Origin of the sequence: Lysinibacillus sp. NPDC097287 (assembly GCF_044761695.1) — a bacterium.
In the GTDB taxonomy this organism is placed as follows: Bacteria; Bacillota; Bacilli; order Bacillales_A; family Planococcaceae; genus Lysinibacillus.
The window spans coordinates 1-55,603 of record NZ_JBIWCX010000021.1; the positions used below are offsets into that span (position 1 = coordinate 1).

A 55,603-nucleotide genomic window follows, 5' to 3' on the forward strand; every position below is an offset into this window, starting at 1 on the left:
CGAACACGGAAGTTAAGCTCTTTAGCGCCGATGGTAGTTGGGGGCTTCCCCCTGTGAGAGTAGGACGTCGCTAGGCACATGAAAAACAGTCAACTTTATGTTGGCTGTTTTTTTGCGTTTTATTTTTTATCTTAGTTAATGTTAGAGAAAAGCCCCATAGAATCATATTTGTACATTTGCAAAGTCATGATTATCCGGTAAATAATAAAATGTGGTAATAAAGTGAAACTAATTTTATTTTCTAACCGTCTATTGGGTGAAAGTGAAATACATAAGTAATAGAGATTATCAGTAAAGGAGAGGGGGATTTAGTGGGACAGTATGAGGAATATGACATGAGAGATATTATGCATACATATGGCGAGTATTTAATGAAGTTATCATATTTATATGTAAAGGATTGGACAACCGCGGAAGATATTGTACAGGATGTGTTTATTAAGTTCTTTGAGAAGTATCAACAGTTTGAGCAACGTGCAACGTTAAAAACATATTTAGCAAAAATGACAATCCACAGATGCCATGATTATTTGCGGAGTTGGAAAAGTAGGCGACAGATGTTTTCTAATTTTCTGTTAGGACAAATACATGCTAAGGGTCCATTAATCGATTCAATAATGATACAACGTCTAGAACAGCTTGATCTGGCAAAGAAAGTGCTACAGTTACCAATAAATAACGTGAAGTAATTGTGTTGTTTTACTACGAAGAGCTAACGAGTGTGGAGATTGCTGAACTATTGGTTCTCTCTGAGAATACTGTAAAGACGAGGTTAAGGCGTAGTCGAAATATGCTGAAAGAACGACTAGACGGAGCTGATTGGGAGGTTCTTCGTCATGAATAAAATAAAACGGGAGTTCGACAAGTTATTTTATGAGAAATCTAGGTTTTCGGAAACAATCGAGAATCGTGTTGTGACTGCAGTAATGAATAGAAATCAAAAGTCTAGTAATCTACGTTCGTGGCAGTACCTTATGGTTGTTTGTGGTTTTGTTGCAATAATTGTGTTGCTAATTGGAGTGGGATTATGGCAACCGCATACCTCGAAAGACGAGGCGCTAGCAGCATGGATGGAAGAACAGAATGATGCTGAAGTTATTTTTGAGGAAATGGATGTATTTCATAAGGATGATGCTGTTGTTGTATATAAAGAGCAACAGAATGAGCGATTACTTGTACATGTTGCATATTTAACATATAAAGAAAGGCAATGGATACAAACTGATCAGTGTACTAATGGCTTTAATGCAGAAGATGAGGATGTTCATTATTTAAATTCTACTCAAGAGCCATATATATATTGCGGGGCAGAAAAGACAGATTTATTAAAGCAAGTGATTATCGGACAGGAACAGGCGAAAATGCTGAAAGTAGAGAATGAGGGTCTGTTTTGGTTTGCTTTTGCAGCAAGTGATGCGGAACGTGTTGTTTTCGAATATGCGGATGGGACGATGCAACGAATGAACTCGATTGAATGGGATTATGCAGGTTTTGATGATACAGTGCCGATTGTTGGTAGTTTATCAGAACCGCAATATGAATTATCATATAAGGCTGATACGATGAATCGCGGAAATGATGAGTATCAAGCGTATCCAGTTGTAATTGAGCCAAAGGTGGATGACCTTAGAGGTGGGGATGTTGTATATATAGAGGTTGAGGATGGCGAGCAGAAGCTTACACGCATAGTCGGATTACCAGATGAAAAAGTTGCTATTCGCAATGGAACTGTAGTTGTGAATACAATTCCACTCGACATTTTCTTTGGCTTTGCCACACAAGAGGGTTTCAACGTATATGAGGAGTTTATAGAAAAGTTTAAACAGAACGGTGAAAACTTTAATAAGGATACAATTCATGATAATTTTTTCTTGAACATGGATGAAGTACAGCTTAATGAAAGTGAATATTTTATCGTTGCTGATAATTGGAGCAGTGGATTGATAGGCAAAATTAATAAGGAACAAATATTAGGTAAGGTGCTAGGTTATGATGCGAGCGATATGGTTGACGAGTGGTCACAAACAGAACGAGCGTTGTATGAGGAATTTAGGTTGCAAAATGACGCAGAGTTATTCAGAGGCGTAGATCCGATGACGGTAGCACGTATTCAGCTTTATGCACAGTTTTTAGCGGATGAGCGGACTGTGTATCATTTATATACAACACGTGCCCAACATCAACAGTGGAGTGAAGTGCAACATATGCGAGAGTATATGCAACTTGAGGCAGAGAGGCAGCGGCACCGTGCTTTTGAGATGGCACAAGCATTAAGTCAGGGGACATTTAAAGAAATGCCAGAAGAGAAAGGCGTAATTCTTTTCACCTTGAATGGCATTGAACATAGTTTTCAGATGGTGAAAAATGAACAGGGGATTTGGCAAGTTGCCTTTATGCCAATCCAATAGTGTATGAGCTATCCTATTTTGTAGGATAGCTTTTTTATCTTGTGTCAATCCCGTATAATTAAAGGAGAAACTAACGGAAATGGGTGTCTTAATTTGCAAAAAAAGAAGCCAATAGTGGAAGGATTAGAGCGTTTTCGACAACAACAAAATATATCATTTCATGTACCTGGTCATAAACATGGGGAGCTGTCACAGTTACCACAAGCTTTTAAAGATGTGATGCGTTATGATGTAACGGAACTGTCTGGACTAGATGATTTGCATCATCCAGAGGAAATGATTTTAGAAGCAGAAAATTTACTCGCAGACACATATGGAACAATGAAAAGTTTCTTTTTAGTAAACGGTTCTACTGTTGGTAATTTAGCAATGATTTATGCAACCTGTAAGAAGGGCGATATCATTATCGTACAGCGTAATGCTCATAAATCTATTTTCCATGCCATTGAACTTGTGGGAGCACAACCGGTATATGTATCACCAATGTGGGATGAACGAACTTTAACTGCGACCTACATAGCATATGAAACCCTAAAAGAAGCAATCGACCAATATCCTGAGGCAAAGGCAGTTGTGTTAACATATCCAACTTATTACGGTATGGCATCTAAAGACATACGACAACAAATTGCATATTGTCATGAAAAATGTATTCCTGTTTTAGTAGATGAAGCGCACGGTGCACATTTTAGTGCATGTACATTATTCCAGCCTTCTGCGCTCACATTCGGGGCAGATGTTGTTGTACAATCTGCGCACAAAACATTACCAGCAATGACAATGGCTTCTTTTATGCATGTGAATTCAGAATTAGTAGACATTGATAAAGTAAATCATTATTTACGTATGTTACAGTCCAGTAGTCCGTCGTATGTATTACTAGCATCTTTAGATGATGCACGTTACTATGTACAGACATATATGGAGAGTGACGGCGCATATATAATAGAGAAAAAGAAACAATGGGTAGAAGCTTTATGTGCGATTGGTTCACTTGAAGTAATAGAAGTGGATGATCCATTAAAAATACTGCTACGCGTTAAAGGTTATAGTGGTTTTCAATTACAAGAAGTACTAGAGTCACAAAACGTATACGCAGAACTTGCGGATGCACATCAAGTATTGCTTGTATTACCACTTTTAAAACAAGGTCATACGTATCCATTTGCAGATATTCGAGTACGTATTAAGGATGCTGTGACAGCCTTATTGAATACAGAAAAAAGTAATATACTGGATGCTACGCAATCTACGTATACTTTTACATCCATCACTAAGCCTAGGTTTACATGTGAAGAAATTGAGGAAAAAGATAAAGAATGGTTACCATATATGCGTGCAATGGGGCGTATTGCAGCAGGTATGATAATTCCTTATCCACCAGGGATTCCGTTACTTGTACCAGGTGAAAAAATTACAGTAGCTAAACTAAGTCAGTTAGAGGAATTACTGGCAGCGGGTGCTTCATTTCAAGGGAAGCATCGTTTAGAAGAAAAAATGATCGAGGTCATTAAATAGTTGGAGGCAATTACAACATGAAGTGCAATTTATTTATAACATTTGAAGGTCCAGAAGGGGCTGGTAAGACAACAGTCATTCAAAAAATTGCTGAGCGATTAGAGCAAGAAAATATAGAAGTACTGCCGACGAGAGAGCCTGGTGGAATCGAAATTGCAGAAAAAATTCGTGCAGTTATTTTAAACCCAGCACACACAGCGATGGACGAACGTACAGAAGCCTTATTATATGCAGCAGCTAGAAGTCAGCATTATTTTGAAAAAGTACGCCCAGCACTCGATGCTGGAAAGCTAGTAATTTGTGATCGCTTTATCGACTCATCTCTTGCCTATCAAGGATATGCGCGTGGTATAGGGGTCGATGAGGTACTGGCTATTAATGAATTTGCCATTGGAAAGAAGTTACCAGACGTGACAATTTTATTTGATTTGGCGCCTGAGGTTGGTTTGGCACGAATTCATGCCCATAGTGACCGAGAAATAAACCGTCTAGATGTCGAGAGTTTAGCATTCCATGAAAAAGTACGTGAAGGATATTTGATGCTTGTAGAACGTTATCCTGAACGTATAAAAGTTGTGAATGCAGATCAAAATGTTGAGCAAGTCATTGAAGATGTATGGTCTATACTTTGTGACGTAATGCAGTAAAAGTATGAAGTTGTCTAGCATATTGTGATATAATGGTAACATCTAATTCAAAATTATTCGGCGGACATCTAAATGCCCATTAAATAATTTTGGAGCTCCGACGAATGTCATAGTTTTTTAAAGATATGAACTTGAATAAAGGGGTGAGTGCGGATGAAGTTAGTCGTAGCTGTAGTTCAAGACCAAGATAGCAGCCGTTTATCGAACGCTTTAACGAAAAATGAGTTTCGCGCAACAAAATTGGCGAGTACTGGTGGTTTTTTACGCTCTGGTAACACGACGTTTCTTATTGGAACAGAAGACACTCTCATACCCAAAGTTTTAGATATTATCCGTGATAACTGTCGAGCACGAGAACAAATGGTTGCACCAGTTTCACCTTTAGGAGGAAATGCGGATTCGTATATCCCTTATCCGATTGAAGTAGAAGTAGGCGGTGCTACAGTATTTGTTTTACCAATTGAACAATTCCATCATTTTTAATATGATTTATTAGGAGTCTCTTATCACTTTATATGCGGTGAGTTGAAGACATGTATAATATTTTATACGGCGAAGTACAAGTAGTTTCTGTAAATGTTAAAGCCTCTGGCAGATGTAATTGATTTTGTAAAAGAAGGGTATTAGATTGCCTCAGATTGATGCAAAATCTGTATACAATTACGCCAAGGCGTAATTGATTGAAGTGGAGGCGAATACAACTTGAAAATCAATCAAGATATACGTGTCGGATTAAATGCAAATCGTAAAGAGCCACTACAAAATAATAATCAAAACAACCGATTTGGTGATATGGTAGTGAAGCAAGGATCGAAAATGCAAACCGAGCAACTTACAAGACTGTTAGGTGATATTTCTTCAGCGGGTGACCGCGTTGCGAGATCCCGTAATCTAAGAGAGCTAGCTCGATTTAAGATGCTAGTAAAGAGATTTTTACAAGAAACGATTGAGCATGGAATGGAGCTAAAACAGTCTCATACATGGAATCGTTTTGGTGAAGGCCGACGCTTGAAAATTATCGAAACAATTGATGAGCGGCTTGTAGAATTGGCACAAGATATTTTAAATGAAGAGAAGGAAGCAATAGATCTTCTCGATAAAATTGGTGAAATTAAAGGTTTATTAATTAATTTATATATGTAAAACCCGTGTCTTGTTCACTTGTAGGCGCGGGCTTTTTTCAAACAGGAAGGAAACTAAGGGGAAGCCCTTACTTAAAGGTGATTCAGTATGGCCAGGAATGTTGAAGAGTTACTCACATTACAACCAGTCGTAATGAAGCAACTTCAAACGATTTTAAATAAAAACAGATTAGCGCATGCGTACATCTTTGATGGAGAAAAAGGCACTGGAAAAGTGGATATAATGCAGTATTTTGTAAAATTAATGCTGTGTGAACATCCCAAACAGAATGTTCCATGTGAAACATGTCGAAATTGCAGACGTGTTGATTCGGGGAATCATCCTAATATTCATCAAATTTATCCAAATGGTCAGTTCATTAAGATTGATCAAATTCGTGAGCTAGTGACAGAAATGAAGATGATGGGAATTGAAGAGGGGCGTAAAATTTACGTGCTTCATCATGCAGACCGTCTAAATATAGCTTCTGCTAATATGCTACTGAAGTTTTTGGAAGAGCCAGACGGGGATGTGATGGCCATTCTTCTAACCGAGCAAATGCAATCGATGTTACCAACGATTCGCTCACGCTGTCAGCATATTAAATTTCAAAAAATACCACATTCGATTTTGTTAAAGCAATTACAGGAAAACAATGTTTCTTATTCAATGGCTTCGACAGTGAGCATGCTGACGAATGAGCTCGAAACAGCTGTTTTTCTAGCGAATGACGAGCAGTTTGCACAGGCCCGAAAAACAGTGTTAAAATTAGTAGAGGCGATTCGAAAAAATGTACACGAAGCAATGCTTGTCGTACATGAAGAATGGTTGCCGCTGTTTAAAGAAAAAAGCGAGATGGAGCAAGCATTGGATTTACTGCTATTTGCGTATCGTGATATAGTGGCAATAAAGGCTAATCCCGAAGCAGCTTGTACTTACCCAGACATGTTACAAACATTTAAAGAAGCTGCATTACATTCGACTTACGAGCGCCTATCTAGTCAAATGCAAGCAATACTACAGGCACGCGTGTCTTTGCAGCGTAACATGAACAGGACGTTAATGATGGAGCAGCTAATGCTAAATCTGCAGGAGGGATATACATTTGTATAATGTAGTGGGGGTCCGCTTTAAAAAGGCGGGTAAAATATATTATTTTGATCCAGCAACATTTCTACTAGAAGACAATCAGTATGTCATTGTAGAAACAGCTCGCGGAGTGGAATACGGTAAAGTTGTTGTCCCTCAAAAAGTAGTAGGGGAAAATGATGTTGTATTGCCATTAAAGCAAGTGCTGAGACCAGCGGATGAACGTGACCGCATACAGGTTGAAGAAAACGCAATAGAATCAAAACGTGCATTTGACTTAGCAAGTACAAAAATCGTCGAGCATAAGTTAGACATGAAGCTCGTTGATGTTGAATATACATTTGATCGTAATAAAATTATTTTTTACTTTACAGCAGAGGGGCGCGTAGATTTTCGTGACCTCGTAAAAGACCTAGCTTCTGTTTTTCGTACACGTATTGAGCTCCGCCAAATTGGAGTACGTGACGAGGCAAAGCTATTAGGTGGTATTGGTCCATGTGGTCGGATGCTTTGCTGTTCAACATTTTTAGGTGATTTTGAACCAGTGTCTATTAAAATGGCAAAAGATCAAAACTTGTCGTTAAACCCTTCGAAAATTTCAGGACTTTGTGGTCGTTTAATGTGCTGCTTGAAGTACGAAAATGACGAGTATGAAGAAGCTAAAGAAGGTATGCCAGATATTGGTGAAATTACAATGACACCAGATGGACGAGGCAAAGTAGTCGCTTTAAACGTATTGGAACGACTCATTCAAGTATATTTACAGGAGCAAGAACGCACTGTCGAATATACATTAGAGGAACTATTAGCGGGCGAAAAAAATCTTATATAAGATAGAGAATTTAACGAGGTGGCTTGGGTGAAGGACCGTAATTTCTTAGATACTGTTATGGGGTTCGAACAACAGCTCGAATCAATGCAGGAGCAGTTTGGTGCATTGAAACAATTTGTTGCACTAATGATGGAAGAACATAAGGCACTTGAAACAGAAAATCATCACCTCCGTACACGTCTAGAAGAGTTACTTTCTAAGGAGAGCACTGCACAAGCAGTAGGTGAAAAGAAAGAAAATCAAATGGACATAGGTGAGGGCTATGATAACTTAGCACGTCTTTATCAAGAAGGTTTCCATGTTTGTCATGTACACTTTGGAAGCTCACGTAAAGGTGAAGATTGTCTATTTTGTCTATCGTTTTTAAATAAACAAAATGTGTAATAGAAGACTGATTCCCACTCTTTTTTGTGGTTGTCAGTCTTTTGTTTTGTATGTGTAGGAGGAAGGAATATGGAAGATTGGTTGAAGGATGATGAAAGGTTAGATTATTTATTAGCAGAAGAGCTACGAATTATTCAAAGTCCGTCTGTCTTTTCATTTTCATTAGATGCGGTATTACTATCGAAATTTGTTAGTGTGCCACATCATAGAGGGAATATTGTAGACTTATGCTCCGGCAACGGGGTTATTCCACTTTTTTTAAGTGCTCGTACAAAGGGGCACATTACAGGTGTAGAGTTGCAACCACGTCTTTTTGACATGGCAGAGCGTAGCATTCGTTATAATAAGCTAGATGAGCAAATTCGTATGGTACTTGGCGATGTTAAGGAAATTCCAGCACAATTAGGTATTGAGAAATATGACGTGGTAACATGTAATCCACCATATTTTTTAGCACATGAAGCAAGTAATAAAAATTTAAGTGAACACTATGCAATTGCTCGTCATGAATTGCATTTAACATTAGAAGAAGCGGTGCAATCTGCTAGTAAGTTGTTAAAGCAAGGTGGGAAGGCTGCATTTGTGCATCGTCCAGGTCGTCTTTTAGATATTGTCACTGCAATGCGTGCCAACCGTCTAGAACCAAAACGTTTGCAATTCATTTACCCGAAAGAAGGGAAGGAAGCAAACACATTATTAATAGAAGGAATTAAAGATGGTAAACCAGATTTGAAAATTCTACCGCCACTTTATGTGTATGATGAGAAAAATGAATATACGCCGCAAGTGAGAGAATTACTTTATGGAAAAGAACAGTAATCATTTTTTTTATGTGTTAGAATGTGCCGATCAATCGTATTATGCAGGCTATACCAATGATCTAGACAAGCGTGTAGCGACACATAATGCAGGTAAGGGTGCAAAATATACACGGGCAAGAGTTCCTGTAAAATGTATTTACGTAGAAACATTTGAAACAAAACAAGAAGCAATGCGTGCAGAGTATGCCTTTAAACAATTAAACAGAGTACAAAAATCGAAATATATGGGGAGAGATTAATCGTGAAGTCACAAAAAAGTACGATGCACGAACATGGGGGCTGTTTATATTTAGTAGCAACGCCTATTGGTAACTTAGAAGATATGAGTGTGCGTGCACTTCGTCTTTTAAAAGAAGCGGATGTTATTGCAGCAGAAGATACACGTAATACAAGAAAGCTATGTAATTATTTTGATATCGATACCCCATTAGTGAGCTATCATGAGCATAATATAGAATTTGGTGGTGAGAAACTCCTTGGTTATTTACGTGAGGGGAAGGTTGTTGCCCTAGTAAGTGATGCAGGATTACCATGTATATCAGATCCCGGTGCAGATATTGTCGTAAAAGCGATTGAAGAAGGTTTTGCAGTTGTACCTGTCCCTGGTGCGAATGCAGCCATTTCGGCGTTGATAGCTTCTGGTTTAACACCACAGCCGTTTTTCTTTCATGGCTTTTTATCGCGCAATAAAAAAGAACGTCGTCAGCAATTAGAACAACTAAAAAAACGCGAAGAGACGATTTTATTTTATGAGGCGCCACATCGATTAAAAGAGACATTAAAAGATATGGAATTAGTACTGGGCAATCGCCGTATCGTATTAGCTCGGGAGCTTACAAAGAAATTCGAGGAGTTTTTACGCGGCACGATAACGGAAGCGGTCGAATGGTCGCAATCAGAAGAAATTCGTGGAGAGTTCTGTATCGTTCTTGAAGGTAACTTAAATGTAGTTGAGGAAGATAAAGAAGAAACATACTGGGCTGCAATGTCCGTAGTCGAGCATGTCGATTATATTATCGCAAATCAAGCTGTTACTTCTAAAGAAGCTATTAAAGAAGTGGCAAAACTACGTCAAGTATCAAAGCGTGATATTTACAACGAATATCATAGTGAGTAAGAGAAGAATAGTGTAACTCTTCCACCAAATCACATTTCTACTATACGAAAAATCACCCAATCTAGAAGAGAGGGTGATTTTTTTTTGTAGGAAAAGGGAAATAATTGTAATATTTAAATTGATTATAATTGTAAAAAAGAGTAATGTTAAAGATGTGATGTCTGACATGGACACTATTTGGGGTGCTTTCAATCAGCATATTACTTTTGCAAAGTATAATAACTATTCTAAAAGGGTAGTTTAGGTTAATACGAAAAAACACCTGAATCGCTGTTCTCGATTCAGGTGTAAAAAGGATTATTTTTTTAAGTTTGTTTCGATTTCATTCATTAACATTTCTGCGCCTTCTGGACTTAAGATTAATTTACCGCCAACAAGACGGAAGTTATCATCTGAAACTTCTCCAGTAACTGCACATGTCATATTAGGCATATATTTTTTTAAGATGATTTTATCATCATCCACATAGATTTCTAGTGCGTCTTTTTCAGCTATGCCTAGCGTGCGGCGAAGTTCGATTGGAATTACTACACGACCTAATTCATCGACTTTACGAACGATACCTGTTGATTTCATGACATAGTTCCTCCTAAATTGTTATATTTATAATTCGTCAAATTTCGACATTATTTCTTTGTCTGATAGTTATCATACCAAGTAATGCCATATACGTCAATTAATTAGTACTTATTTTAAAACTATTTTATAAAATTTTTTGAGAAGAACACAGTTATTTGCCTTTTTTTATAAGTTTTTTACTATAAAAATATTTTAGTGGTTCTTAAGGCTCTTTTAAAAGTTATTAAATGGATAGTGTATGATTCGACAATTTTCGCATTTGAGAAACTTTCATTGAAACGAATTTCGTACTTCGATAGAATAGATATTATATTGTGAAACAATGGAGGCAGTACTGTGAGCGAACAAAACAAAACATTCTATATAACTACCCCGATTTACTACCCAAGTGGGAAATTCCATATTGGTACAGCATATACGACTGTAGCTTCTGATACGATGGCGCGATACAAGCGTTTACGTGGCTATGATGTGCGCTTTTTAACTGGTATGGATGAACACGGTCAAAAAATCCAAGAGAAAGCAGCGGAAACGGGCAAACATCCACAAGAGTATGTGAATGAAATTGCAGATGCTGCGAAGAAGCTATGGGCACTAATGGATATCTCATATGATGATTTCATCCAAACGACGGAAGAGCGTCATAAAGCCACTGTCGAAAAGATTTTCCAGAAGTTTTTAGATAACGGAGATATTTATAAAGGTGAGTATGAAGGTTGGTACTGTACACCTTGTGAGTCATTCTTTACTGAAACACAGTTAGAAGATGGGAACTGCCCAGACTGCGGTCGTCCAGTACACAAAGTAAAAGAAGAGTCGTACTTCTTTAATATGAAGAAGTATGCAGATCGCCTATTAGCTTATTATGAAGAAAATCCAGGATTCATCGAGCCAGAATCGCGTAAAAACGAAATGATTAACAACTTCATTAAACCAGGACTTGAAGACTTATCTGTTTCACGTACTTCATTTGATTGGGGCATTAAAGTACCTGGAGATGCCAAACACGTTATTTATGTATGGGTGGATGCATTAACAAATTATATTACGTCTCTAGGTTATCTTTCTGACGATGAAACATTATTCAACAAATACTGGCCTGCAGATGTACAAGTTGTTGGGAAAGACATTGTTCGCTTCCATACTATCTACTGGCCGATTTTCTTAATGGCACTTGATTTACCGTTGCCGAAAAAAGTCTTTGCACATGGCTTTATAATGATGAAAGACGGTAAAATGTCTAAATCAAAAGGCAATGTTGTCTACCCTGAAATGTTAATCGAGCGTTACGGCTTAGATGCGACACGATATTTCTTATTACGCGAACTTCCATTTGGCTCTGATGGTGTATTTTCACCTGAATCGTTTGTAGAGCGTACAAACTTTGATTTAGCTAATGATTTAGGGAACTTATTAAATCGTTCAATTTCAATGATTAACAAATATTTTGATGGTATTATCCCTACTGAAAATCTTCAAATGACAGAATTCGATGCGGCTTTAAAAGCGCAGGCAGAATCTGTGCGTATTAAATATGAAGAAAGTATGGAAAAAATGCAATTTAGCGTCGTATTAGCAGAGCTATGGACATTAGTTTCACGCACTAATAAATACATTGACGAAACACAACCATGGGTATTAGCGAAAGATGAAGCAGACAAACCAAAATTAGCATCTGTTATGCGAAATTTGGCAGAAAGTTTACATCAGATTGCAGTTATGTTACAACCATTTATGACAGTAACTCCCAAGCGTATTATTGAACAATTAGGGTTAGATGAGAGATTTTTAGTATGGGAAACAATTGAAACATTCGGAAATACTATTCCGCTAAACACAAAAGTGGTAGAAAAAGGTACACCTATTTTCCCTCGTTTAGATAATGAAATTGAAATTTCATATATTCGAGATGAAATGCGTGGTTCAGTAAAAACTCCTCAAGAAGAAGAAGTAAAAGAAGAGCAAGTGACTGCTGAAATTCCAAATGCACCAGAAATTTCAATTGATGATTTTATGAAAGTAGACTTGCGCGTTGCAACAGTTACAGCATGTGAGCCAATGCCGAAAGCAGACAAATTATTAAAGCTGCAAGTAGACCTTGGATACGAACAACGCCAAGTAGTTTCAGGTATTGCAAAGTTTTATTCGGCTGAGGAATTAGTAGGCCAAAAAGTTATCGTTGTGGCAAACTTAAAACCAGTCAAACTTCGTGGTGAGTTATCACAAGGAATGATCCTAGCTGGTGAAAAAGATGGTATTTTAAAATTAGCATCTGTTGATCAACAACTTCAAAACGGAGCAAAAGTTAAGTAATAAAAATAGAGAGAGGCCTGTTGAACATAAAAAGTTCAGCAGGCTTTTCAAATCTTCATGAAAATTTACAATAAATTATTTCAAAATAATTATCAAGGGAATTTTCCAGGGCATTTTTAGGTATATTGTACCTAAAAATGCTATTTCCATCTAAGCGTATACTCACATATAAGAATTCTTTGTAATGTAAATGTAACATTTACGAAAAATATGTAATAATAATTTCTAATACAATCGATGATAGGGGAATGACTATGTTTATAGATACACACGTACACTTAAATGCAGACCAGTATGAAGAAGATCTACAAGAAGTTATTGATAGAGCACTTCAAGCAAAAGTAGAAACGATGGTAGTTGTAGGATTTGACCGTAAAACAATTGTGAGAACAATGGAGTTACTCGAGGAGTATGACTTTATTTATGGCGTTATCGGCTGGCATCCGGTAGATGCAATTGATTGTACGGAAGAAGATTTGAAGTGGATAGAGGAATTATCAGCACATCCGAAAATAGTTGGAATTGGCGAAACCGGTTTGGACTATTATTGGGACAAGTCACCAAAAGATGTGCAGCAAGAGGTATTCCGCAAACAAATTCATCTGGCGCAGAAAGTGAACTTGCCAATTATTATTCATAATCGAGATGCAACCGGTGATGTCGTGCAAATTTTACGTGAGGAAAATGCGGCATCAGTAGGTGGTGTGATGCACTGCTATAGCGGAAGTGTCGAGACAGCACGTGAATGTATTGAGATGAACTTCATGATTAGTTTAGGTGGACCGGTGACATTTAAAAATGCACGTATGCCAAAAGAAGTTGCAACAGAGATTCCCTTAGAGTACCTAATGATTGAAACAGATGCCCCATATCTAGCGCCGCATCCACATAGAGGGAAGCGAAATGAGCCGGCATTAGTGCCTTTAGTGGCAGAAGAAATTGCACGTCTAAAAGAGCTTCCAATCGGGGAAGTTGCACTTGCAACTACAGCCAATGCAAAAAAATTTTTTGGGATTGACGTTTAGCTAGTTAAGATGCCTCCATTACTGAGTTTAGGTGGTCTTAAAAAAGTGCAGTCAATTTTCCAGAGAAGACATTCCGGTTGACAGTGCTAAAACTAGTCCGTATAATCCAACTTTGTATTAAGGAGGCGTTTTTTCATGTCAAATCATTCCATGAAAAACTTGTTCTTAGGATCATTGAGGCGTAAGCAAACAGTGATAAGAATTATTTCACTTGTCCTGTTTGTTTCAGTAATTTCGTTCGTTCTTTTTGAAGGGACTAAAAAAACCGTCACTTTTGAAGCGAACGGTGAAGAAAAAGAAGTATCAACACATGCAAAAACTGTAGAAGAATTCCTGCAGGATCAAAATATAGACGTAGCAAAGCATGACGTATTATCACCCTCTCTGAGTACCAAAATTGCTAATGGAATAGCAATTACATGGGAACAGGCAAAAGAAATAACCATTTCAGTTGACGGAAATCAGTCAAAGGTATGGACAACTGAAAGTCTAGTGAAGAACATTTTGAAGGAAGCCAATATTGAAGTGTCAGAGCACGATGAAGTAGCACAAGGCTTAGATGCAAAAGTAGGCGCGGATAACAAAATCGATATTCAAAGAGCGTTTCAGGTAACGCTTGTCGATGGTAGAGAAAAAAGACAAGTTTGGTCCACTTCGACTACGGTCGCTAACTTTTTAAAACAACAGGGAATTCAATTAAACGAATTGGATCGTGTCGAAAATAACCTGGAGGAAGTTATCACTCCAGAGAGTAAAATCGCAGTCGTTCGCGTAGAAAAGGTTATCGATGTAGTGGAAGACTCTTTAGATTTCGCAATAGAAAAGAAAAAGGATTCTTCATTGCCAAAAGGGAAAGAAAAAGTTATAACACGAGGCGGGAAAGGTTTGGTTTCTCGTACTTATGAGGTCTTAAAAGAAAACGGCGAGGTTGTAGCTAAAAATCTACAATCTGAAAAAGTGATTAAGGAGCCTACAAAGCAAGTCGTTGCAGTTGGCACCAAAAATGTAGTTGCAACTGTATCACGTGGCTCAGAACCAGCTAGTGGTAAGGAGTTTTATGTAACAGCAACAGCTTACACACCATATTGTGATGGTTGTTCAGGAACTTCAGCTACTGGTATTAACTTGCGTGCAAATTCAGGGCTAAAAGTTATTGCGGTAGATCCATCTGTTATTAAGCTAGGTTCAAAAGTCTGGGTTGAAGGTTATGGCACAGCCATTGCTGGAGATACAGGCGGTGCAATAAAAGGTAATAAAATTGACATACTTGTACAATCAGATGCCCAGGCACGTCAATGGGGGCGGAAGAAAGTACGCATAAAAGTATTAAATTAAAAATATTGTAAAATATAAACATTTACCTGTGTTTATTTATGAATATTGAAGTGTGACTAAACAATTCTTTGCTTTCCCGTATTGACTGGCGGGAAAGCTTTTTCTATTAAGTAGCCAAAATCAAAAATGGAACCTGCTTAGTATTTCTGTACAATCCTAAAAGGCAGTTGTAAAATGGTCAGGAGATAGGAAAGAAAAGAGGAGCCTCTTTGCAGATAAAAGAAATTATTGTTGTTGAAGGTAAAGATGATACAACAGCTATTAAAAGGGCTGTTCATGCAGATACAATTGAAACAAATGGATCAGCAATTTCTGAAGAAACTTTGCGTCGCATACAACATGCACATGATAAAAGAGGCGTTATTGTTTTTACGGACCCTGATTATCCAGGTCGTCGTATACGTGCGATTATTGAACAACGGATTCAGGGTGTAAAGCATGCATTTTTACCGAAGGCAAAAACTATTGCAAAAAACGGTAAAGGATTAGGTATTGAGCATGCAGCGGATGAAGATATTCGTGAAGCGCTCCGCCAAGTCTATACGCCTAATGAAGCACAAGTAATTGAGGATGACATTACACTAGAAGATTTAATGACAGCGGGGTTGATTGGATATCCGCAATCTAAAGCACGTCGTGATCGGTTGGGCGAGATTTTGAATATTGGTGCTACAAACGGCAAACAGCTTCATAAAAGATTAAAAATGTTTCAAATAACAGAACAGCAATTTGGAGAGGCTGTTGCTTTGTTAGATCAGGAGGAAAAGAATGTATAAAGATATTGCAACACCCATTCGTACACAGGAAATTCTAAAGAAGTATGGCTTTTCGTTTAAAAAGAGCTTAGGACAAAACTTTTTAATCGATCCAAATATTTTACGCAATATTGTTGGGCATGCAGATTTAACAGAAAATAGTGGAGCCATTGAGGTTGGTCCAGGAATCGGTGCATTAACAGAACATTTAGCACGTAACGCAAAAAAAGTTGTATCATTTGAAATCGATCAACGTTTATTACCGGTGCTAGAGGATACACTAAGCCCATATAATAATGTGAAAGTTGTACATTCAGATATTTTAAAAGCGGATGTGGAGAAAGTAATCCAAGAAGAAATGCCGGGTATCGAAGATATTATGGTCGTGGCAAACTTACCGTATTACGTAACGACACCGATATTAATGAAATTATTAAATGACCGACTTCCGATTCGTGGATTTGTAGTGATGATGCAAAAAGAAGTAGCAGATCGTATTACTGCAAAACCAGGGACGAAGGAATATGGCTCATTATCAATTGCTATTCAATATTATGTGAAGGCAGACATTGCGATGGTTGTACCAAAAACAGTCTTTATGCCACAACCAAATGTAGATTCTGCAGTTATTCGTCTTATTAAGCACGATGAACCGCCGGTGAAGGTCATTGATGAAGATTTCCTATTTGTCGTGACGCGGGCTTCGTTTGTGCAACGTCGTAAAACAATTTTAAATAATTTACAGGCTGGTTTACCTAATGGCAAGGCAAATAAAGATAAAATTTTAGAAGCGCTGGCTATGGCTAATATTGAACCGACACGCCGAGGAGAGACCCTTTCAATTCAAGAATTTGGTAAATTAGCAGATTCATTATACCCGATATTCTCAAAGTAAAACATTTTTTTAACAATTACGAGACTATAAAAAAAAATATATATTTTTTTGGTCAAATTAAGTTGACAATATTTATTGCGGGCTGATAAAATATTATATTTTGTTGACATTTTTGGGCGCATCGTTTATACTGTTATATAGTGAGGTGTAAGCGAAAATGCCAAAAACGTTAGCGGACATTAAAAAGTCTTTGGATTGTCATTTGGGCAAACGTTTGCAGTTAAAAGCAAACGGTGGTCGCAAGAAAACGGTTGAGTGTGCAGGGACATTGCGTGAAACATATCGTGCAATATTCGTTGTTGAACTTGATCAGGAAGATGATACGTGCAAGCGGGTATCATATAGCTACACAGATATTTTAACTGAAGCAGTAGAGATTACTTTTTTAGATGAAGCGCAAGCTGCTGTCGCAAAATAGTTGCTAGTCCTTATTTTTATATGTTGCAACACTCATGTATGGGAAAAAATACATGGGTGTTTTTTAATTTTGCCGGACATACTAATTTTGTCGGTTGTTAAAGGAGGAGTTAACATGGCTAAAAAAAGTATCATGTCACCTCGTTTAAAAGAAGAGATTGCAAAGGACCTTGGATTTTATGATGTTGTGGAGAAAGAGGGCTGGGGCGGTATTAAAGCCAGGGATGCCGGTAATATGGTAAAGCGTGCCATAGAAATGGCTGAGCAAGCAAATGGTGAATTTGCAAAGCGTAATGAGTAGTCCACTCATTTTTGAGAAAAAAGGCTTTTAACTTTTAGTGTACACAACAAACAACTGACATTAAAAAGGGGCCGTATTACCAAAAATAGGTAAACGGTTCTTTTTTTCAGTCGTAGCTTTATCATTATGGTAAAATAAACTGAATGATGCTACGCAGAATGTACGGCTGTTTATGCGTGTAGGTAGAAGGAGGAAGTAAGATGCTTTATGTAAAGGCGCCTGCGAAAATTAATTTAACTTTAGATGTACTCTATAAAAGACCAGATAATTATCATGAAGTAGAAATGGTAATGACGACTGTTGATTTGGCCGATCGAATTGGGTTGGAGCCAAGAGAAGATGGTGATATTAGAATTATCTCAGCAGATCGTTTTGTGCCAAATGATCATCGTAACTTTGCTTATCAAGCAGCGCGTCTTATAAAAGATACATATGGCATTAGGCAAGGTGTATCCATCTTAATTGAAAAAGAGATTCCGATCGCAGCTGGGCTCGCAGGTGGTAGTAGTGATGCAGCAGCTACATTAAAAGGTTTGAATGAACTATGGAATTTAAATTTATCAATTGATGAATTAGCTGAGCTTGGATCTAAAATTGGATCAGATGTTTCGTTTTGTGTATATGGCGGTACTGCACTAGCAACTGGTCGCGGTGAAAAAATTCAAGAGTTATCTGCTCCACCAAATTGCTGGGTTGTTTTAGCTAAGCCGAAAATTGGCGTATCAACAGCTGAAGTGTATGGTGGATTAAAGGTAGAAGGTCTTCAACATCCAAATACGAAACAAATGATTCGTGCAATTGAAACAGAAGATTATGAGCTATTATGCGCTTCGGTGGGAAATGTTTTGGAAACTGTAACATTTGATTTGCATCCAGAAGTTGTTATGCTAAAGGAACAAATGAAACGCTTTGGTGCAGATGCAACACTAATGAGCGGAAGCGGTCCAACGGTGTTTGGTCTTGTTGATAGCGAGGCACGTGTGAGCCGTATTTATAATGGACTAAGAGGTTTTTGTGAAGAAGTATATGCTGTGCGCATTTTAGGTGAACGGAATACGCTTGCTTAAAGACGCACAATTGTGTTAATTTTACCTATAAATATTCGTGTTTAGGAGAGGGTCGCATGAAATGGAAACGTAGTGAACGACTAGTGGATATGACGTATTATTTACTAGAACATCCACATCAGCTGATCCCGCTAACTTATTTTTCAGAACTATATCAATCAGCAAAGTCTTCTATTAGTGAAGATTTAACGATTGTAAAAGAAACATTCGAAGAAAAAGGAATCGGGTTATTGATGACAGTACCGGGCGCAGCCGGGGGAGTGAAATATATCCCTAAAATGTCCGAACATGAAGTTCGGTTAGTCATTCAAGATTTAAAAGCAGAGCTAGGGCATTCGGATCGACTATTACCTGGTGGCTATTTATTTATGACTGATTTACTAGGGAATCCAGATTTAATTAATCGTGTAGGGAAAGTATTTGCTTCTGCATTTGCTGGACAACAAATTGATGTCATTATGACAGTAGCTACAAAAGGTATTTCAATTGCACATGCGATTGCAAGACATTTGAATGTACCTGTTGTGGTTGTACGTAGAGATAGTAAAGTAACAGAAGGATCTACAGTCAGCATAAACTATGTATCTGGTTCTTCACGAAGAATTCAGACAATGGTATTATCAAAAAGAAGTATGAAAAGTGGACAACGTGTGTTAATCACTGATGACTTTATGAAAGTCGGCGGTACGATGAACGGCATGAAAAATCTATTAGAAGAATTTGATTGTGAGCTTGCAGGTATTGCGGTACTTGTGGAAGCAGAACATGCAGATGAAACTTTGGTAGATGATTATTATTCACTTATAAAACTTCATGAGGTCAACGAAAAAGACCGTACAATTGCTTTAAGTGAGGGTAATTATTTTTCAAAAAGGGAGAAATGACAAATGAATGTAGTAGCTACAACGAATGCACCAGCAGCAATCGGTCCCTATTCACAAGGTATAATTGTGAATGGTATGTTTTATAGTTCAGGTCAAATTCCACTAACGTCAACAGGCGAATTAGTAGAAGGCGATATCGTCGTACAAACTCACCAAGTATTTACTAACTTAAAAGCAGTGTTAGAAGCTGCAGGCTCGTCGTTAGATAATGTTGTGAAAACAACGGTATTTATGAAGGATATGAATGACTTTGTTGCAATGAATGAAGTGTATGCAAGTCATTTTGGCGAACACAAACCTGCTCGTTCTGCAGTAGAAGTAGCACGTCTACCAAAAGACGTGAAAATAGAAATTGAAGTTATTGCAATTGTGAAATAGTAAAAGAAGAAGACTACTAAAAGAGTTAACACTCTCTTAGTAGTCTTTTTTTATTTGATACAGGATAAATGACAAACAATTGTCAAATTTTACGTAAAATAGAGAAAATAATCTACTGAATTTAAAATGAAGTATTCAAATTTTTTAGAAAATTTGATAGACTATAAAAAAGTAAATATTCGGTAATCCTAGAATATTATATTTTCACTAAGGCATCTAAGATGAGAGGTGGTGAGAAAATGGAAGTTACTGATGTAAGATTACGTCGTGTACAAACAGATGGCCGCATGCGTGCGATTGCTTCCATTACACTCGACAATGAGTTTGTTGTACATGATATTCGTGTAATTGATGGGAACACAGGATTGTTCGTAGCAATGCCAAGCAAGCGTACTCCAGATGGAGAATTTAGAGATATTGCACATCCAATCAATTCAACTACACGCAATAAAATTCAAGACATCATTTTATCGGCTTATCATAGTTCACAAGAAGATGATGTAGTAATTGAACTGGAAGAAGTAGGAGTATAGGTTTGTTAATGGATATTAATATTCCATTAAATGTTTTAATCGTAGTTTAAAATGTCAAAAAATAAGAACTCTTCAATAAACTGTGGAGTTCTTTTTATTGTGTGAAAAAATCGATAAAGAGAAAATTTTGTGCATAAATAAAAAGTTTCAAGCATGAAGCATATTTATAGGGATTTCTTAGTTTTGTCAAGTCTGAATACCTTGAAAATAGATGAATTTTGCTATATAGTCAAAATAGAAAAAGAGCGTATTGGAGGACTTACAGATGAGCAACATTTTTGCTGTCATTTTGGCTGCAGGTCAAGGTACACGTATGAAGTCCAAATTATATAAAGTGCTACATCCAGTATGTGGTAAACCTATGGTGCAACATGTTGTTGACCACATTCAATCATTAGATGTAAATCGCATCGTAACAGTTGTTGGACATGGTGCAGAAAAAGTGAAAGATCAGCTTGGTGATAAAAGTGAATATGTTTTACAAGCTGAACAGTTAGGAACAGCACATGCTGTCCAACAGGCAGAAGCCATTTTAGGAAGCGAGGAGGGTACAACATTAGTTGTATGTGGAGATACTCCTTTGATTCGCCCTGAAACGATGCAAGCTTTGTTTGAGCATCATCAAGCAAAAAATGCTAAAGCCACTATTTTAACCGCTGTTGCAGAAAATCCAACTGGCTATGGACGTATTTTACGTGGTGAAAATGGTCAAGTTGAGCAGATTGTTGAGCAAAAAGATGCAACTGCAGAACAGCAATTGGTCACAGAAATCAATACAGGTACGTATTGCTTCGATAACAAAGCGTTATTTGAAACGTTAAAACTTGTGAAAAACGACAATGCACAAGGTGAGTATTACTTGCCTGATGTTATTGAACTTCTTCAAAAACAAGGAGAAGTAGTTGAAGCTTATGTAACTGAAGATTTTGAAGAGACACTTGGCGTAAATGATCGATTTGCTTTATCACAAGCAGAGGGGTTAATGCGTGCGCGTATTAATGAACGACATATGCGTAATGGTGTGACAATTATCAATCCGTCTGCAACGTATATTAGCTCAGATGCAGTTATTGGTAGTGATACTGTTATTCAACCAGGCTCTATGATTGAAGGATTCACAGTAATTGGGGAAGATTGCATAATCGGACCAAATACGCAAATTATAGAAAGTCGCATTGGTGATCGTACAGCTATACATTCATCGGTAGTACGTGAAAGTGTTATTGCAGATGATACAGCAATTGGACCATTCGCACATATTCGCCCGCTTTCAAATATCGGTAGTCATGTGAAAATCGGTAATTTTGTAGAAGTGAAGAAGAGTACGTTAGGTGACGACTCAAAAGTATCTCATTTAAGCTATATTGGTGATGCTGAAGTAGGAAATAACGTTAATATCGGTTGTGGTTCAATTACTGTCAATTATGATGGTAAAAATAAGTTCCAAACAATTATTGAAGATGATGTATTTGTTGGATGTAATACCAACCTAGTAGCACCAGTGAAAGTTGGTAAAGGTTCATTTATTGCAGCAGGATCTACAATTACAAAAGAGGTTCCAGAAGATGCACTGGCAATTGCACGTGCAAGACAAGAAAACAAACCTAATTATGTAAGTAAACTAAATTTAAAATAATTATCAACTAAACAGGAGGCCATCATGCCGTATCAATATGCTAACTCACAATTAAAAATATTTTCACTTAACTCTAATAATCCCCTTGCTCAAGAAATTGCGCAGGAAATGGGCGTAGAATTAGGTAAATCTTCTGTTAAACACTTCAGTGATGGAGAGGTTCAAATTAGCATTGAAGAAAGTATTCGTGGTTGTGATGTGTTTATCGTGCAATCTACTTCTGCACCGGTAAACGAACATTTAATGGAGCTTTTAATTATGGTAGATGCAGTAAAACGCGCATCTGCTCGTACAGTTAACGTTGTAATGCCGTATTATGGTTATGCACGCCAAGACCGTAAAGCGAAAGCGCGTGAGCCAATTACAGCTAAATTAGTAGCAAACTTACTTGAAACTGCTGGTGCAACTCGTGTCATCGTATTAGACTTGCACGCACCACAAATTCAAGGTTTCTTCGACATTTTAATCGATCACTTAATGGCAGTACCTTTACTTTCAGAATACTTCCAATCAAAAAACATCCCTACAGAAGATATCGTTGTTGTATCTCCTGACCACGGTGGTGTAACACGTGCTCGTAAAATGGCTGAACGCTTAAAAGCACCAATTGCAATTATTGATAAACGACGTCCAAAACCAAACGTGGCAGAAGTTATGAACATCGTTGGTAATGTTGATGGTAAAGTGGCAATCTTAATTGATGATATTATCGATACAGCTGGTACAATTACAATTGGCGCCGATGCTCTACGTGCTGCTGGGGCGAAGGAAGTTTACGCTTGCTGTTCTCACCCAGTATTATCGGGTCCTGCAATTGAGCGTATCAATAACTCAGCGATTAAAGAGTTAGTTGTGACAAATACAATTCAACTTTCAGAAGATAAGAAGTCTCCAAAAATTATTGAGCTTTCTGTAGCGAAATTAATGGCGGATGCTATCTCTCGTGTATACGAAAACAAATCTGTAAGTACTCTATTTGATTAATAAATAACGAAAAGGCGGACTCACTTGATTAGTGGGTTCGCTTTTGTATTTAAAGTATTAGAAAAAGAAAAATATGGTCATGTAATAATCTTCTTGAAAAAGTCATTTTTAACTATGATAACTTATCTTTATGTATTAATCATCGAAATGTATTTCTTCCTAGTGCATATGGTAAAATAACTACTATTAGGTTAAAAAGCGAGGTAATTATGAAAATTATTGTTGGTTTGGGGAACCCGGGGAAACCCTATGAAAATACACGTCACAATATTGGTTTTGATGTAATAGACGCCTTAGCAAAAAAATGGGACGCGCCGTTAACAAATTCAAAATTTAATGGTATGTATGCAACTGTGCATCGTCCAGAAGGTAAGGTTCTAATTGTCAAACCTCTAACATATATGAATTTATCGGGAGAATGTGTTGGCCCGCTAATGGATTATTTTGATATTGATGTGGAAGATTTAATTGTCATTTATGATGATTTAGATTTAGAGACAGGTAAATTGCGTTTGCGTCAAAAAGGTAGTGCGGGTGGACATAATGGCATTAAGTCCTTAATTCACCATTTAGGCACACAAGAATTTAATCGTATTCGTGTCGGAGTAAATCGCCCACCTGCAGGCATGAAAGTAGCAGATTATGTACTTTCGAAATTTTCAAAAGAAGACAAAGTAGTTATTGGTGATGCAATTGAAAAGAGTGTAAATGCGGTAGAAACAGCGCTATCGACACCATTTCTAGAAGTGATGAATAAGTTCAATGGTGCATAATTCTTCAAGCGAATGTCTATACTTTAAGTAGTTAATTGCTTAAAGGAGGATGATTTGGAGATGTCAGTTCGCTATCGATGTCGTCATTGTGAAGTAGAAATTGGGACGCTACCATTTGATGCAGATGATACAATTCGAAAGTTGCATATTTTCGAAATGGGTGAGGCAGATGACTATATTGAAAAAGATCGGCACGGCCACACGACAGTACATTGCATTTGTGAGCAGTGCGAAGATTCGCTAAGACAATATCCAGATTATCATGCGTTAAATAAATGGCTACAGTAATAGTGAAAGATGCTTTGGCGCAGAATTTGTGCGTCCAAAGCTTTTTCCGTTTCAAAAATAGAAAAATTAAACTAGCATTATTGTTATAGACTAGCAGGTATTAGAGATTATAAATAAAAAGATTTTTGTGTTTTGAAAGGGGCGTTTGACTGTGGAAGTTTTACGACAACTAGTGTCGCAGGACAAACATATTACATCATTTTTGCAGGAGATTCAGAGCGGACAGACAGTGTCACAGCTTATAACAGGGTTAACAGGAAGTGCACGCCCGGTTTTTGTGGATGCATTATTTAAATACGTAAATAAACCGATCTATATTGTGTCATCTAATTTATTACAGGCACAAAAAATGGTGGATGAGCTAGTAGGCTTATTAGGTGAAGAATATGTACATTATTATCCCGCAGATGAATTTATTGCAGCAGATTTATCTGTAGCATCACCAGAGTTACGTGCTGAGCGTATTGCGACACTCGATAGTTTAGCGAGGGGAGAACGTGCTGTTTATGTGATTCCTGTCGCTGGCTTACGGAAAATGATGCCACCAAAGGAGCACTGGACACAATACTTTTTGCAGACAGCAGTAGGCGAGGATATTGAAATTGAAAAGTGGTTACAAACTTTAGTTGCGATGGGGTATGTAAGAAATTCGATGGTAACAACGCCGGGTGAGTTTGCACTGCGTGGGGGCATTTTAGATATTTATCCGCCATATTTAGAAGCACCAATTCGTTTAGAGTTATTTGATACAGAAGTAGATTCAATCCGTACATTCTCTGCCGATGACCAACGTTCAATCGATAAATTACAAACAGTGCGTATTTTACCTGCATCTGAAGTAATTTTGACGAGAGAAGAAAGAGCTGCGTTAGCGAGCCGAATAGAAGTGGCATTAGCCGAGAGCTTAAAAAAGGTGAAAAAGCAGGAAACGAAGGAGCTTCTTTATCAAAATATTCAGTATGATATTGACATGCTACAGCAGGGGAATATACCGGATTATGTGAATAAATACGGATCACTTTTATATGATAAAACGGCGTATTTAGGCGATTATTTTGCCAAAGATGGTCTTGTGTTGTTCGATGAACTTGGACGTATACAAGAAATTATGGATGCATGGGAACGTGAAGAAGATGAGTGGTTTTTATCGCTTATTGAAGAGGGGAAAATTGTCCATGATGTAAAGCCAGCGTTCTCTTTAAAAGAAATTTTGGCGATGATTTCACAGCAGAAATTATTTTTCTCATTATTCTCTCGTACATTTTCAGGTATAACGTTTAAAAAGACGACGAATTTCTCATGTAAGCCGATGCAGCAGTTCCACGGACAGATGGCGTTGCTACAAAGTGAAATTGAACGTTGGCAGATGGGGAAATTTACAGTTCTTATTGTAGCTAGTGGTAAAGATCGTAAAATACGTGTGCAACAAATGCTAGAAGAATACGATATACATGCAACAATTGGTGAGCCGGCAGAGTCAGGTATGTATATTGTAGACGGCAGTCTGTCAAATGGTTTTGAGCTACCATTACAACGTATCGCAGTCGTTACAGAGGATGAGCTATTTAAACAGCAGGCGAAGAAAAAAGCACGTCCACAAAAGATGACCAATGCTGAACGCATTAAAAGTTATACGGAGATTAAAGCCGGGGATTATGTTGTTCATGTACATCATGGGATAGGGAAATACATTGGTGTAGAAACTTTAGAAGTAAATGGCACACATAAAGACTACTTGCATATACGTTACCGTGCAGATGATAAATTGTATGTCCCAGTCGAGCAAATTGATTTAATTCAAAAGTACGTAGCATCTGAAGACCGTGAGCCGAAATTACATAAGCTCGGCGGTGCGGAGTGGAAAAAAGCCAAGGCAAAAGTTTCATCAGCTGTTCAAGATATTGCAGATGATCTTATTAAACTTTATGCGAAGCGTGAGGCAGAGGTAGGCCATGCTTTTGCGCCGGATAATGATGACCAACGTGCGTTTGAGGCATCGTTCTCCTATGAAGAGACAGAGGATCAATTACGTTCTATTATTGAGGTCAAGCGAGATATGGAAAGAGAGCGCCCAATGGACCGTCTTGTGTGCGGTGATGTTGGTTACGGTAAAACAGAAGTAGCAATTCGTGCAGCATTTAAAGCGATTCAAGATGGGAAGCAAGTTGCTTTTCTAGTACCGACGACGATTCTAGCGCAGCAGCACTATGAAACTATTCGAGAACGCTTCCAAGACTTTGCGATTAATGTCGGCGTGTTGTCACGTTTCCGCACGAAAAAAGAACAAACGGCAACGTTAAAAGGTTTAAAAGAAGGACAAATTGATATTGTGATTGGGACACATCGTATTTTATCGAAGGATTTAATTTTCCAGGACCTTGGGTTACTTATTGTTGATGAGGAGCAACGTTTTGGTGTATCACATAAAGAAAAAATTAAACAGTTGAAAACCAATGTTGACGTGTTGACACTTACAGCGACCCCTATTCCAAGAACGCTTCATATGTCTATGGTTGGTGTACGTGATTTATCCGTTATTGAAACGCCACCAGCAAACCGTTTCCCAGTCCAAACTTATGTTATGGAGCATAGCGGGGCATTAGTGCGAGAAGCCATTGAGCGTGAGATGGCACGTGGGGGACAAGTGTTTTACTTATACAACCGCGTTGAGGATATGGCACGTAAAGTAGATGAAATACAAATGCTTGTACCAGAAGCACGCATTGGACATGCGCATGGGAAAATGACTGAATCAGAATTAGAATCAGTGATTTTAGCCTTTTTAGAAGGCGATTATGATGTACTTGTTACGACGACAATTATTGAAACTGGTGTGGACATACCAAATGTAAACACGCTAATCGTGCATGATGCAGACCGTATGGGGCTAGCGCAGCTTTATCAATTACGTGGACGTGTAGGACGTTCAAATCGAGTTGCCTATGCGTATTTTATGTATCAGCGTGATAAAGTGTTAACAGATGTAGCAGAGCAACGTTTACAGGCAATTAAAGAATTCACAGAGCTTGGTTCTGGCTTTAAAATTGCCATGCGCGACTTATCAATTCGTGGTGCTGGGAATTTGCTTGGTGCACAACAACATGGCTTCATAGATTCCGTAGGCTTTGACCTGTACTCACAGATGCTCGAAGAAGCGATTGCAGAGCGTCAAACGGGTGTGAAAAAAGAAGATAAACCAGACATTGAAATTTTACTCAATATTGATGCCTATATTCCAGATGCATACATTCCAGATGGGTACCAAAAAATTCAAATGTACAAGCGCATAAAGGCAATGGACCGAGTAGAAGATTACGGTGAAATTATGGAAGAATTACAGGATCGTTTTGGTGATTTACCGGTTGAAACGGAGCGTTTACTTCGCATTGCACGCATGAAGGTATGGGGCTTAGAAATGGGCGTAATCTCAATTAAAGAAAAACAAAAAGTTATTACGATTTTATTGTCAGAAGAAGGTACTGCAAAAGTGGATGGTAGTAAAATTGTGACAGAGACGATGAAGTTCGAAAGAGCAGTAGGTTTTGGTATGGACGGTATGCAATTAATGTTAACCATTGATGAGCGAAAATGTATAAAATACCAAACATTTGATGTTTTAGAAGAATTGATGAAAATAATCGCTCATTCTAAAAAAAAATCATGATAAAAGGCTGATTTTATTGACATACTAATAAAGTCAGCCTTATTGTATGTAATGAGACAAATTATTATGGAAAAAAATAATGGATTCAAATCCTTTTTGTTCATTTTCTGCATAGATTGTCTTTAGAAAAACCATACTATAGTTGAAGAAAAATTTTGATGAATACGAAAGCGAGGCAGTTACATGAAAGCAACAGGAATTGTTCGTCGTATAGATGATCTAGGACGTGTAGTTATTCCGAAAGAAATCCGCAGGACGCTGCGCATCCGAGAAGGTGATCCGTTAGAAATTTATACGGCTCGCGAAGGAGAAATTATTCTAAAAAAATATTCACCGATTAACGATTTAGGTGAATTTGCAAAAGAATATGTTGAAACACTTTATGAGACACTGGGAACGCCAGCAATCATTACAGACCGCGATGAAGTTATTGCTATAGCTGGAATTGGCAAGAAAGAATATATTGGACGTCGCATAACATCTTTCGCAGAAGGATTTATGGAAGAGCGTGCTACAACGATTGAAAAAATGGAAACGACAATTGAAATCGTACCTGGACAATATGAGCAAGTAAAATCTTATTGTGCAACGCCGATTATTGCGAATGGCGATCCAATTGGTTCAATTATTGTACTATCAAAAGTGCATTTTGTTGGTGAAGTAGAAGTAAAAGTAGTTGAAACAGCTGCTAATTTCTTATCAAAACAAATGGAATAATGTTATTAATATAAAGTTATTGGGATGACCGAATAGGCCGTACAATAACTTTTTTTCTTTATACATAAATTAAGTGCATCGAGCGCGTCAAGCTTTTAAGGTATGCTATACTATTGGCATTGTAAAATAAGGAAAGAGGACGATTTATGTCTGAACGTTTTGACATGAAAAGCTACATGAAGGGTGCTGCACTTCTAACAATTGCAGCGTTAATTGTAAAAGTATTAAGTGCAATTTATCGTGTGCCTTTTCAAAACTTAGTAGGAGATGAAGGCTTTTATATTTACCAACAAGTGTATCCATTCATGGCGATTTTCGTAGTATGGACTTCAAGCGGTTTTGCAGTGGCGATTTCCAAGATGTTGGCAGATAATGATTTATTGAAGGATAAAGAGCAGCGCGAACAGCGGAGAAGCAACATTTTACGGATTGTTTTTCGCTACTTAACGGTATTATCGTTCATATTCTTTGCTGTGTTATTTGGCGGAGCAGATATGCTTGCGCAAATGATGGGAGATGTAGAACTTGCATCACTTTTACGTGTAGGGGCGTTCATCGTACTCGTCATGCCAGCATTGGCAGTTATAAAAGGTGGATTTCAATCGCGAGGCATAATGGAACCAATTGCGTACGCACAAGTGGCCGAGCAAACAGTGAGAATATGTGTTATTTTAGCAGGGACATTTATCATTATGACAACGACAAAATCATTATATGGTGCTGGAAGAATGGCAATTGCGGGAACAGTTATTGGCGAAATTATGGGTTTATTGCTCCTTGCGTATCTATATAAGAAACGTTTTGGGGGATTTGCGGCTAAGCCGAAAAAACAACTTTCCAGTTTGCCAATTTTAAAAGAAGTCACATTGCTGAGTTTAAGCGTGAGTATGAGTAGTTTACTATTACTTGGCTATCAGCTGGTTGATTCTTTTACGGTGTATTCGTTATTAATTGAAAGTGGCCTGGATGAAGCGTTGGCAAAGGAAACAAAGGGTGTTTACGATCGGGGACAGCCATTAGTACAATTGGGAATTGTGATTGCCTCGTCATTATCACTTGCCATCGTGCCGCTTGTTGCGCATATGTCAAAGAAAAATAGTGGCCGTAATGCCACTCCATTTATTCAGTTAACGTACCGAACGTCAGTATTATTTGGGTGGGCAGCATCACTCGGTTTAGTGCTTGTGATGCCTTATGTGAATGCCATGTTATTTAAAACGGACATGCTATCGGAAGTGCTTATGTTATATGTTCTGCAAATTGTCCCCTTGTCGATTATTTTGACGTTTACAGCGATTTTGCAAGGTTACGGGAAATTAAAAAAGCCAGCATTTTTCTTATTCAGTGGCTTTATCATAAAAGTAATATTGAATGTTATGACAATAGGTTCAATTGGTGTATTGGGGGCTGCGATTGCCAATAATATCGGTCTATTGGTTACAGCAATAGCGCTTGTTTTCTATTTGAAAAAAATGATGGGGCTCCAGCTGGCTCCAGCTAGTTTTTATAAAAAAGTGGGGATTGCGTCAGTTAGTATGGCAGTGGTTGTCATTGGCTGGTTACAATTTATACCTGTACTACTGAGCGGATTTGTATCTGAGCGTATGGTGGCTGTTATCGCAGGTCTAAGTGCTGTGAGTATTGGCGCTATCGTGATGATTACTATTATTGCAAAACTACGAGTGCTTGCAGAAAAAGAATGGTATTTATTGCCTCTTGGACGAAGAATGGCAGTTTATCAATTATGGTTAAATCGAAAGAAGTAGGTGGAAATATTGAATACATTAACAGTAATTGGCCTTGGTGCTGGTGATTTTGACCAGTTGCAAATGGGTGTATATAAAAAACTGAAAGCTGCAAAGAAATTATATGTTCGTACTGTGGATCACCCAGTACTAGATGAATTAGCGGCTGAGGGCTTACAGTTTGAAAGCTTTGATGGGGTCTATGAAAAACATGGAACATTCCAACCTGTCTATGAAGAAATTTCGGATTTACTTATCGAAGCAACAGCTGCAGGTAATGTGATGTACGCTGTTCCGGGACATCCTTTAGTGGCAGAGCAAACAGTACAACTACTTATCGCTGCCGCAGAAGCAGGAAAGGTAAACTTAGTTATTGAAGGTGGACAAAGCTTTTTAGATCCAATTTTCGGCGCGTTAAAAATAGATCCGATTGAAGGTTTCCAATTGCTTGATGGCACGAGCTTTAATATGCATGATATCAATATGCGCCAACACATTTTAATTGCGCAAGTATACGATACATTTAGCGCTTCTGAGGTAAAACTCACACTAATGGAAAAATACGATGATGAATATCCGGTTACGGTCGTAACAGCAGCGGGTTCATCACAAGAAAAATTAATAACTGTACCTCTTTATGAGTTAGATCAGAGCGTAGAAGTGGATAATTTAACGACGATTTATGTGCCACCAGTGAAGTCGCAGGAAGGTGCGCTACGTGATTGGGCAACATTCCGCCAAATTATTGCGACATTACGTGGTCCAAACGGCTGTCCGTGGGATCAAAAGCAAACCCATGAGTCACTAAAAAAATATTTGCTAGAGGAAGCCCATGAATATTTAGCTGCTGTTGATGCAGAAGATGATTTTGCAATGATAGAGGAGCTAGGTGATGTCTTATTACAAGTGTTCTTAAACGCGCAAATTGGTGAAGATCTAGGCTACTTCACGTTAGAGGATGTTCTTGCATCAATTAGTGAAAAAATGATTCGTCGCCATCCGCATGTATTTAGCGACGTGTCAGTAGAAGATGCGGATGACGTTATTGCAAATTGGGAAGCGATTAAAGCAGAGGAAAAGGGAACGAGTGACAAGCCTTTATTGGACGAAGAATATAGAGCATCCTCTTCATTACAAACTGCTTATAATTATCAAAAGCGTGCTGCCAAAGTAGGGTTTGATTGGCCAGATGTTGCAGGTGCATGGGACAAATTTGCTGAAGAATGGCAAGAATTCCGTGATGAGGTGACGACAGGTTCAGCGGAAACTCGTTTAGATGAATTTGGTGATGTCTTATTCACACTTGTCAACTTAGCGCGCTTCTATAAACTATCACCTGAAGAAGCAATGCTACATGCTAATGAAAAGTTCGCACGACGTTTTGGCTATGTAGAAGAGAAAGTAATAGAGAGCGGCAAACCGTTTTCGGCATATACACTAGAACAATTAGATGCTTTTTGGGATGAAGCAAAACGATTAGAGAGGGAGTAATAATATGCGATTAGACAAATATTTAAAAGTTTCTCGATTGATTAAACGCCGTACACTGGCAAAGGAAGTAGCAGATCAAGGTCGTATTACAATTAATGAAAAAGTGGCGAAGGCTAGCAGTGCAGTAAAGGTTGGGGACGAGCTTGCGATTCGTTTTGGGCAAAAAGTCGTTACAGCACGTGTAGAGGAACTACGTGATACTGTGAAGAAAGAAGATGCTGCAAAGATGTTTACGATCTTAAAAGAAGAGCGTCTTGAAAAAATTGAACCAGAGTTTATCGACGACGAAGATTAAAATTTCTTCCTCATAAAAGTATGGCGACTTTAAAAAGTTGTCATGCTTTTTAGGTTGTCCGCATAAAGTGAACAGAAGATAGGACGACTAAAGGAGGAAAAAAATGACGCTACATCAAGAAAGTAATCGTTACACAATTCCATCTGGAGAACATATTCTGACGATTCGCAATCGCAAAAGAATGGACATGACTTCTGTAAAATCGATTGAACGCTTTGATCAGGAAGAGTTTTTTATTAAGACGTCCCAAGGGCACTTGTTAATTCGTGGCGAGTCACTGCATATCGTTCATTTAGATGTGGACAAGGGTTTACTAACACTCGAAGGAACCGTGAAAACCTTGCAATATGATGAAGAGGAAAGTGGCTTCTCGAAAGGTTTCCTTCATAAACTGTTTGGATGATTGTCAGCGAGCAATTTTTTCAGCTGCTGGTCATGGTTACGAGCGGTATTGCAGTTGGATTTATCATTGATAGTGTAAGATTAGTTATATTTTCTACACCAAAACGATCACGCCTCCGAAAGTGGATGGTGTTTGTCGAGCTACTAACATGGATTGCGCTCGGAGGCATGACGTATTATTTATTGTTTTGGTTAAAGGATGGTGCATGGCGGGCATATGACCCGCTGGCACAAATATTAGGGATATTTTTATACCAAATATTTTTTCAACGAATTTTACGTTTCATTGCACGTATTTTGGTGAATATAACAGTAAAGCCTATCTGGTTTATGATCCGATTAATAATCGCCATAATTCGACGTATTCTGCAACTTATTCTCAATATAGTTGGTATTATCGTAAGGCCTTTTGTCAAAATTTATTCGTATTTGGTGTACACTTTTTCAAAAAAAATGAGAAAATTAAAGTATAATAAAAGACAAGAATAATTTCGGAGGTGCGGACATGACGAAACGTCATTCATCAAATGATGACCGGCAAAACTACACGAAACTTGATAATGACTATGTCCGTAACGCTGATAAAGCTACGAACCATAAAGTACAGTCACGGAAACGTAAAATGCGCCGTATTGTCTTTTTTGCGGTCGTACCAGTCGTAATTATCGGTTTTCTTTTAAATGTGCTTACTCATCAAAATGAAACATTAGCAGCAAAAGAAAAAAAGAAGGTAGAAGTTGAACAGCAATTGGCGAAATTGAAAGAGGAACAGGAACTGTTAAATCTGGAAATTACACAATTAGAAGATGACGAATACATCGCGAAGATATTACGCAAAGAATATTTCTTATCAGAAGAAGGCGAGATAATTTTCGCATTACCAAAAAAAGACGATAAAAAAGACGACTGAGAAGCTATGTATTGTTGACACTCTTTTTTTGTTATATATAATGAAAAGAGAAACCTATTGTAACAAACAGTTTCATCAAATTGATTACATGACCTAGAAAGGTCGCTTAATTTTTAAGGAGGAGCATTTTTTTTATGTCAATTGAAGTAGGCAGCAAGGTACAAGGTAAAGTAACAGGAATCACAAATTTTGGAGCGTTCGTAGAGCTTCCAGATGGCAAAACAGGATTGGTGCACATTAGTGAAGTTGCTGACAATTATGTAAAAGACATTAACGAACATCTAAAAGTTGGAGATGTAGTAGAAGTAAAAGTGATGAATGTTGAAGCGGACGGAAAGATTGGTCTTTCAATCCGTAAAGCAAAACCTCAAGCTGAGAGACCAGAGCGTCCTCAACGACCACGCCGTGACAATCGCTCAAATGATCGTAATGAACGCCATCAACCTAAAGAAAACTTTGAGCAAAAAATGGCACGTTTCTTAAAAGATAGCGATGAACGCCTTACAACGCTAAAACGCGCTACAGAATCAAAACGTGGTGGTCGTGGAGCTAGAAGAGGGTAATTTGCTGACTGTTTTAATCGTAGAAAAAGTGTATTAAATAGAGTAAGGGATTAGATTTTGTTCACTACAAAATCTAATCCCTTTTTGTCTATCCTATAATGTTGAGGTAGGTCCTTTTTTCTTTTTTTGAACTATTACTGACACAGTATCTGGTGGTGCTGTTGGCATCTTGTCTGATGGATTTGCAATCATTTTTACAAGTAGAAAAACACCGTATACGCTGATAGCAAGACCTACAAGAAGTAATAATATTTGCAGGACTAATGGCATTTTGATAAGTATAGACACGAGAATGAACATGGACCCACCCCCGCAGATTAAAGCAGCTTTTGTTAATTGACCCAAAGTTAAAGTACCTCCTATAAAAAACAGCATATATATTAAGTATGCCACAATCTCTATTGGCAAACATAATAAAACTGCACGCTATTTCTAGACAAAGTGACAACTAGGAGGCAAGAGGAGTTTTGGGTGCTATCAGTGATGGGGTAGATACGTTCAGTGAAGAAGCTTAAGGTTTGTGTGGAGATTTGCTGATTCAATCAAGCAAACACCTCATTTTTAGCGGCTGAGGAGAGTAGTGGACGCATAAATGGATAAATTAAGTAACCCATTTGTCCACTCTTTAAAGAGTCAGATACAATTTTAATTCTTCAAAGAAAAGCCCGCATTCCTTTTATGGAGGTTGCGGGCTTTAACTATTTATTTTGTATAAGATAAAATTGCGTTTTTCTTAAAGCATTGAAGTGCTTGTGTTGCTTCAGCTTTGTTTGTGTATTCAAAAATACGAACATCCTTTTGTTCAAATACTGTAATAACCCACATTGTAAAATCCCCCATCAGTTTGTTTTTGTAATATAACAATCACGGTAAATGTGATACTTATGTCGAACTGTATTATAACAACTTCTTGCTTGATACCTATTCTACGCCAATTTTTTCAAAAGAAAAGCGTTATGTGAGATACTTCACAAAGTGTTCAAATTCAAAACGCTTTCATTGTACAAATTGTGAAAAAACATGGTTCGGGGTGTAAAATGTGGGGATTCGACCGTTCAAGCACAAAAAAGAATCGAAGAATATTCGATTCAGAATGGATTATTACACTTCAATTTTAAGTTCCCGACAAAATGACTCGATTCTGTCGCGCTCATTCTTAGGGAATGCCTCGTACTCAAATCTTTGTTGTACTGAGAGTTCTTCAAGTTCTTTATAACTGACTTCTCTTGCTAAGACAGCTCCACTTATTTGGGCAGCCAACTGGTGTGCATCTGAAATGTCAGTAAAGGCAAAGGCTTGCTCTTCGTCGCTAGTAAATGTGGGAATGCCTATTTTCTCTTTATAAAAGCAATCATTTACTTGCACTACGTAATATATGATCGACTCCATTATAGATCTCCTCAATTCAATTTTTATTGATATGTCAAACTTTGCTGGGCACAGAAAAAGGCGTCTCAGAAATATCTCTGAGACGCCTTTTTTGCAAGATGACCCCTACGGGATTCGAACCCGTGTTACCGCCGTGAAAGGGCGGTGTCTTAACCGCTTGACCAAGGGGCCTAATATATGGTGGCGGCCGAGGGGATCGAACCCCCGACCTCACGGGTATGAACCGTACGCTCTAGCCAGCTGAGCTAGGCCGCCATGAAAAGTTATGGAGCGGAAGACGAGGTTCGAACTCGCGACCCCCACCTTGGCAAGGTGGTGTTCTACCACTGAACTACTTCCGCACTTTTATCAAACGACAAACTAAATAATACAAGCGATTAAAAAAAGTGTCAAGGGTATAAATGAAAATATTTGATAAATATCAATCAAAAATGATAAAGATACGTTATGTAAGTGAACTTTTGTAGTAGTTAATGCAAATAATAGTATTTATGTATACGTATTAGTCGAAATATTTATATTTTTTTCCGCCATCGTCAGACAACCTTTCCGTGAATATTTTTTTATAATTACAAAAAAGTGAGGAAAGGGGTTAGTGAAATGACAAACGTTGAATGGTATGAAACAGCAGACGCGGCAGACCATAAATTCGAAGCAAAAAAGATGCAATTGTTGATGAGTATTCTTTTCTTTGTAACAGCCTTTTTTTTAGCACAGTCTGTCGTATTTGAAGCCGCTGTACCTTTTTCAGTACCTTTTTGGGCAATCGTTCGAAAAAAGTATAGAAAATACGCAACAGTCGTATTTGTCGGTAGCATGATAGGTTGTTTTTTCTTAGGTTTTGGGCAAGTTGTTATTTTAGCACTTCAAATACTATTGTATGAGTGCTTTGTACGTTTTCGTTATTGGCATATGCCACAAAGTGTTGCGGTTTTTCTAGCGGTCCTTTTGGTGCAAATTGCATGGCAAGGTGTGGCATATCAAGGGGTGCCACCAGTCCTTGTACAATTCTATATTGGCTGTGAGGCTTCCTTAGCGTTTATCATGACGTTATTTATGCAAGTCTTGTTTGTCAAGACATATGAATGGTTTACTGATCATTGGACGTATGAAAGAATTGGCTCAGGCCTTGTAATTTTTGCAGCGATGTTAACAGGCATGAACGCCGTTGTTATCGGATATTTTTCACTCCCTCTTTTTTTACTGCAGCTTATTATTTGTTTTGGTGCTTTCGTTGGCAGTGTCCCGTTAGCCACTGTAGTAGGGGCAGTTCTAGGCACATTGATAGGTGTCGCAAAACTATCATTTACAGGTATGCTATCGGTGGCTACATTAACAGGATTGTGTGCTGGAATGGGGGCACGTGCGGGGAAGTTTGGTGTGGCTATTGGAAGTATTGTACCAAGTGTGTTTTTCTTATTTTATGACGAAACATTGCCTTTAGATAGTGTTTATTTCACATCAATTGTAGTCGGTAGTATTGTGTTTTTATTTACACCAAAGAGTCTTTCAAATGCGGTTCGGGAAAAGTTATTTCCGCAACGAGAGGAAATTTTGTTGGCACGTCAACATTGGCTAACAGAGCATGTCACCCTGAAACTAGAGCATTTTCAGCATTTTGTACAATTTATGAAAGAGCTTGTATTTGACCGATTTATGACGACTCCTGTAGCGACAAAAGAAGATGTAGCGCCAATGAATACTTGTCTAAGTTGTTTTCGTTATGATAGGTGTTGGGGTGCCCAAAATAATGGCATGGACAAGGTTATGACTGAATGGTTTCATATAAAAGGTGTGGGTAAAGAATCAGCAATACACCGAGTTGAGGAGCAAATACGCTATAAATGTGTGAAGTCAGCAAAGGTTTTTGAAGAGCTAGATGCTGAATTATATAGAGAGCGCATCAATGGGCAGTATTTTCATGGTAAAAAGATGATCGCACTGCAACTAAGAGATATGAGTAATCATTTAAATCAACTTATTGCAGAGATGAAGGAGGAGACTATTTCTTTTGTTAGTGTGGAGAAGGAAATTATTCAACGTTTGAAAGCTGCAAATATTGAATGTTTTCAGCTAGATGTGATTAATAATAAGCCAGGGGCACGAAAGATTATTTGCGCAATGGCGCCAGCACTTGTGGACTGGGAAAAAGATACGACATTAGCAGAGCGGCTTATACTACCGATACTATATGAAATTTTTGATGAGCCGTTTGAAATTGAAAAAGTAGTACCGTGTGATGTACCATTCCGTCACATTCAAATAGGCTTTAGGTCTGCTATTAGCTTTGAAGTAGAGTATGATATATACAGTATGTCAAAGGACGATACATTATACTCTGGTGATTCTCATGCATTATTCCAGCTACATCCAGGATTGTTCGCAATTTTACTGTCAGACGGTATGGGACAATCGAAAGAAGCACAGCATGAGAGTAGAAAGCTCATTCATTTAATGCGTGAATGTCTGAATTATAATATGAATCCAGAAACAGCTATGCATACGTTACATTATGTCATGTCTTTAAAACAGCAAGATGATATGTATGCGACACTTGATTTTGCTTTAGTCGATTTACAGCACGGTGATTTATGGTCGTGGAAGGCTGGCGGTATGTCTACGTATATTTTGCGTGGCAAAGAAGTGATTAAAGTTGAAAGCAATGCTGCGCCAGTTGGATTTTTATCGATTTCTGCTGTGGAAGCAGAGAAAAGGAAGCTTAAGGCTGGAGATGTCATTATGATGCATTCAGACGGCTTATTTTCAAATGTAGCAAATTGGGATGAGCAAGAAGAAGAATTTTTGAGCTATACAAAGCAAGTTGCAGGTACAAATATTTCAATACAGGAAAAATTAACAACAATTATGCAGTCGTTCCAAGAGCATTATGTGGTGGAAGATGATTGTACGGTGTTGATGTTAGAAATTACGCACGTCATCCCAACATGGGCTGTTTTTAGACCGATGGAGTATTCAATGAGTAAAACATCTTAAGTCGTAATATAATAACGAGAAGGGGAGGAGAAGCGTTTGTCATTTGAATTAAAGATCAAACAATTTATTGAAAAAGAACAGTTATTACAGCAAGACGATCATCTTCTCATCGCCGTTTCGGGTGGAGTAGATTCAATGGCACTTCTGCATTATTTTGTGAAGACAAAAGTACAATGGGGAATTGAAGTAGAAGCCGTGCATGTAGATCATATGTTAAGAGGAGCGATATCTGCACAGGACCGGGAGTTTGTACAACAGTATTGCGATAAACAAGGTATTACTTTACACGCAACAGCTATTCCTATTCCTGAAATTATTGCTGTAGAAAATGGTAACTCACAGCTTATTTGCCGAAGAGAACGTTATCGTTATTTTGAAGAAATCTTACAAAAAACAAATGCTACAAAGCTTGTAACTGCACATCATGCGGATGACCAACTGGAATCAGTATTAATGGCTTTAACGAAAAATGCAACTGTGAATGGTATGCAAGGTATTCGCCCGCAGCGCATTTTTAACGAAAAATCATTAATTCGTCCGTTTTTAACGGTTACAAAATCTGAAATAAGGGAATATTTACAGAAGCAAGGGCAAAATTTCCGGGAAGATGCAAGTAATGGTAAGGATGCGTATATGCGTAACCGTTTTAGACACCACGTTGTGCCATTGCTCGAAGCTGAAAATCCACGTGTAGCTGAACAAGTAGGCCATTTTACGAAGCATTTACAAGAGGATGATGCGTTCCTGATGACACTTGCGCAAGATGTATATTCAAAGATAGTAAAGAAAAACAACGAAAATATGCATACCTTGGAAATTAAGGAGATACAATTGATACCACTTGCTTTACAAAGAAGGCTGGTTTTAATACTATTAAACTATCTTTACAAAGATTCTAATACGATACAAAGTTATGCATTATTGACTTCACTTTTAAAGCTATGTGATACGACAGCTGGTAATGCTGAAATTCATTTACCAGAAGGGTTTATAGCAGTTCGCCGTTATGGTAAATTGACGATTCAGAAGAAAGAGTCGAGATCATTAGATTCTTTTACCAACGAAAAGTTGATTGCATCTGCAAATAAATGGACAACGCTTGAAAATGGTGTGCGTTTATACATAGCAGAATTGCCGAAACTTGAGTCTGAATTGTTAACGGATACTGCACAACTTTTTTATTTTGACGCTAGCAAACTTACACTTCCACTCTTTGTTAGGACACGTAAGGAAGGAGACCGAATGTTGTTAAAAGGAATGGAGCAGCCAAAGCGCTTATCACGCCTTTTTATAGACGAAAAGATTCCTTTAAATGAGCGAAATAGCTGGCCGTTACTCGTTTCTCAAACTGATGAGGTAGTAGCGGTAATTGGTATGCGTATGGGTGTTTATTTTTCAACAACTGCCCGACCAAACGATGATACAGTGCTCATCGTAGACTAATGGTCTTTGTAAAATGTTTAACCTTTCAAGGAGATTGGGAATTTTTTGATACAACACGAGGAGGAATTGATATGATACAAAATGACATCGAGAAAATTATGATTACAGAAGAACAATTGCAGGAGAGAATAGCAGAATTGGGTGCGCAATTAACAGAGGAATATCAAGATTCATTCCCGTTAGCTGTAGGCGTACTTAAAGGTGCGATGCCATTTATGACAGATTTAATGAAACGTTTCGATTCTTTCATCGAGCTAGATTTCATGGACGTTTCAAGTTATGGTAATGCGACAGTTTCATCTGGAGAAGTGAAAATTTTAAAAGATTTAAATACAAGCGTTGAGGGGCGTGATGTATTAATTATCGAGGACATCATCGATAGTGGCTTAACACTGAGTTACCTAGTAGATTTATTTAAATATCGTAAAGCAAAATCAATTAAAATTGTGACACTTTTAGACAAGCCATCAGGTCGTAAAGTAAACTTAGCGGCTGACTATGTTGGCTTCAAAGTTCCAGATGGTTTCGTAGTTGGTTATGGTTTAGATTACGCGGAAAAATATCGTAACTTACCGTACATCGGCATTTTAAAACCAAAAGTCTATTCTTTTTAAGTAAGTAAATTTGTTTGGATTTCGACAAAATTCCGACAAAAAATATTTTGCTTAGGGCTTTTCGTTGTATGATGAAATCATGATATGTTAAGATTTTACTTATAATTTTTCTGTATGTAATGAGGAGGCTGGAGATGAATCGAATATTTCGATATACCATATTTTATTTACTGATTTTCCTGGTGATTATCGGTATTTTTGGTACTTTCAACGGTGGCAATTCACCAACGAAAGAAATAACTTATTATGAGTTCCTGGATGCTCTCGATAAGGATAAAATAACAAATGCAAACATTCAACCAGATAAATCGGTATATATCGTTGAAGGTGCGATGGAAGGTTATGAAAAGGGTGAAACCTTTACAGTTAATCTCCCACGCGATAACCAAGCGTTAATGGACCGTATCGATAAAGCTGTCGATGAAAATAGCAAAATTAAATATTTAACAGCGCCAGAAACAAGTGGATGGATTCAATTCTTCACCGGGATTATTCCGTTTATCATTATCATCTTCTTATTCTTCTTCCTAATGAGTCAATCTCAAGGCGGCGGAAATAAAGTAATGAGTTTTGGTAAAAGTAAAGCCAAACTATATGATGATCAAAAGAAAAAAGTGAGATTTACAGATGTAGCGGGTGCAGATGAAGAAAAAGCTGAACTTGTTGAAGTGGTTGATTTCTTAAAAGACCACCGAAAATTCACTGAAATTGGTGCGCGTATTCCAAAAGGTATTCTACTAGTAGGTCCTCCAGGTACAGGTAAAACATTACTTGCTCGTGCAGTTGCTGGTGAAGCTGGTGTTCCTTTCTTCTCAATCTCAGGTTCAGACTTCGTAGAAATGTTCGTCGGTGTCGGTGCATCTCGTGTACGTGACCTATTTGAAAATGCGAAGAAAAATGCCCCATGTATCATTTTCATCGATGAAATTGATGCTGTAGGTCGTCAACGTGGCGCGGGTCTAGGTGGTGGTCACGATGAGCGTGAACAAACATTAAACCAATTGTTGGTTGAAATGGATGGGTTCGGTGCTAACGAAGGTATTATTATCGTCGCTGCAACAAACCGCCCAGATATTCTAGATCCAGCATTACTACGTCCAGGTCGATTTGACCGTCAAATTACAGTTGGACGTCCAGATGTAAAAGGTCGTGAAGAAGTACTTAAAGTACATGCTCGCAACAAACCTTTAGCAGATCAAGTAGATTTAAAAGCTATTGCACAACGTACACCAGGTTTCTCGGGTGCAGATTTAGAAAACTTACTTAACGAAGCAGCTCTTGTAGCAGCACGTCGCGGTAAAAAGAAAATTGACATGTTCGATATTGACGAAGCAACAGACCGCGTTATCGCAGGTCCTGCAAAAACAGGTAAGGTTATTTCTAAAAAAGAACGTAATATTGTGGCATTCCACGAAGCAGGTCACGTTGTTGTCGGACTGACACTTGATGAAGCTGAAAAAGTACACAAAGTAACAATTGTCCCTCGTGGTCAAGCAGGTGGTTATGCAGTGATGCTTCCAAAAGAAGATCGTTACTTCATGACTAAACCTGAATTACTCGATAAAATCGCCGGATTACTTGGTGGTCGTGTAGCGGAAGATATCGTCTTTGGTGAAGTATCAACTGGTGCACATAATGATTTCCAACGTGCAACGAGCATTGCGCGCTCAATGGTAACTGAATATGGTATGAGTGACAAACTTGGGCCAATGCAATTTGGTTCAAGCCAAGGTGGTAATGTCTTCTTAGGACGTGACATTAACTCAGACAAAAACTATTCGGAATCAATTGCCTTTGAAATCGATAAAGAAATGCAGGCTATGATTGTTGAGCAATATGAGCGTACGAAAAAAATTCTTACTGAAAAACGGGAGCTTTTAGATTTAATTGCGACAACTTTACTTGAAGTTGAAACATTAGATGCAGAGCAAATTGAACATTTACGGGATTATGGTACATTACCAGAGCGCGTAGCTGAACCAGCTGTTATTGAAGAAAACAAAACAATTGGTTTAGGAAAAGATGCTGATACAGTTGTGGAAACAGCTGGAACTCCTTCGCTTGAAAAAGAGGTAGTGGGTAAAAAAGCAGATCCATCAACTGCAGATTTAACTAAAGAAGGTAGCGTACAACAAGACGCTCCTGAGGGAATTAAAGAAAAACGTGATTAATCATGTGAAAGGCTGTTTACCATTTTTGTAAACAGCCTTTTCTTTTGCCTTTTTTTGACCTAAAGCATTAGGATATAGATAATGCCTTGTGCATCTACATATTGAACCGATAGGAGTGTTGAACATGGGAAGTGTAACGTTGAATAATGGACTTGAAATGCCTCTAGTGGGCTACGGTGTATTCCGTGTGCCAGACGGAGAAGATTTAGCGGAGGCTGTGAAAATGGCTATTGCTACAGGTTACCGGAGTATTGATACGGCACAAATATACCGCAATGAAGAAGGTGTCGGCCGCGGAATTCGTGCTGCTATTGCCGAAGGTTTAGTGACACGCGAAGAACTATTTGTTACATCAAAAGTTTGGAATGATGGCCTTTCCTATGAAGAGACGTTAGCCGCTTATGACGATAGTTTAGAGAAACTTGGGCTAGATTATTTGGATTTATATTTAATTCACTGGCCGGGTATAGATACAAAGCATGTAGAGGCTTATAAAGCGCTTGAAAAAATTTATCAAGACGGTCGTGTGCGGTCAATCGGCGTGAGTAATTTCCATGTACATCATTTAGAAAATTTACTGGCACAAACGACAGTTGTACCAGTCATTAACCAAATTGAGTTCCATCCGCATTTAACACAAACTGAAGTACGTGCGTATTGTCATGAGCATGGTATTCAAGTAGAGGCTTGGTCACCACTTATGAACGGTGCATTACTTGAAGAAGAGCTAATTCAACAGCTTGCTACTAAATACGATAAAACACCAGCGCAAATTGTATTACGCTATGACGTACAGCATAATGTCGTAACGATTCCTAAAACGATGACACCTACACGTATGAAAGAAAATTTAAGTGTCTTTGATTTTGCATTAACGGATGAGGAAATGGCCAAGCTAGATGCAATGAACGACGGTTTACGTTGTGGCCCAGACCCAGAAAAATTTAATTTCAAATAATATGTAAAGAGCTACCTAACTAACTTTTAGGTTAGCTCTTTTTTGTAAGTAGGAAAGTTATTTTTCATATTAAAACTGTGGTATGATTTTCTAAAGTGTTTTAACTTTATTCAGTAGCTGTTCAAAATCCAGACGCATTGTTTTTTGTGCGAAAGCGAAGCGTCAGAAACAATTACGCTGAGGCGCAATTGATTAGTAGAGGTGCCGTCCATGATTTTAGTATTAGATGCAGGGAATTCAAATATTGTTTTAGGTGTGTATGAAGAAGATAGGCTTGCTTTTCATTGGCGTATGGTAACGGATCTTCATAAAACAGAAGATGAATATGCGATGCAAGTGCAAGCCTTTTTCAATCATGCAGGCATTTCATTTGAACATATTAAGGGCATTATTATATCCTCTGTTGTACCACCAATTATGTTTTCGCTCGAGGCAATGTGCCAAAAGTATTTTCATAAAAAACCACTTGTGGTTGGCCCGGGAGTGAAAACCGGGTTAAATATTAAGTATGAAAATCCACGTGAAGTCGGTGCTGACCGTATTGTCAATGCCATTGCGGCACTAGATACCTACAAAACGCCGATAATTATCGTGGACTTTGGGACAGCAACGACGTACTGCTATTTGAACGAGAAGGGTGACTATCAGGGTGGTGCAATTGCGCCAGGCATCACGATATCAACAGAAGCACTGTATACGCAGGCGGCCAGATTGCCGCGTATTGAAATAATGCGTCCGAATAATATTGTTGGCAAAACAACAGTTTCAGCAATGCAAGCTGGTATTTTTTACGGTTTTGTTGGGCAAGTCGAGGGCATAGTTAATCGTATGAAGGCTCAAAGTAAGGAAGAACCACTGGTCATTGCAACAGGTGGTTTAGCAAATTTAATTGCAGGAGAGACACAAGCAATCGATGTTGTTGATCCGTTTTTAACATTAAAAGGTTTATATAAGCTATATAAACGCAATCAATAAGGAATGAGGGATTTTTCGAATATGAAAGATTATTTAGTTAGAGGTTTAGGATTTAATGGGCAAGTACGTGTATTTGCAGCTTGCACAACGGCAACAGTGGGAGAAGCGCAACAACGACATAATACTTGGCCGATCGTATCAGCGGCACTTGGCCGTTCAATGACTGCAGGTGTTATGATGGGTGCCATGCTTAAAGGTGAAGAAAAAATTACGATCAAAATTGAAGGTAATGGTCCAATTGGTCCTATGGTTATTGATAGTAATGCAAAAGGTGAAGTGCGTGGTTTTGTTACAAATCCACATGTTCATTTTGATTTAAACGAACAAGGCAAGTTAGATGTACGTGCGGGTGTAGGTACAGAAGGTGCATTAACAGTTGTAAAAGATCTAGGTTTACGTGACATGTTCTCAGGACAAACACCAATCGTTTCAGGTGAAATTGCAGAGGATTTCACATATTATTTTGCTACATCTGAGCAGGTGCCTTCATCAGTAGGATTAGGTGTATTAGTCAACCCAGACAATACGATATTAGCTGCGGGTGGCTTCATTCTACAATTAATGCCAGGTTGTGAAGAAGAAACAATTGATGCAATCGAGCAACATTTAGCAAACTTAGAACCTGTATCAAAAATGATTGAAAAAGGTTTTACACCAGAGCAAATTCTAGAGGCAGTATTAGGTGAAGGGCATGTCCAAATTTTAGATTCAATGCCGGTTGAATTTAAATGTCAATGTTCAAAAGAGCGATTTGGTGCAGCAATCATAGGCTTAGGTGAACAAGAAATTCGAGAAATGATTGAGGAAGATGGGAAAGCAGAGGCGCAATGTCATTTCTGCTTGGAGGCATACCAATTCTCTAAAGAAGAATTAGAAGGTTTCATCGATGAACTCAACGCGTAACCCAAGACGCAATCCAACAACACCAAATCAAACGCCCTTATCGCAACGCCGTTTAAAAACTAAACCGGTACTAGCAATACTCGCTATTTTGTTATTAGGAAATGTTTTATGGTTTATTTCTTGGTTAATCCCAGACAAAGGGAAAGAAATTGGCAGCGACGAACAAGTCGCTGTCATTGATGGAGATGTCATTACGCGCCAGGACTGGATGGTTGCAATGGAAGACCGTTACGGGAAAGAAACACTGCAAAATTTAGTGAATGAGTCTGTAATGGAAAAAGCTGCTGCAAAATTTAAAATTAAAGTATCTGATAAAGAAATTGATCTAGAGCTTGCTTTAATGCGTTCGGCTCAGGATAAATTCGATACTGCGATGCAAAATCTTTCTGATGAACAACTACGACAAAAGCTTCGCTCACAGCTTATCTTAGATAAAGTACTTACAAAAGACGTAGGCATAGAAGAATCTAGTATCAAAAAGTATTATGAAGAGAACAAGGCATTATACAATATTGAAACTAGCTATCGTACAAGTGTCATTGAAGTGGACTCGAAAAAGAAGGCGGACGAGGCATTAAGTGAGTTGAAAGATGGCTCTGATTTTTCTGTGCTAGCACGTGAAATCTCTATAGATAGTGCATCGGCCAGCCTTGGTGGAGATATTGGTTTCATTACAGAAAAGCAGGAAAATGTAGATGAGGCGATTATAAAAGCCGCTATAGGACTGTCAGACGGTGATGTAAGTAAGGTTATTAAGTTAGATAACGGTCATTATGCGATAGTTCAAGTTCAAGAAGTGGCAAAAGGTCAATCATTTACATATGACGATGTGAAAGAACATATTGAGCGTGAACTTGCATTAGAGCAAGTACCACAACACGTAACACCAGAAGCATTTTGGTCAGAATTTAAAGCAACTTGGTATTATGGTGAAGAGAAGAAATAACGTGAAGCTAGAAAGTCCTGTACTTTCTAGCTTTTTAACGTTAATGATTTGTTGCCATCAATCGTACAATAAATATTCTGAAAATATCAGTTTTATTTATTGACAACAACCTGAAAAACTTGATAAAATACAAATTAAGTAAAACCTATAAAAATAGTAGGGATTGGGGAGTGTGATTATTTATGAGTAAATTAGCAAACTCGGTGGCAGAATTAGTTGGTAAAACACCAATCGTAAAATTAAACAATGCAACAAGCGAAAATGAAGGTACAGTCTATGTGAAATTAGAATACTTCAACCCAGGTAGTTCAGTAAAAGACCGTTTAGCTCTAGCAATGATCGAAGCAGCTGAAAAAGATGGCACATTAAAACCAGGTGGAACAATTATTGAACCAACTTCAGGTAACACAGGTATAGGTCTAGCAATGATTGCAGCGGCAAAAGGCTATAATGCTATTTTAGTAATGCCAGAAACGATGAGCTTAGAACGTCGCAACTTATTACGTGCGTACGGTGCAGATTTAGTGTTAACTCCAGGGCCAGGAGGAATGAAAGGTGCGATTGCAAAAGCAGAAGAATTATCTGCTGAGCATGGCTACTTCTTACCACAACAATTTACGAACGCAGCGAATGCAGAAGTTCACCGTTTAACAACTGGCCCTGAAATTGTAGAAGCTTTCGAAGGTTTAAAATTAGATGCTTTTGTAGCAGGTGTTGGTACTGGTGGTACAATTACAGGTGCAGGTGGCGTCTTGAAAGAGGCCTTCCCTGGAATCGAAATTATTGCTGTTGAACCTAAAGATTCTCCGGTACTTGCAGGTGGTAACCCAGGGCCACATAAAATTCAAGGAATCGGTGCTGGTTTCATTCCGGCAGTATTAGATACAGAAGTTTACGGCTCTATTTTCCCTGTAGAAAACGAAACTGCTTTCGAGGTAGCTCGTAAAGTAGCGCGTGAAGAAGGAATTCTATGCGGTATTTCTTCAGGAGCAGCTATTCATGCGGCAATCGAAACAGCTAAACGTTTAGGTAAAGGATCAAACGTTCTAGCGGTGGTTCCTTCAAACGGCGAACGTTACCTATCTACACCTTTATACCAATTCGAAGACTAATTTTTCCTTTTATATGGCGAGTCTCTCATAATCTGAGGGTCTCGCTTTTTATTTTGTATAAAAAAATAGCATCTCCGCATCGTTCACGTTAAGATGGAATCAAATAACATGATTCAAAGGAGATTTTACGTGTGAATACATTATCTACGACGACATTTTCAATGAATGCCGACGCATTTTTTTATAGCTATAAGAGACAAACAGAGGACGAAAAGGCCCATGTGTTTTTAGAAAGTGGACGCGGTGGGCACTTTACGATTGCAGCGTGGCAACCATTAGCAACGGCTCGTTCAGTTGAAAATGGCTTGCAGGTCACGTGGCGAGACGAAAAAAGCGAAATTTTTCACGGCGAGCCTCTCGCTTTGCTCGAGGACCTATTAAAAAAATACGAAGTTCCTTACAACGCTGCTTTACCTGCTTTTCAGGGCGGGGCGGTCGGCTTCGTGTCGTACGATTATGCGCGAAAAATTGAAGAGCTGCCAGAACTTGCAGTGGATGATTTAGCTGTACCGGATATTTACTTTTACTTATTTGACTGTTGGGCCGTACATGATGTGCATACGAACATCGTGACACTTATGAAGCTGCCAAGCTGTGATATTGATTTAGAAGAGCTCTCTAATACTTGGCAAACAGCTGCAAGAGAAGGCTTAGAAGTACGTAAATTTGAAAAGTCAGGTGCAGTTGAAGTGCTAAATGATGAAAACGAACTGCGTGTGTCATTTGCAGGTACAGATTTTGAAACTGCTGTACGCAAAATTCAAACATATATTGCGCAAGGTGATGTATTCCAAGTGAACTTGTCAGTACGCCAATCGAAGAAGTTAAACGCAACTGCTATGGATGTTTATGAGGCATTGCGAGCATTTAATCCATCACCCTATATGGCATACATTGAGGCGCCTGACTTTGCAGTGGTATCCGGTTCACCAGAACTTTTAGTGAAACGCCACGGAAGTGAATTATCGACAAGACCAATTGCGGGTACACGCCCACGTGGTAAATCAGAAGTGGAAGATCTAGCTCTAGCACAGGAGTTAATCGATAACGAGAAAGAACGCGCTGAGCATGTGATGCTAGTAGACTTAGAGCGTAATGATTTAGGGCGAGTTTCTGCTTATGGCTCAGTAGAGGTTGATGAATTTATGGTCATTGAGCGGTATTCGCATGTAATGCACATCGTTTCAAATGTACGTGGGAAAATTGCAGAGGGTAAAACGAATGCTGATGTTGTACGAGCGATGTTCCCAGGAGGTACGATTACAGGTGCGCCAAAAATTCGTACGATGGAAATTATCGAGGAGCTAGAACCAGTTCGTAGAGGTCTATACACAGGCTCAATCGGTTGGTTAGGTTATACCGGCGATATGGAATTTAATATTGTTATTCGCACAGCGTTTGTCAAAGATGGTGTGGCACATATTCAAGCTGGAGCAGGTATTGTTATTGATTCGATTCCGGAGAAGGAATATCAAGAGTCCCTTAACAAGGCGAAAGCAATGTGGCAAGCAAAAGCAATGGCGGAGGAGCGTTCTAAATGATTTTAATGATTGATAACTATGATTCTTTTACGTATAACCTTGTTCAGTATTTTGGTGAATTTGGCCATGAACTAATTGTAAAGCGTAACGATGTGCTAACAGTTAAGGAGATTGAGCAACTTGCACCTGATATGATTGTGATTTCACCAGGGCCATGCAGTCCAAATGAAGCGGGCGAGAGTTTAAATATTATTAAATATTTCGCAGGAAATATTCCGATTTTAGGTGTGTGTCTTGGACATCAGGCAATTGCACAAGTATTCGGTGGCAACGTGATTCGTGCAGAGCGATTAATGCATGGTAAAACATCACCTGTAATACATGCAGAGATTGGTCTTCATGCTGAAATGCCAAATCCGTTTCAGGCAACTCGCTATCACTCGCTTATTGTAGAGAAGGAGACATTACCGGAATGTTTCGATGTGACAGCGTGGACGGCAGAGGGAGAGATTATGGGGATTCGCCATAAGGAATATGCAATCGAAGGTGTGCAGTATCATCCTGAATCGATAATGACGGAAGAAGGTAAAAAGTTATTACGTCACTTTATCGAGTTGTACGTGGAGGGAGAGAAGTAGATGCAGTGCTGGATGAACGGTGAATATGTGACGGCAGCTGATTTACGTATTTCGCCATTTGACCACGGCTTTTTATATGGTCTTGGTTTTTTTGAAACGTTTCGTACGTATGGGGGAAAGATTCTGTTTTTTGAAGCGCATATGGAAAGGCTACAAGCTGCGCTCACACAGTTCCGCATCCATATACCGTATACGCCGGACGAGCTAATAGCAGTTGTTGAATATCTAAATGAAAAGGCTGGTGGGCAGGATGGCTATTTTCGTTTAAATGTGTCGGCAGGTGAGCATGGTATTGGGTTGCAACCGACTGAATATACGGAGCCGAACGTCATAGTGTTTCGCAAAGAACTAAATGCTGCACCGAGTGGGCAAGAAAAAAGAGCACAGTGGCTAGAAACACCGAGAAATTCACCAGAGCATGGTGTTCGTGTGAAATCCCACCATTATGGAAATAACGTACTTGGTCGTTTTGAATTGCCTTCTTTAGCGACGCAGGAAGGCTTCTTTTTAACAGAGGAGGGTTATGTGGCAGAAGGTGTGACCTCAAATGTTTTTTGGGTAAAAGGTGATATACTATATACGCCTTCTTTAGAGACAGGGATTTTACCTGGTATTACGAGAAATTGGGTTATACAAAAGGCAAAGCAACTTGGTATTCAAGTAGAAGTAGGTTTGTTTACGCAAAATGACGTAGAACAGGCATCGGAGTGTTTTATTACAAACTCAGTACAAGAGCTTGTACCGATTGGCCGGCTTGAGGATATTCAACTACTTGGTAACAAAGGGCCTGTCTACACGCGTTTACACGAAGCGTATGTCGAGGAAATAAAGCAGTGATATAAGGAGCGTTATTAATGCTAGAAAAATATACAACGCCGTTAACACTAAACGGTATACCTTTGGACTACACAAAGGAAACTTTTGTTATGGGCATTTTAAATGTCACGCCGGATTCATTCTCAGACGGCGGTAAGTACTATAACGTAGAAGCGGCTGTCGCACAGGCAAAAAAAATGGTTGCAGACGGTGCGAAAATTATCGATGTTGGTGGAGAATCCACACGTCCAGGTTATGAACGCATTTCTGATGAAGAAGAAATAGCACGCATAGTGCCTGTTATTAAAGCATTACTAGCGGAAGTGCCAGCGATTATTTCGGTGGATACGTATAAAGCGAGTGTTGCGCGAGCAGCTGTTGAAGCAGGGGCGCATATTATTAATGATATTTGGGGCGCAAAAAGCGAACCTGAAATTGCACAAGTGGCAGCAGAATTAAACGTGCCTATCATTTTGATGCATAACCGAGTAAACACAGATTATGGCACTGATTTCTGGACTACAGCAAAGGCTGATTTAGAAGAAAGTATTGCGATTGCCCATAAGGCAGGCGTGCCAGATACACATATTATTTTAGATCCAGGTATTGGTTTTGCAAAAACAACGGCACAAAACATTACAATGATGCAACATTTAGATGAGTTAGTAGCAATGGGCTATCCTGTTCTTTTAGCGACTTCTCGTAAATCAATGATTGGAAATGTCTTGAAGTTACCTGTAGAAGAACGAGTAGAAGGTACTAGTGCGACTGTCGTTTATGGCATTGAAAAAGGTTGCCATATGATCCGTGTACATGATGTGAAGGAAATGACACGAGCAACCTATATGACAGACGTATTAGTCGGCAAACGCACGTATAAGGAGGAAGTCTAATGGATTATATTCATTTAAAAGATATGCAATTTTATGGTTATCATGGTGTATTAGCAGCGGAAACAACGCTTGGACAACGTTTCCGTGCCAATGTTTCGCTAGCGGTTGATATGCAGGAGGCTGGCGAAACGGATGATTTAACTTACACGGTGAACTATGCAGAGGTATATGCATTATGTCGTGACATCGTAGAAGGTGAACCGTTTAAACTTATTGAAGCACTTGTATCAAAAATAGCCAATAGCATTTTAACTGCTTATCCAGATAAAGTGAAAGGTGTTCGTGTGGAACTCATAAAGCCTGATCCGCCGATTCACGGTTATTATAAAGAGGTATCAGTTGAAGTAACACGAGGCGAATTTTAATGAATGATGTGTATTTATCCATTGGGACCAATATTGGTGAGCGCTATGAAAACTTACAACATGCCGTTAAATTATTGATGGGTACAGAAGGTGTAGAGGTAGAACGCATTTCTTCTGTCTATGAAACGGCAGCAGTTGGATTTACTAATCAAGCTGATTTTTTAAATATTGCTGTTTATGTGAAAACGATACATTCCTCTAGTGAGATGTTGAAGATTTGCCAATCCATTGAAAATGAATTGGGACGTGTACGTGAATTTCGTTGGGGGCCTCGAATTATTGACCTTGACATTTTGCTCTACAATCACGAAAATATTGAAACGGAGAGCTTAATTGTTCCTCATCCAAGGATGTATGAACGAGCTTTCGTGTTAGTACCACTGATTGACATTACGCCGACACCAGAGAATAAGCAATTGCAGCTTGCTCACCGAACAATGGAACAGCTGGATCGTGAGAAGGAAGGCGTAATTTTATGGAAAACGATCGATATGGTAGACGAATTCGTGCGTTTCGAAAGCTAAAATGCATGCAACAAGTTGAATTTGCCAAGAGGATAAGTATTTCAACGACTATCTTGGGTAAAATCGAGCGTGGAGAAAGGATGCCGTCAGTGGAGCTATTAACGATGATTGCACAAGCATTAGAGATAGATATACAAGAGTTAAAGGGTAAGGACCCACAAGGAGGAGGGAACAGCGTTGAATCATTCAACTAAAAAACCGTTTCAAATTGGCGATATTGTCATGGACAACCGTGTTGTTTTAGCGCCAATGGCTGGTATTTGTAACTCTGCTTTCCGTCTAACCGTCAAAGAGTTCGGAGCAGGGCTTGTTTATGCCGAGATGATTAGTGATAAAGGGATTGTCCAAAAAAACGAAAAGACATTAGGTATGTTATATATCGATGAACGTGAAAATCCTCTTTCATTACAAATTTTCGGTGGCGATAAAGAAACACTAGTAGAAGCGGCTAAATATGTAGATCAAAACACGACTGCAGACATTATTGATATTAATATGGGGTGCCCAGTTAATAAAATTATTAAATGTGAAGCAGGCGCACGTTTACTACTTGATCCAAATAAACTATACGAAATGGTAGCTGCAGTAGTCGATGCAGTAAAAAAACCAGTCAGCGTGAAAATGCGTATTGGTTGGGATGACGAACATATATTTGCTGTGGAAAATGCGCAAGCGGCAGAACGTGCTGGTGCGTCAGCAGTAGCTGTTCATGGTCGTACACGTGTACAAATGTATGAAGGTAAAGCAAACTGGGATATTATTCGCCAAGTAAAGGAGAACGTTAACATTCCTATACTAGGTAATGGTGACGTCGAAACACCGCAAGATGCAAAACGTATGCTTGACACAACAGGTGTCGATGCCGTGATGATCGGCCGTGCAGCGCTAGGTAACCCATGGATGATTTATCGCACTGTGCATTATTTAGAAACAGGCGAATTAAAAGAAGAGCCTGGTGTACGTGAAAAAATAGATGTATGCTTACTTCACTTTGAGCGTTTAATGCAATTAAAAGGTGAAGGCGTAGCAGTTCGTGAAATGCGTAAGCATGCTTCTTGGTATTTGAAAGGTATACGTGGTAACGGTAAAGCGCGTAAAGCCATTAACCAAACAGAAACAGCAACAGAGTTACGAGCATTATTAAATGCGTTAGTGGATGAGTATGAGGAAAGTGAAGCGGCATACCTTGCGACAACGCCAAAAGAAATTATCTTATAAGCCACAAAGTCCCTTTCTAGTGTAATGCTATTAAGGGATTTTTTCTTTGTGTAATATTGTTTGAATTATTAATTATCTCAACGGGTACGGAAATTAAACCGAAACAGATGAATACAGCTTTGAAATTGTGTACAATAGAAATATTATGGACGTAAACGCGGACAATTTAATAAGGAGTGAAACAAGTGTCAAATATTGAAGAATTAAATGATCAGCTTTTGGTGAGACGCCAAAAAATGACGACTATTCGTGAAAACGGTCAAGATCCATTCGGTAGCCGTTTCGAACGCACACATTTATCTACAGAAGTACTTGAACAATTTAGTGATCAATCCAAAGAACAATTAGAAGAAAACTTACAAGAAGTTATAATCGCGGGTCGAATTATGACGAAACGTGGAAAAGGTAAAGCTGGCTTTGCACATATTCAAGATTTAGGTGGCCAAATTCAAATCTACGTACGTCAAGATCATATTGGCGAAGAAGCTTATGAATTATTCAAGCAAGCTGACCTAGGTGATATTGTAGGTATTCGTGGTAATGTATTCCGTACTCAAGTAGGAGAGCTTTCAGTAAAAGCTGAAGAGTTTACATTCTTAACAAAGTCGCTACGTCCGATGCCGGAGAAATTCCATGGCTTACAAGATGTAGAGCAACGCTACCGTCAACGTTATTTAGACTTAATGACGAATGAAGATAGTAAAGCAACATTCATTACACGTTCTAAAATCATTCGTGCGATCCGTAACTACCTTGATAACATTGGTTACTTAGAAGTAGAAACACCGATGCTTCATACAATTCCGGGTGGTGCAGCGGCTCGTCCGTTCATTACACACCACAACGCACTTGATATGGAACTGTATATGCGTATCGCTATTGAACTTCACTTAAAGCGTTTAATCGTTGGTGGGCTTGAAAAAGTATACGAAATTGGACGTGTATTCCGTAACGAAGGGATCTCAACACGCCATAATCCAGAATTCACAATGATCGAGCTGTATGAAGCGTATGCTGATTACAAAGACATTATGTCTTTAACAGAAAACTTAATCGCACATGTTGCACAAGAAGTGCTAGGTACAACAACGGTTCAGTACGGTGAAGACGAAATCAACTTAGCGGTAGGTTGGAAACGTGTCCACATGGTAGATATAGTTAAAGAAGCAACAGGTGTTGATTTCTGGCAAACGATGACGAAAGAACAAGCGCAGGCATTGGCGAAAGAACATGGCGTAGAGGTAAAGCCAGCACATGAAGTGGGTCACGTTATCAATGAATTCTTTGAACAAAAAGTTGAAGAAACATTAGTTCAACCTACTTTCGTATATGGTCATCCTGTGGAAATCTCTCCACTTGCGAAGAAAAATCCTGAGGACGAGCGTTTCACAGATCGTTTTGAGTTATTTATCGTACGTCGTGAGCACGCAAATGCTTTCACAGAACTAAATGACCCGATCGACCAACGCGAACGCTTCGTAGCACAGTTAGCCGAAAAAGAAGCGGGTAACGATGAAGCGCACGAAATGGATAATGATTTCGTAGAAGCATTAGAGTACGGTATGCCTCCAACAGGTGGTCTAGGTATTGGTATCGACCGTTTAATCATGCTCCTTACGAATTCACCATCAATCCGCGATGTGTTATTATTCCCAACGATGCGTCATATAGCGAAATAGTTATATAAGATAGAAGGAGACTCGAAACAATTGAGTCTCCTTTACTTTTTTAGTTGAGATTTTAAAAAATCAGATGTATAGTAGAAAAAACAATTAATCATGTTACGGAGTGACGATTGGTATAGTTAAAAGTGCTGAAAAAGCATTAAATCACTCGTTAGTGTCTGGTTTGCGAAAATCGTGTTATTTTTTATTAAAAAACACTTGCGCAAATAGAAAGAACGTGATAAATTATTACTTGTCGTTAACGCGACGCAGAAAAACATAACAATCTCAAATCGAATCGTAATTTTAGGTGTTGACAATGACATCTAATAGTGATAAGATTTAAAAGTTGCTCATCACGAATGAGAAAACATTTTGAAAAAAGTGTTGACAACAAAAACGAGAAATGTTAATATATAAAAGTCGCTGTAACAAAGCGACAACAACATGAACCTTGAAAACTGAACAAGCAAAACGTAATCAATAACGTTTTAAGTAGCTAACAACTAAGTTAGCGAACGAAACATAAGTAATAAATAGATATCAACTTTTAGTTGATACGCTAGCAAAGCTAATGAGCTTTCAAACTACTTTTATGGAGAGTTTGATCC

General features: G+C 38.5%; 59 protein-coding genes, 3 tRNA genes and 1 rRNA gene. 56 read left to right on the top strand and 7 right to left on the bottom strand.

The window, feature by feature from the left end; translation table 11 throughout:
• From rrf to rsmI, 14 genes are all read left to right on the top strand, one after another.
• A 5S ribosomal RNA gene (gene rrf / locus ACIQ2D_RS22395) occupies positions 1 to 76 on the top strand; the annotation flags it as partial.
• Positions 77 to 311: 235 nt separating this feature from the next.
• Complete coding sequence (locus tag ACIQ2D_RS20115) at positions 312 to 689, top strand: sigma factor (protein WP_402867089.1); 378 nt, start codon at positions 312 to 314, stop codon at positions 687 to 689.
• Positions 690 to 721: 32 nt separating this feature from the next.
• Entirely contained in the window at positions 722 to 844 is a 123-nt protein-coding gene (locus ACIQ2D_RS20120) for a hypothetical protein (protein WP_402867141.1), read from the top strand.
• The gene (locus ACIQ2D_RS20125; RefSeq protein ID WP_402867090.1) at positions 837 to 2,408 is read left to right on the top strand and encodes a S26 family signal peptidase; all 1,572 of its coding nucleotides are present in this window, start codon (positions 837 to 839) and stop codon (positions 2,406 to 2,408) included. The genes ACIQ2D_RS20120 and ACIQ2D_RS20125 overlap by 8 nt, the downstream gene beginning before the upstream one ends.
• Before the next feature lie 93 nt (positions 2,409 to 2,501).
• On the top strand, positions 2,502 to 3,926 hold the full coding sequence (locus ACIQ2D_RS20130) for an aminotransferase class I/II-fold pyridoxal phosphate-dependent enzyme (RefSeq protein ID WP_402867091.1): 1,425 nt from the start codon (positions 2,502 to 2,504) through the stop codon (positions 3,924 to 3,926).
• 17 nt (positions 3,927 to 3,943) lie between these two features.
• A complete protein-coding gene (gene tmk, locus ACIQ2D_RS20135) occupies positions 3,944 to 4,573 on the top strand; it encodes a dTMP kinase (RefSeq protein WP_402867092.1) in 630 nt (209 codons plus the stop codon).
• A gap of 153 nt (positions 4,574 to 4,726) precedes the next feature.
• A complete protein-coding gene (locus ACIQ2D_RS20140) occupies positions 4,727 to 5,056 on the top strand; it encodes a cyclic-di-AMP receptor (protein WP_402867093.1) in 330 nt (109 codons plus the stop codon).
• Between the two features lie 219 nt (positions 5,057 to 5,275).
• Positions 5,276 to 5,716 (top strand): YaaR family protein, encoded by a 441-nt coding sequence (locus ACIQ2D_RS20145; protein WP_402867094.1) that lies wholly within the window; start codon positions 5,276 to 5,278, stop codon positions 5,714 to 5,716.
• Positions 5,717 to 5,803: 87 nt separating this feature from the next.
• Positions 5,804 to 6,808 (top strand): DNA polymerase III subunit delta', encoded by a 1,005-nt coding sequence (holB, locus tag ACIQ2D_RS20150; RefSeq protein ID WP_402867095.1) that lies wholly within the window; start codon positions 5,804 to 5,806, stop codon positions 6,806 to 6,808.
• Positions 6,801 to 7,616: a PSP1 domain-containing protein gene (locus ACIQ2D_RS20155; RefSeq protein WP_402867096.1), complete on the top strand. Its 816-nt coding sequence runs from the start codon at positions 6,801 to 6,803 to the stop codon at positions 7,614 to 7,616. The genes holB and ACIQ2D_RS20155 overlap by 8 nt, the downstream gene beginning before the upstream one ends.
• 27 nt (positions 7,617 to 7,643) lie before the next feature.
• On the top strand, positions 7,644 to 8,000 hold the full coding sequence (gene yabA, locus ACIQ2D_RS20160) for a DNA replication initiation control protein YabA (RefSeq protein ID WP_402867097.1): 357 nt from the start codon (positions 7,644 to 7,646) through the stop codon (positions 7,998 to 8,000).
• 69 nt (positions 8,001 to 8,069) lie between these two features.
• Positions 8,070 to 8,819 carry a tRNA1(Val) (adenine(37)-N6)-methyltransferase gene (locus tag ACIQ2D_RS20165; RefSeq protein WP_402867098.1) on the top strand — a complete coding sequence of 250 codons (750 nt, stop codon included), beginning with the start codon at positions 8,070 to 8,072 and terminating at the stop codon, positions 8,817 to 8,819.
• A complete protein-coding gene (locus ACIQ2D_RS20170; RefSeq protein WP_402867099.1) occupies positions 8,803 to 9,060 on the top strand; it encodes a GIY-YIG nuclease family protein in 258 nt (85 codons plus the stop codon). The genes ACIQ2D_RS20165 and ACIQ2D_RS20170 overlap by 17 nt, the downstream gene beginning before the upstream one ends.
• A 2-nt stretch (positions 9,061 to 9,062) precedes the next feature.
• Positions 9,063 to 9,938, top strand: coding sequence for a 16S rRNA (cytidine(1402)-2'-O)-methyltransferase (gene rsmI, locus ACIQ2D_RS20175; protein WP_402867100.1), 876 nt, complete (start codon positions 9,063 to 9,065; stop codon positions 9,936 to 9,938).
• Between the two features lie 297 nt (positions 9,939 to 10,235).
• On the opposite strand, the gene ACIQ2D_RS20180 is transcribed toward rsmI, so the two are convergent.
• Positions 10,236 to 10,514, bottom strand: coding sequence for a transition state genes transcriptional regulator AbrB (locus ACIQ2D_RS20180; protein WP_053582344.1), 279 nt, complete (start codon positions 10,512 to 10,514; stop codon positions 10,236 to 10,238).
• A 339-nt stretch (positions 10,515 to 10,853) separates the two neighbouring features.
• Between ACIQ2D_RS20180 and metG the strand changes: the two genes are divergently transcribed.
• The 24 genes from metG to ACIQ2D_RS20300 all read left to right on the top strand — a co-directional run bounded on the left by metG (position 10,854) and on the right by ACIQ2D_RS20300 (position 33,888).
• The gene (metG, locus tag ACIQ2D_RS20185) at positions 10,854 to 12,830 is read left to right on the top strand and encodes a methionine--tRNA ligase (protein WP_402867101.1); all 1,977 of its coding nucleotides are present in this window, start codon (positions 10,854 to 10,856) and stop codon (positions 12,828 to 12,830) included.
• 254 nt (positions 12,831 to 13,084) lie between these two features.
• Positions 13,085 to 13,855 carry a TatD family hydrolase gene (locus ACIQ2D_RS20190; protein ID WP_402867102.1) on the top strand — a complete coding sequence of 257 codons (771 nt, stop codon included), beginning with the start codon at positions 13,085 to 13,087 and terminating at the stop codon, positions 13,853 to 13,855.
• Positions 13,856 to 13,990: 135 nt separating this feature from the next.
• Positions 13,991 to 15,190, top strand: coding sequence for a resuscitation-promoting factor (locus ACIQ2D_RS20195; RefSeq protein ID WP_402867103.1), 1,200 nt, complete (start codon positions 13,991 to 13,993; stop codon positions 15,188 to 15,190).
• Positions 15,191 to 15,399: 209 nt separating this feature from the next.
• On the top strand, positions 15,400 to 15,966 hold the full coding sequence (gene rnmV, locus ACIQ2D_RS20200) for a ribonuclease M5 (protein WP_402867104.1): 567 nt from the start codon (positions 15,400 to 15,402) through the stop codon (positions 15,964 to 15,966).
• Positions 15,959 to 16,840 carry a 16S rRNA (adenine(1518)-N(6)/adenine(1519)-N(6))-dimethyltransferase RsmA gene (gene rsmA / locus ACIQ2D_RS20205; RefSeq protein WP_402867105.1) on the top strand — a complete coding sequence of 294 codons (882 nt, stop codon included), beginning with the start codon at positions 15,959 to 15,961 and terminating at the stop codon, positions 16,838 to 16,840. The genes rnmV and rsmA overlap by 8 nt, the downstream gene beginning before the upstream one ends.
• A 157-nt stretch (positions 16,841 to 16,997) precedes the next feature.
• Positions 16,998 to 17,258: a biofilm formation stimulator Veg gene (gene veg / locus ACIQ2D_RS20210; RefSeq protein WP_402757141.1), complete on the top strand. Its 261-nt coding sequence runs from the start codon at positions 16,998 to 17,000 to the stop codon at positions 17,256 to 17,258.
• 114 nt (positions 17,259 to 17,372) lie between these two features.
• The gene (locus ACIQ2D_RS20215; protein WP_402867106.1) at positions 17,373 to 17,558 is read left to right on the top strand and encodes a small, acid-soluble spore protein, alpha/beta type; all 186 of its coding nucleotides are present in this window, start codon (positions 17,373 to 17,375) and stop codon (positions 17,556 to 17,558) included.
• 200 nt (positions 17,559 to 17,758) lie between these two features.
• Positions 17,759 to 18,625, top strand: a complete 867-nt coding sequence (gene ispE, locus ACIQ2D_RS20220; protein ID WP_402867107.1) for a 4-(cytidine 5'-diphospho)-2-C-methyl-D-erythritol kinase — start codon at positions 17,759 to 17,761, stop codon at positions 18,623 to 18,625.
• Between the two features lie 56 nt (positions 18,626 to 18,681).
• The gene (gene purR, locus ACIQ2D_RS20225; RefSeq protein WP_402867108.1) at positions 18,682 to 19,509 is read left to right on the top strand and encodes a pur operon repressor; all 828 of its coding nucleotides are present in this window, start codon (positions 18,682 to 18,684) and stop codon (positions 19,507 to 19,509) included.
• A gap of 3 nt (positions 19,510 to 19,512) precedes the next feature.
• Positions 19,513 to 19,887, top strand: coding sequence for a RidA family protein (locus tag ACIQ2D_RS20230; RefSeq protein WP_402867109.1), 375 nt, complete (start codon positions 19,513 to 19,515; stop codon positions 19,885 to 19,887).
• 239 nt (positions 19,888 to 20,126) lie between these two features.
• Complete coding sequence (spoVG, locus tag ACIQ2D_RS20235; protein WP_402867110.1) at positions 20,127 to 20,420, top strand: septation regulator SpoVG; 294 nt, start codon at positions 20,127 to 20,129, stop codon at positions 20,418 to 20,420.
• Between the two features lie 265 nt (positions 20,421 to 20,685).
• Complete coding sequence (gene glmU / locus ACIQ2D_RS20240) at positions 20,686 to 22,056, top strand: bifunctional UDP-N-acetylglucosamine diphosphorylase/glucosamine-1-phosphate N-acetyltransferase GlmU (RefSeq protein WP_402867111.1); 1,371 nt, start codon at positions 20,686 to 20,688, stop codon at positions 22,054 to 22,056.
• A gap of 24 nt (positions 22,057 to 22,080) precedes the next feature.
• Entirely contained in the window at positions 22,081 to 23,040 is a 960-nt protein-coding gene (locus ACIQ2D_RS20245) for a ribose-phosphate diphosphokinase (protein WP_402867112.1), read from the top strand.
• A gap of 209 nt (positions 23,041 to 23,249) precedes the next feature.
• Positions 23,250 to 23,813: an aminoacyl-tRNA hydrolase gene (gene pth / locus ACIQ2D_RS20250; protein ID WP_402867113.1), complete on the top strand. Its 564-nt coding sequence runs from the start codon at positions 23,250 to 23,252 to the stop codon at positions 23,811 to 23,813.
• Positions 23,814 to 23,873: 60 nt separating this feature from the next.
• Positions 23,874 to 24,101 (top strand): anti-sigma-F factor Fin, encoded by a 228-nt coding sequence (locus ACIQ2D_RS20255; RefSeq protein ID WP_402867114.1) that lies wholly within the window; start codon positions 23,874 to 23,876, stop codon positions 24,099 to 24,101.
• A gap of 151 nt (positions 24,102 to 24,252) precedes the next feature.
• Positions 24,253 to 27,765, top strand: coding sequence for a transcription-repair coupling factor (mfd, locus tag ACIQ2D_RS20260; RefSeq protein WP_402867115.1), 3,513 nt, complete (start codon positions 24,253 to 24,255; stop codon positions 27,763 to 27,765).
• Positions 27,766 to 27,948: 183 nt separating this feature from the next.
• Positions 27,949 to 28,482 carry a stage V sporulation protein T gene (gene spoVT / locus ACIQ2D_RS20265; protein WP_402867116.1) on the top strand — a complete coding sequence of 178 codons (534 nt, stop codon included), beginning with the start codon at positions 27,949 to 27,951 and terminating at the stop codon, positions 28,480 to 28,482.
• Between the two features lie 146 nt (positions 28,483 to 28,628).
• Positions 28,629 to 30,248: a putative polysaccharide biosynthesis protein gene (locus tag ACIQ2D_RS20270; protein ID WP_402867117.1), complete on the top strand. Its 1,620-nt coding sequence runs from the start codon at positions 28,629 to 28,631 to the stop codon at positions 30,246 to 30,248.
• A gap of 9 nt (positions 30,249 to 30,257) precedes the next feature.
• On the top strand, positions 30,258 to 31,718 hold the full coding sequence (gene yabN, locus ACIQ2D_RS20275; protein WP_402867118.1) for a bifunctional methyltransferase/pyrophosphohydrolase YabN: 1,461 nt from the start codon (positions 30,258 to 30,260) through the stop codon (positions 31,716 to 31,718).
• A gap of 4 nt (positions 31,719 to 31,722) precedes the next feature.
• Positions 31,723 to 32,013: an RNA-binding S4 domain-containing protein gene (locus ACIQ2D_RS20280; protein ID WP_402757128.1), complete on the top strand. Its 291-nt coding sequence runs from the start codon at positions 31,723 to 31,725 to the stop codon at positions 32,011 to 32,013.
• Between the two features lie 103 nt (positions 32,014 to 32,116).
• Positions 32,117 to 32,416, top strand: a complete 300-nt coding sequence (gene yabP / locus ACIQ2D_RS20285) for a sporulation protein YabP (RefSeq protein ID WP_402757127.1) — start codon at positions 32,117 to 32,119, stop codon at positions 32,414 to 32,416.
• Positions 32,413 to 32,904 carry a spore cortex biosynthesis protein YabQ gene (yabQ, locus tag ACIQ2D_RS20290; protein WP_402867119.1) on the top strand — a complete coding sequence of 164 codons (492 nt, stop codon included), beginning with the start codon at positions 32,413 to 32,415 and terminating at the stop codon, positions 32,902 to 32,904. The genes yabP and yabQ overlap by 4 nt, the downstream gene beginning before the upstream one ends.
• Positions 32,905 to 32,920: 16 nt before the next feature.
• On the top strand, positions 32,921 to 33,325 hold the full coding sequence (locus tag ACIQ2D_RS20295; protein ID WP_402867120.1) for an FtsB family cell division protein: 405 nt from the start codon (positions 32,921 to 32,923) through the stop codon (positions 33,323 to 33,325).
• 134 nt (positions 33,326 to 33,459) lie between these two features.
• Positions 33,460 to 33,888 (top strand): S1 domain-containing RNA-binding protein, encoded by a 429-nt coding sequence (locus tag ACIQ2D_RS20300; protein ID WP_402757124.1) that lies wholly within the window; start codon positions 33,460 to 33,462, stop codon positions 33,886 to 33,888.
• 93 nt (positions 33,889 to 33,981) lie between these two features.
• Here the strand turns inward: ACIQ2D_RS20300 and ACIQ2D_RS20305 are convergent, their stop codons facing one another.
• The 6 genes from ACIQ2D_RS20305 to ACIQ2D_RS20330 form a co-directional block, all read right to left on the bottom strand.
• Positions 33,982 to 34,233: a hypothetical protein gene (locus ACIQ2D_RS20305; protein WP_402867121.1), complete on the bottom strand. Its 252-nt coding sequence runs from the start codon at positions 34,231 to 34,233 to the stop codon at positions 33,982 to 33,984.
• 357 nt (positions 34,234 to 34,590) lie between these two features.
• Positions 34,591 to 34,713 carry a hypothetical protein gene (locus ACIQ2D_RS20310; protein ID WP_402867122.1) on the bottom strand — a complete coding sequence of 41 codons (123 nt, stop codon included), beginning with the start codon at positions 34,711 to 34,713 and terminating at the stop codon, positions 34,591 to 34,593.
• Positions 34,714 to 34,989: 276 nt separating this feature from the next.
• Positions 34,990 to 35,277 carry a hypothetical protein gene (locus tag ACIQ2D_RS20315; RefSeq protein ID WP_402867123.1) on the bottom strand — a complete coding sequence of 96 codons (288 nt, stop codon included), beginning with the start codon at positions 35,275 to 35,277 and terminating at the stop codon, positions 34,990 to 34,992.
• 99 nt (positions 35,278 to 35,376) lie between these two features.
• A tRNA-Glu gene (locus tag ACIQ2D_RS20320) sits at positions 35,377 to 35,448 on the bottom strand.
• Positions 35,449 to 35,455: 7 nt separating this feature from the next.
• Positions 35,456 to 35,532, bottom strand: a tRNA-Met gene (locus tag ACIQ2D_RS20325).
• Between the two features lie 11 nt (positions 35,533 to 35,543).
• Positions 35,544 to 35,618 (bottom strand) — tRNA-Gly (locus ACIQ2D_RS20330).
• A gap of 259 nt (positions 35,619 to 35,877) precedes the next feature.
• Here ACIQ2D_RS20330 and ACIQ2D_RS20335 point away from each other — a divergent pair.
• The 18 genes from ACIQ2D_RS20335 to lysS all read left to right on the top strand — a co-directional run bounded on the left by ACIQ2D_RS20335 (position 35,878) and on the right by lysS (position 55,007).
• Positions 35,878 to 38,271 carry a SpoIIE family protein phosphatase gene (locus ACIQ2D_RS20335; protein ID WP_402867124.1) on the top strand — a complete coding sequence of 798 codons (2,394 nt, stop codon included), beginning with the start codon at positions 35,878 to 35,880 and terminating at the stop codon, positions 38,269 to 38,271.
• Positions 38,272 to 38,307: 36 nt separating this feature from the next.
• The gene (gene tilS / locus ACIQ2D_RS20340) at positions 38,308 to 39,714 is read left to right on the top strand and encodes a tRNA lysidine(34) synthetase TilS (protein ID WP_402867125.1); all 1,407 of its coding nucleotides are present in this window, start codon (positions 38,308 to 38,310) and stop codon (positions 39,712 to 39,714) included.
• A gap of 71 nt (positions 39,715 to 39,785) precedes the next feature.
• Positions 39,786 to 40,328, top strand: a complete 543-nt coding sequence (hpt, locus tag ACIQ2D_RS20345; RefSeq protein ID WP_402867126.1) for a hypoxanthine phosphoribosyltransferase — start codon at positions 39,786 to 39,788, stop codon at positions 40,326 to 40,328.
• Between the two features lie 134 nt (positions 40,329 to 40,462).
• Positions 40,463 to 42,499 (top strand): ATP-dependent zinc metalloprotease FtsH, encoded by a 2,037-nt coding sequence (ftsH, locus tag ACIQ2D_RS20350; RefSeq protein WP_402867127.1) that lies wholly within the window; start codon positions 40,463 to 40,465, stop codon positions 42,497 to 42,499.
• 124 nt (positions 42,500 to 42,623) lie between these two features.
• The gene (locus tag ACIQ2D_RS20355) at positions 42,624 to 43,457 is read left to right on the top strand and encodes an aldo/keto reductase (RefSeq protein WP_402867128.1); all 834 of its coding nucleotides are present in this window, start codon (positions 42,624 to 42,626) and stop codon (positions 43,455 to 43,457) included.
• A 210-nt stretch (positions 43,458 to 43,667) separates the two neighbouring features.
• Positions 43,668 to 44,432 carry a type III pantothenate kinase gene (locus ACIQ2D_RS20360; RefSeq protein WP_402867129.1) on the top strand — a complete coding sequence of 255 codons (765 nt, stop codon included), beginning with the start codon at positions 43,668 to 43,670 and terminating at the stop codon, positions 44,430 to 44,432.
• Positions 44,433 to 44,453: 21 nt separating this feature from the next.
• Positions 44,454 to 45,335, top strand: coding sequence for an Hsp33 family molecular chaperone HslO (hslO, locus tag ACIQ2D_RS20365; RefSeq protein WP_402867130.1), 882 nt, complete (start codon positions 44,454 to 44,456; stop codon positions 45,333 to 45,335).
• Complete coding sequence (locus tag ACIQ2D_RS20370) at positions 45,319 to 46,281, top strand: peptidyl-prolyl cis-trans isomerase (protein ID WP_402867131.1); 963 nt, start codon at positions 45,319 to 45,321, stop codon at positions 46,279 to 46,281. The genes hslO and ACIQ2D_RS20370 overlap by 17 nt, the downstream gene beginning before the upstream one ends.
• 182 nt (positions 46,282 to 46,463) lie before the next feature.
• Positions 46,464 to 47,393 (top strand): cysteine synthase A, encoded by a 930-nt coding sequence (cysK, locus tag ACIQ2D_RS20375; RefSeq protein ID WP_402867132.1) that lies wholly within the window; start codon positions 46,464 to 46,466, stop codon positions 47,391 to 47,393.
• Between the two features lie 161 nt (positions 47,394 to 47,554).
• Complete coding sequence (pabB, locus tag ACIQ2D_RS20380; RefSeq protein ID WP_402867142.1) at positions 47,555 to 48,934, top strand: aminodeoxychorismate synthase, component I; 1,380 nt, start codon at positions 47,555 to 47,557, stop codon at positions 48,932 to 48,934.
• Positions 48,931 to 49,512: an aminodeoxychorismate/anthranilate synthase component II gene (pabA, locus tag ACIQ2D_RS20385; RefSeq protein WP_402867133.1), complete on the top strand. Its 582-nt coding sequence runs from the start codon at positions 48,931 to 48,933 to the stop codon at positions 49,510 to 49,512. Before pabB ends, pabA begins: the two co-directional genes overlap by 4 nt.
• Positions 49,513 to 50,349 carry an aminodeoxychorismate lyase gene (gene pabC, locus ACIQ2D_RS20390; protein ID WP_402867134.1) on the top strand — a complete coding sequence of 279 codons (837 nt, stop codon included), beginning with the start codon at positions 49,513 to 49,515 and terminating at the stop codon, positions 50,347 to 50,349.
• A 17-nt stretch (positions 50,350 to 50,366) separates the two neighbouring features.
• Positions 50,367 to 51,221 (top strand): dihydropteroate synthase, encoded by an 855-nt coding sequence (folP, locus tag ACIQ2D_RS20395; protein ID WP_402867135.1) that lies wholly within the window; start codon positions 50,367 to 50,369, stop codon positions 51,219 to 51,221.
• The gene (folB, locus tag ACIQ2D_RS20400) at positions 51,221 to 51,586 is read left to right on the top strand and encodes a dihydroneopterin aldolase (RefSeq protein WP_402867136.1); all 366 of its coding nucleotides are present in this window, start codon (positions 51,221 to 51,223) and stop codon (positions 51,584 to 51,586) included. The genes folP and folB overlap by 1 nt, the downstream gene beginning before the upstream one ends.
• Positions 51,586 to 52,110, top strand: coding sequence for a 2-amino-4-hydroxy-6-hydroxymethyldihydropteridine diphosphokinase (gene folK / locus ACIQ2D_RS20405; RefSeq protein ID WP_402867137.1), 525 nt, complete (start codon positions 51,586 to 51,588; stop codon positions 52,108 to 52,110). Before folB ends, folK begins: the two co-directional genes overlap by 1 nt.
• A gap of 5 nt (positions 52,111 to 52,115) precedes the next feature.
• Positions 52,116 to 52,304 (top strand): helix-turn-helix domain-containing protein, encoded by a 189-nt coding sequence (locus tag ACIQ2D_RS20410; protein WP_402867138.1) that lies wholly within the window; start codon positions 52,116 to 52,118, stop codon positions 52,302 to 52,304.
• Positions 52,288 to 53,328 carry a tRNA dihydrouridine synthase DusB gene (gene dusB / locus ACIQ2D_RS20415; protein WP_402867139.1) on the top strand — a complete coding sequence of 347 codons (1,041 nt, stop codon included), beginning with the start codon at positions 52,288 to 52,290 and terminating at the stop codon, positions 53,326 to 53,328. The genes ACIQ2D_RS20410 and dusB overlap by 17 nt, the downstream gene beginning before the upstream one ends.
• A 176-nt stretch (positions 53,329 to 53,504) precedes the next feature.
• A complete protein-coding gene (gene lysS, locus ACIQ2D_RS20420) occupies positions 53,505 to 55,007 on the top strand; it encodes a lysine--tRNA ligase (protein WP_402867140.1) in 1,503 nt (500 codons plus the stop codon).
• Positions 55,008 to 55,603 lie beyond the last annotated feature (596 nt).

Bases quoted from the DNA above. Each gene is read 5' to 3' on its own strand.
- ACIQ2D_RS20125 (WP_402867090.1), top strand. From the start codon at position 837: ATGAATAAAATAAAACGGGAGTTCGACAAGTTATTTTATGAGAAATCT.
- tmk (WP_402867092.1), top strand. From the start codon at position 3,944: ATGAAGTGCAATTTATTTATAACATTTGAAGGTCCAGAAGGGGCTGGT.
- ACIQ2D_RS20140 (WP_402867093.1), top strand. From the start codon at position 4,727: ATGAAGTTAGTCGTAGCTGTAGTTCAAGACCAAGATAGCAGCCGTTTA.
- holB (WP_402867095.1), top strand. From the start codon at position 5,804: ATGGCCAGGAATGTTGAAGAGTTACTCACATTACAACCAGTCGTAATG.
- ACIQ2D_RS20165 (WP_402867098.1), top strand. From the start codon at position 8,070: ATGGAAGATTGGTTGAAGGATGATGAAAGGTTAGATTATTTATTAGCA.
- ACIQ2D_RS20170 (WP_402867099.1), top strand. From the start codon at position 8,803: ATGGAAAAGAACAGTAATCATTTTTTTTATGTGTTAGAATGTGCCGAT.
- ACIQ2D_RS20180 (WP_053582344.1), bottom strand. From the start codon at position 10,514: ATGAAATCAACAGGTATCGTTCGTAAAGTCGATGAATTAGGTCGTGTA.
- ACIQ2D_RS20190 (WP_402867102.1), top strand. From the start codon at position 13,085: ATGTTTATAGATACACACGTACACTTAAATGCAGACCAGTATGAAGAA.
- ACIQ2D_RS20195 (WP_402867103.1), top strand. From the start codon at position 13,991: ATGTCAAATCATTCCATGAAAAACTTGTTCTTAGGATCATTGAGGCGT.
- rsmA (WP_402867105.1), top strand. From the start codon at position 15,959: ATGTATAAAGATATTGCAACACCCATTCGTACACAGGAAATTCTAAAG.
- veg (WP_402757141.1), top strand. From the start codon at position 16,998: ATGCCAAAAACGTTAGCGGACATTAAAAAGTCTTTGGATTGTCATTTG.
- ACIQ2D_RS20215 (WP_402867106.1), top strand. From the start codon at position 17,373: ATGGCTAAAAAAAGTATCATGTCACCTCGTTTAAAAGAAGAGATTGCA.
- ispE (WP_402867107.1), top strand. From the start codon at position 17,759: ATGCTTTATGTAAAGGCGCCTGCGAAAATTAATTTAACTTTAGATGTA.
- purR (WP_402867108.1), top strand. From the start codon at position 18,682: ATGAAATGGAAACGTAGTGAACGACTAGTGGATATGACGTATTATTTA.
- ACIQ2D_RS20230 (WP_402867109.1), top strand. From the start codon at position 19,513: ATGAATGTAGTAGCTACAACGAATGCACCAGCAGCAATCGGTCCCTAT.
- spoVG (WP_402867110.1), top strand. From the start codon at position 20,127: ATGGAAGTTACTGATGTAAGATTACGTCGTGTACAAACAGATGGCCGC.
- glmU (WP_402867111.1), top strand. From the start codon at position 20,686: ATGAGCAACATTTTTGCTGTCATTTTGGCTGCAGGTCAAGGTACACGT.
- ACIQ2D_RS20245 (WP_402867112.1), top strand. From the start codon at position 22,081: ATGCCGTATCAATATGCTAACTCACAATTAAAAATATTTTCACTTAAC.
- pth (WP_402867113.1), top strand. From the start codon at position 23,250: ATGAAAATTATTGTTGGTTTGGGGAACCCGGGGAAACCCTATGAAAAT.
- ACIQ2D_RS20255 (WP_402867114.1), top strand. From the start codon at position 23,874: ATGTCAGTTCGCTATCGATGTCGTCATTGTGAAGTAGAAATTGGGACG.
- spoVT (WP_402867116.1), top strand. From the start codon at position 27,949: ATGAAAGCAACAGGAATTGTTCGTCGTATAGATGATCTAGGACGTGTA.
- ACIQ2D_RS20270 (WP_402867117.1), top strand. From the start codon at position 28,629: ATGTCTGAACGTTTTGACATGAAAAGCTACATGAAGGGTGCTGCACTT.
- ACIQ2D_RS20280 (WP_402757128.1), top strand. From the start codon at position 31,723: ATGCGATTAGACAAATATTTAAAAGTTTCTCGATTGATTAAACGCCGT.
- yabP (WP_402757127.1), top strand. From the start codon at position 32,117: ATGACGCTACATCAAGAAAGTAATCGTTACACAATTCCATCTGGAGAA.
- yabQ (WP_402867119.1), top strand. From the start codon at position 32,413: ATGATTGTCAGCGAGCAATTTTTTCAGCTGCTGGTCATGGTTACGAGC.
- ACIQ2D_RS20295 (WP_402867120.1), top strand. From the start codon at position 32,921: ATGACGAAACGTCATTCATCAAATGATGACCGGCAAAACTACACGAAA.
- ACIQ2D_RS20300 (WP_402757124.1), top strand. From the start codon at position 33,460: ATGTCAATTGAAGTAGGCAGCAAGGTACAAGGTAAAGTAACAGGAATC.
- ACIQ2D_RS20310 (WP_402867122.1), bottom strand. From the start codon at position 34,713: ATGTGGGTTATTACAGTATTTGAACAAAAGGATGTTCGTATTTTTGAA.
- ACIQ2D_RS20315 (WP_402867123.1), bottom strand. From the start codon at position 35,277: ATGGAGTCGATCATATATTACGTAGTGCAAGTAAATGATTGCTTTTAT.
- ACIQ2D_RS20335 (WP_402867124.1), top strand. From the start codon at position 35,878: ATGACAAACGTTGAATGGTATGAAACAGCAGACGCGGCAGACCATAAA.
- hpt (WP_402867126.1), top strand. From the start codon at position 39,786: ATGATACAAAATGACATCGAGAAAATTATGATTACAGAAGAACAATTG.
- ftsH (WP_402867127.1), top strand. From the start codon at position 40,463: ATGAATCGAATATTTCGATATACCATATTTTATTTACTGATTTTCCTG.
- ACIQ2D_RS20355 (WP_402867128.1), top strand. From the start codon at position 42,624: ATGGGAAGTGTAACGTTGAATAATGGACTTGAAATGCCTCTAGTGGGC.
- ACIQ2D_RS20360 (WP_402867129.1), top strand. From the start codon at position 43,668: ATGATTTTAGTATTAGATGCAGGGAATTCAAATATTGTTTTAGGTGTG.
- hslO (WP_402867130.1), top strand. From the start codon at position 44,454: ATGAAAGATTATTTAGTTAGAGGTTTAGGATTTAATGGGCAAGTACGT.
- ACIQ2D_RS20370 (WP_402867131.1), top strand. From the start codon at position 45,319: ATGAACTCAACGCGTAACCCAAGACGCAATCCAACAACACCAAATCAA.
- cysK (WP_402867132.1), top strand. From the start codon at position 46,464: ATGAGTAAATTAGCAAACTCGGTGGCAGAATTAGTTGGTAAAACACCA.
- pabB (WP_402867142.1), top strand. From the start codon at position 47,555: ATGAATGCCGACGCATTTTTTTATAGCTATAAGAGACAAACAGAGGAC.
- pabA (WP_402867133.1), top strand. From the start codon at position 48,931: ATGATTTTAATGATTGATAACTATGATTCTTTTACGTATAACCTTGTT.
- pabC (WP_402867134.1), top strand. From the start codon at position 49,513: ATGCAGTGCTGGATGAACGGTGAATATGTGACGGCAGCTGATTTACGT.
- folP (WP_402867135.1), top strand. From the start codon at position 50,367: ATGCTAGAAAAATATACAACGCCGTTAACACTAAACGGTATACCTTTG.
- folB (WP_402867136.1), top strand. From the start codon at position 51,221: ATGGATTATATTCATTTAAAAGATATGCAATTTTATGGTTATCATGGT.
- folK (WP_402867137.1), top strand. From the start codon at position 51,586: ATGAATGATGTGTATTTATCCATTGGGACCAATATTGGTGAGCGCTAT.
- ACIQ2D_RS20410 (WP_402867138.1), top strand. From the start codon at position 52,116: ATGCAACAAGTTGAATTTGCCAAGAGGATAAGTATTTCAACGACTATC.